This is a genomic window from Novosphingobium oxfordense (assembly GCF_044029435.1).
GTDB lineage: Bacteria > Pseudomonadota > Alphaproteobacteria > Sphingomonadales > Sphingomonadaceae > Novosphingobium.
Genome location: NZ_CP147008.1, coordinates 1963514 through 2020800 on the forward strand (window position 1 = coordinate 1963514; position 57287 = coordinate 2020800).

The window sequence follows — 57287 nt, forward strand, 5'->3', positions numbered from 1 at the left end:
GAAAACGTGGCCTACAATCTTTCCCGCATCGGGGAACTGGGCACGCCCGATGCGGTGGAGGGCAACTATCCGCTGGGATGGGCGCAGGCCGCCAACACGCCGTTCCGCCTCTGGAAGTCCGACGCGAACAGCGAAGGCGGCACGCGCAATCCGCTGATCGTCACGTATCCGAAGGCGATCAAGGGCAACGGCGCCGTCCGCGCCCAGTACGGCCATGTGATCGATATCCTGCCGACCACGCTGGAATTGATCGGCCTGACCGCGCCGGACAGCATTCACGGATCGCATCAGCAGCCCATCGAAGGCACGTCGCTGGCTTACTCCGTAACCGACCCGAAGGCGGCATCGCGGCATCGCACGCAATATTACTATATCTTCGGATCGCGCGCGATCTACCAGGATGGATGGAAGGCCGCGCTTCCCTATCCCAACGCGGTCGTCAGCGGCAGCCCCAACGGGGCGAAGCCGTTCGATGAAAATGCCTGGGAACTGTACAATCTGAACGAGGATTTCACGGAGCGCGTGAACCTGGCCCAGCGCTATCCCGAAAAGGTGGCCGAACTGCGCGCCCTGTTCGAGAAGGAAGCGCAGGCGCACAATCTCTATCCCCTCATCACCTGGGACGATGTGCGCAGCGGCCGGATCCACCGCCTTCCGGGCGCGCCCTCGAACCAGAATGCGCTGGATCAGCTGACGGACCATCAGGCCAGCGCGCACTGACGCGCGCGGAAAGAACTCACGGCCGACCACACGCTTGCATGGTCGGCCGTGAGCGTGCGTGCCGGCGTGCGGGGGGCAGGGGGTGCCGGCTCCGCACGTCAGCGGGCCGAAGCGGCCTGCTCTATCAGATGGGCGACTTCGGGCGCGTGGGAGACCATCACGACATGTGATGCGCCTGCCACCACCACGGTGTGCCGGGATTTCGCGCGATCAGCCATGAAGCCCATGGCGGCGGGGGGAATGTTCCTGTCCTTGTCGCCATAGATGAACCATGACGGCACCGTCTTCCACGCAGGTGCGGTCGACGCTTCGGACAAGGCTGCCTCTGCGATCGGGCGCTGGCCGGCGGCCATCAGCCGGGCCTCGGCAGCGGGCACGTCCGCAGCGAACTGAGCGGGAAAGCGGTCTTGCTGGATGTAAAGGTCGTTACCGCCGGACGTCAGCGTGACCGGCGGGGCCAGGGTGGGGCCAAGCGTGCTGCCCGGAAACTTGCCCGTCAGCCCCAGCGCGGTTTCGCCGGTATCGGGCGCGAAGGCGGACACATAGACAAGCGCCTTCACGTTCGCGCGGTCCTCGGCCGCCTCGCTGATGACCGATCCGCCATAGGAATGGCCGACCAGCACCACCGGTCCGCCGATGCCTTTCACCACATCGGCCACGACATCGGCGTCGGCACGGACGCCGCGCAGCGGATTGGGCGCGGCGACGACCTTGTAGCCATCCCGCTCCAGGATCGCGATCACGCCGTTCCAGCTGGACGAGTCCGCAAAGGCCCCGTGGACGAGGACGACGGTGGGTTTGGCCGGTGCGGGCTGGGCGGCCTGCACCGGCGCCACCGAGGCGAGCAGCCCCGCGGCGAGCAGGAACCCGCCTGAAATCAGCTTCTTCATATGCATATCCTTCTGTCGCGGCGCTCAGGCCAGCCTTACGACGGCATCGATGTTGCCCTTGATCGCCTTGGAGTAGGGGCAGGTTTCGTGCGCGGTTTCGATGATCCGACGGGCAAGGTCAGGATCGATGCCGGGCACATGGACGTCGAGCTGGGCGGCCAGCGAGAAGCCGTCCTCGCCCCGGCGCAGTTCCACATGCGCGTCGATCGCCAGGTCTGCGGGCAGGGTCACGTCCATCGATTTGGCGGCAATCCCCATGGCCCCTTCGAAGCAGGCGGACCAGCCGGCGGCGAACAGCTGTTCGGGATTGGTGCCCTGGCCGGGGCCACCCGGAGTGGAGAGCTTCAGGTCAAGGCGGCCGTCGGAGCTTTGGGCATGGCCTTCGCGGCCGCCGGTGACATGGACGTTTGCGGTGTAGAGGGTCTTGGTCTCGGACATGGCATTTCCCCTTGTGACAATGGTGGGCAGAAGGTCAGCGAAGCGAACGGAACGCGGCGCGCAGTTCTTCGGCGAACAGTTGCGGCTGTTCCCAGGCGGCGAAGTGGCCGCCGTTGCTGGCCTCGTTGAAGTAGAAGAGCTTGGTGTAACACCGCTCCGCCCAGGTTTTGGGAGCGCGGAAGATCTCGCCCGGAAAGACGGTGATCGCCACCGGCATGTCGATGACGCCGCGCGCGTTGAAGTTGTTGGAATGGTCTTCCCAGTAAATCCGCGCTGCCGAGGCGCCGGTGGCGGTCAGCCAGTAGAGCGAAATGTCGTCCAGGATCGCATCGACCCCAAGCACGCGCTCAGGGCGGCCATCGGCATAGACCCACTGCGCGATCTTCTCGTACATCCAGGCGGCCATTCCCGCAGGGGAGTCCACCAGCGAATAGCCGATGGTCTGCGGCCGGGTGTTCATCATCGCCGCATAGGCGGAGTTATCGCGATAGAACGCCTCCAATTGGTCGAAGGCGCGACGCTCGGCCGGCGTGAGGGTGGCAGGCGCCGGATCGCCCGCCGCCAGTGTCCTCGCGATGTCCGCCGGGACGACGGCGGGCATGTTGAGGTGGATGCCGATCAGGCCGGGCACGTGCTGCAGCGCCATGCGCTGCGATATGACCGAGCCGCAATCGCCCCCCTGGCTGACGTAGCGATCGTAGCCAAGCCGCAGCATCAGGGTGGACCATGCCCGGCCGATACGGTCCGATCCCCAGCCCACTTGCGTCGGCTTTGCGGAGAAGCCGAAACCGGGAATGGACGGGATCACGAGGTGGAACGCATCCTCCGCCTTGCCGCCATGCGCGGTGGGGTTCGTGAGCAGATCGATGACGCCCATGAACTCCAGGATGGATCCCGGCCAGCCATGGGTCAGGATCATCGGCAGGGCATTTTCGTGGCGGGAGCGGACGTGGATGAAGTGGATGTCCAGCCCGTCGATTTCGGTCATGAACATCGGCAGTGCGTTGAGGCGGGCCTCCACCTTGCGCCAGTCGTACTCGCCGGCCCAATAGCGCATCATCGGCATCAACGTCTGGAAACGCACGCCCTGCCCGTCGTCGGCCGCCGGCTGGGGGTCTGCCCAGCGGGTTTCGGCGATGCGACGCTTCATCGCGGCAATGTCGGCATCGGGGATCACGATCCGGAATGGCCGGATAGCCGTGCCGTTGCTGGCGGCATGGGCCGCGCCGGGAAGGGCGCCGATCGCCCCGGCACCGAGCATGATGGGGGTGGCTGCGGCCACGAACTGGCGCCGCGACGCCGAAAAATCTGCAAGCATGGGTCGTTTCCTCAACGGATCCTGACGGGTTACCGGCAAGATAGAGAAGACGTCGCGGCATGCCCGTTAGATGTAGTGATGCGCCGTTAGTCCCCGCGATGGCGCCACGCCGGTTCATCAGATCCTGTATGTGGCGGGCTGTGTGGTGGGCGCCGGGCGGCGGGGCCTCTCGGAATCTAACAGAGTTCGGCAAAGGCTAACGTGCAGCCGATCGGTCGCTCCCTACATCGCCGGGCATCGTACCATTTCAGGCGGAACATCATGACAAGACCACGCTCGATCGGTTTTATTGCCGCTGCCCTGCTGGTGGCAGGCGCCACCACGGCCACCTGCTTCGGCGACGCGCTGGGTATCGTGCCAGCCCATGCGGAGCCCTTGGGCTCCGCCGTTTCCTCCGCGCCGCTTGGCACCACGAGCACACCGCTGGAGGTGCTTCGATCCGCGAAGCCCTGGCTTTCCCCCGATGGGGCGGGGGCGCTGCGGGGCAAGGTGGTGGTCGTGAATTTCTGGACCTATTCGTGCATCAATTCGCTCCGCGCGCTCCCCCATCTTCGCGCATGGAGCGAGCGATACAAGGATAGCGGGCTGGTCGTCGTCGGCGTGCACGCGCCGGAGTTCGCCTTCGAACACGATCCCGCCAAAGTGCGCCTGGCGCTCACGCAACTGGGCATTCGTTATCCGAACGTGCAGGACAACGATTATGCCGTGTGGCGCGACTTCGCCAACGAAGGCTGGCCGGGCTTCTACTTCATCGATGGCAAGGGCCGGGTTCGCGGCTATCGCATCGGTGAGGGCGACTACGACGGCGCCGAGCGGCTGATCCGCCAGTTGTTGAAAGAGGCGGGGCGCGATCCTTCGAACATTCCCGTCACCCGGGTCGTCGGAACCGGCATCGAGGCGGAGGCGGACTGGCGCGACCTGGGGTCGCCGGAATCCTATCTTGGCTATGCCAAGGCGGACGGTTTCCGATCGCCCGGCGGCATCCGCAGGGACATGGCCAGCGATTATGCGGCGCCGTCCGCCTTGCCGCTGGATGGCTGGGGCCTGAGTGGAAAATGGACCGTCGGGCGTGAATTCGCAGTGCTGGGCGGTCCAACCGGGGCGGTCCATTTCCGGTTCCACGCGCGCGATGCGCATCTGGTACTGGGCGGGGCCGCCGATGGCCAGCCGGTCCGCTTTCGCGTCACCATCGATGGCGCCGCGCCCGGCGCCGATCATGGCACCGATGTAAATGCCGAAGGCTGGGGCGAGGTTCGCGAGGACCGCCTCTACCAGCTAGTCCGCCAGACCGGCGCGATCCGGGATCACACGATCGCGGTCGAGTTTTCGCGGCCGGGCGCGCGCGCCTATGTTTTTACATTCGGATGATCCCATGGCCCCTGCGTTGCAGGGGCCATTTTTCCGGCGACAGATTGGTGCCGTTCCGGCTTGGACCGACGACGCTTCCGGTTCTTTGTCCTCGATCTGAACATGGCTCGATTTCTTGCTCCAGCCTGTCCTTTGCGCATGGTTCGACTTGGACGGGGACAATGGCGGAGCTGCCCGATCACGACTTCTAGGAAGGGTAATTACTCTTAATTACAGATGCTTATGTAGATAATCCGGGGTTTGCGCGATGCCGTCTTTGCATTCGGCCAGATAAAGCTTTGCGGGCCCTTGCCGGCGTATATCGGCATTCCACAGGGGCTTTGCGTGTTTCCGGAGTGAGGGCTGCGAGCGGCCCGTTGGCGTCGGTCCCGGAGTGACTTTACTTCGCAGTGCAGATCGAAACCAAGTCCTTCATTCCAGCGTGAAACGGGACAGGGATAGTCACAGGTCATCCCCGTCCGGCCGGAGGCGTAGGAATGACATCTCGCACGAACAGCACGGTTGGCAGGTGGGCAGCATCCCGCTTTTGGAGGCTAACCGGCACGCGTCTGGGGCTGGCCATGCTCGCGGTGGGGACGCTGTCCATCCACCCCGCCCAGGCCCAGATAGCCGCCCAGCCCAATGCCGCCCCCACCATCGATCGCGACCGGCTGGACCGTATCGAGCCGATCGTGCCCCACCGCGCTCCGCCGCCACCCCGGCCGACCGCGCCGGTCGAGATCAAAAGCGCCGCTGCCCCGGCCGTGGCGCTGACCGGCGTTCGGTTCGAAGGCAGCACGCTCCCCGATGATGCCCTGCAGGCAGCCGTCGCCCTGTGGATCGGCGCGCGGCTGGACAAGGACGTGCTGCAGAACATGGCCAATGCGATGACGGCGCTCTACGCGCGCAGCGACATCGCGTTCTATGCCATATCGATCCCCCCGCAAGTTCCCACGGGCGGCGTTCTGGTCATCCGCGCGACGGAGGGGCGCATCACCGACTATGCCCTTGCCCGGAGAACATCCAGCACGCCGACCCGCCTGATCGATCATTACCTCCAGCGTCTGATGCGCGAGGCACCCACGCGCAAGTCGTCGCTGGAACGAACGCTGTCCCTGCTGCGCGACATTCCGGGCCAGACGGTGGAAGCCAAGCTGAGGCAGACCGGAACGCCGGGCCAGGTGGCGTTGGATATGGACGTGAAGCGCAAGCAGGTGGAGGTATCTTTGAACCTCAACAATGGCGGCGTGGTCAACGTGGTTTCGGGCGTGCAGGCCCAACTGGGCGTTCAGGTCAACGGCCTGCTGCGCGAAGGGGATGTGACGCGGTTTTCCGGAAGCCTTCCCTTTCAGCCCGATCGCTACCAGTTCTATACGGCAAGCCATGCCACGCCGTTGGGCAGCGATGGCACCACGATCGGCGTCAGCGGCGCCTACGTTCGAACACTGACGCGAGACGATATCCGTGGCACGGCGCGCCAGCTGGGACTGGCGATTTCGCATCCCGTTATCCGTTCCTACCACAAGAACCTGACAGTGCAGGCCTCGCTCGATGGCACGAACAGCGACAACTATTATCTCGACACCGGCTTCGGCCAGTTTCGTGCGCGTACCATGCGCCTTGGCGCTTCGTGGTCCTCGGTCGGCACCACCGATGGTTATGCGCTTGCGCTGAGTGCAAGCCAAGGGCTGGACGCGCTGGGGGCGAGGCCGCTGACAGGCTATTCCGAGACGACGTATCGCAAGCTCAATGGGCAGGTCACGGTGGTCAAGCAGGTCCGCAAGGCGGTCTCGCTTCGGACGACGGTGCGGGGGCAGTTCACGCGTGACCTGTTGCCGACCACGGAACGCTTCTCGCTGGGCGGGGAGGGGGCGGGGCTGGCCTACCGGACCGGCATCGTCACGGCCGACAAGGCCGTGGCCGGCGATGCCGAACTGGCTTGGCAAGTGGTCGGCGATGCCAAGAGCGCACGCGGCCTGACCGTCTTCGCCTATGCCGATGGCGCATTGGCGCACAGTTACGCACGGCCGGTCTATGCGCTGCGGGCGATGGACTACTCGCTGGCAACGGCGGGAGGGGGCGTGCGTATCAAGCCGCTCAAGGGGTGGATTGCAACGGCACAAATCGCCATTCCTGTCAAGGAAATATCGCCGAATTACAACAACAAGGCGCGGTTTCTGTTCAGCCTGACCAGGACCGTGTGATGCGTATCTTTGCGTATACGCAAAACGGGATGGGCACCCCTGCCGACCACTCCCGGAGCCCCGGTCGCGAGAACAAATGTGCGGAGAGACGATGAAGAACATCTGGGAGGTCTGGCCGAAAGCGCTGACCGATGCCGAGTGCGACGCGATCATCAAACGGGCCACGCATTACTCTCCGCAGGAAGCGACCGTTGGCTTCTCCGACAATCTGCGCAGCGACACCGCGCACCGCAGTTCGACGATCCGGTGGTTCGATGCCGGGCGGGAGAAGGATATCGTCGCGCGGGTCATGTCGTTCGTCCATTCGTCGAACCGCTCCAACTTCGGTGCGGACATCGTTGCCCCGTTCGAGATTCAGTTCACGGAGTACCGGGCGACCAGCAAGGGGCATTACGATTGGCACCAGGACGTCTGGCTGGAATCGGATCGCCCGTTCGCGCGGAAGCTGTCGGTGGTGGTGCAGCTTTCGGCGCCGACCGATTATCAGGGCGGTGAGTTCGAGTTTTTCGGTATCCAGAGCCCGGGCGGCACTTTCCAGGATCGCGGCAGCATGCTGATCTTTCCATCCTTCCTCCAGCATCGCGTGCTTCCGGTAAGAAAGGGAAACCGGACCAGCCTGGTGACTTGGGTGGAAGGGCCGAACTGGCGTTGACCGATATGCCGGCCCAGAAGAAGTAAAACCGGACCGGAACTTTCGCCCGCCGCGATGCCCGGCGATCCTACGCGCGGCCACGAGTTTGGGCGCGGGCGGTTTTGCGATCCTGATCCCCTCCTGACGCGCTTGCAGATATCGGGCCGGCAACGTCCGTGCGATCCGCACGGGACCGGCGGTCGCAAAGCAGTCGGATCGAACCTTGTTGCAGCGGCTGCGCAAGATCGGCGCCTCTATCATGCTGGTTTCAGGGCGTATGATCGGAGGGGTTTTGATGGCTGGCTTCCTAAGGGACATTCTCGCAACGCTGTCCTACGAGCCGAAACCGGAAGAATTGTTCGCGTCGGATTCCCAGGCGCTCACGCGGTTGGATGAGCGGCTGTCGGGCATTGGCGAGGGTAATGGCCGATCGCGGGGTGCGATCTCGATCCGGCCGTCCGATTGCAGCGTATGGGACGGCAACCCGCGTGACGTTCCGGCGCTGTGCGCCGAAAACTGCCGATCGCTGATCGAATCCATCGCGTTGGAAGATGGCAACCGCATTCCGGTGCTGGTCCGGCAAAATCCGCCGGGTTCGGATCTGCCCTATCAATTGCTGGTCGGCAGCCGCCGGCGCTTTGCGATCGACTGGCTCAATCATAACGGCAGGCCGGAAATCCGCCTGAACGCCCTGATCGTCGAAATGTCGGACGAAGAGGCGTTCCGCCTTGCCGACATCGAAAATCGCGAGCGGCAGGACATTACCGAACTCGATCGTGCGCGCAGCTATCAGCAGGCGGTCGACCGGTTCTATGGTGGCGTGCAGTCGCGCATGGCGGAGGCACTCGGTCTGTCGAACAGTCAACTCAGCCGGCTGTTGGCCCTCGCGCAGATGCCGGACGAGGTCGTCAACGCCTTCGCCACACGCGATGAACTGCGCGTCCGCCATTCCGAAGTCTTGACGCCGCTGCTGCGGCGCCCACAGCAATGCGACCGCGTGCTGGCGATGGCGCGCGTGATTGGCGGCGAGCAACAGAAGCTGGCCGCTGCGGGTGAACGCATGATCCCCGCGGCTGCCGTGCTCGCGCGGCTCAAGCAGGCGGGCAAGACGGACGCCGCCACGCGCGAGGCGGAAGGCGCCATCGAGTTGAACGGAATTCGCATCGGCCGCACCCGCAATCTGCGTGAGGGCCTGGCGATCGATGTGATCGTTACCGACGGGATGCGGATCACCGACCTGTTCGCGGCGCTCGAAGCGGCGATCAACGATGCGCGCACACCGGTGGATGAGCCGGACGAGGATCCGGAAATCGAGGACTGATCGCGAGCGATTCCTTTTTCGGGATGATCGCTCGCCGTGCAGCAGGTTTCGGTTCGTTCGATGGGCTGGCGAGGATCGGAATTGCGACCGCGTCGGCTTCAATCGCGACCATCGTCATTTTCGGGTTTTTGCGGTGGATGTGGGCGCTTTTGCGCTGGCGCTCACGTGGTTCCCCCTGTTTTTCACGTCCGGAAATGCCCGTTGCGTGTTTCGCTTCCCGTATTTCCACCACGTACCAATCGGCGGAGGCGGGTGAAAAGTCGACGCTTTCATGCCGGCTGCTTCTCAGCGCGATCAGACCAAGTGGAATGCCTAGGCTCCTGTGGACTGGGCAAAATTCCATGGGAGGTCGACACAATGAAATCTAACGGAACCAAAGTCGGCATGGTGCGGAGCGGCACTCGGCATGCGCTGCTTTGCGCGACCGCAATTCCCGCACTTTTCTTGGCCGGCTGTGCAGACGGCGTGGGGGTCAGGGTGGGCGCGGGCGGATCGCCATCCGGACCCAGCAGCCCAAGCGGGCCCAGTGGTCCAAGCGGCCCAAGTGGCCCGAGCGGTCCTAGCAGCCCCAGTGGTCCTTCCGGCCCTAGCGGTCCCAGTGATCCATCCGGCCCAACCGGTCCAACTGGCCCAACTGGCCCCAACGGCCCTACTGGTCCGACCGGCCCCACAGGTCCTACCGGTCCTAGCGACCCGAGCGGCCCGACCAGCCCGACCTCTCCCACTTTCACCGGTCCGGTGGCCGGGATCGGCATTGGCGACAACACCGTGCTCGGTCCCAGTGGTTCGGGCACTCTGATCGACGTCAACGTGGCCCCCGCCACGGCGACCGGCCGTGACAGCGGCGGGCTTGCCGTCGATGTGCTGACGGGGGACGGCAAGGTGGTTCAGGTCACTTTACCAACCACGACCGAGCAGACCCAGGCGGCACTTGCACCGGTGGGTTCGCTGGCCGGGGCGCTGCTGGGCGATCAGGCAGGCGGAACAGTCACTCAGCTGACGGACGGGCTCTCACCGGTCGTGGCGACCGTGACGTCGGCCGTGAACGGTGTGACCTCGCCACTGCTCGATACGGCGAACGGCCTGCTTTCCCCGGTGGTTGGCGCGGACGGCGTGCTGGCACCGGTTACCGGCCAGCTTGGCGGCCTGGTCGATGGGCTTACCGGTGCGCTGGGAATGGGCGGCGATCCGGCGCGAACATATGACGGCCCGCTGATCGGGCTCGATCTAGCCAGCAATACGCTGACCGGGGGGAGCACGGCGGACACGCTGGTAGGCGTCAATGTGCTGTCCAACGATCCGGGCCTCGTATCCGGGCAGTTGGTGAGCGCCGATGTGCTGTCGAACGGCAAAGTGCTCGATGTCGGTTTGCCGACGACCAGCGCGGCGGTGGTCGAAGGGCTGGCGCCGGTGGGCAATCTGGCAGGATCGCTGCTGGGGGCGCAGGCCGGCGGCGCGGTCGATCAGGTGACGGCTGGTGTCGCGCCCGTGGTGGCGCCGGTCACGGCGGCGGTGAACGCGATCGCCGCTCCGGTACTGAATACGGTGAACGGCTCGCTCGGCGAACTGACGGGCACGGGCGGGGCCGGTGCGGTCCTGGCCCCGGTCACCGGGGTGGTCAATACGGTGCTGGGCACCGCGACCACGGGCGGCACGGGCGACGCGCTCGCCCCAGTGACGGGCGCGGTGACGGGCGTGGTGACGGGCGTGCTGGGCAGCGTCGGTTCCGGGACCGGCAGTACCGGCACGGTCCTCGCCCCGGTGACGGAACTGGTGAACGGAGTGCTTGGCACCGTCGGCGCGGGCACATCCACCGGGTCCGTTCTGGCGCCGGTAACGGGGCTTCTCGGCGGCCTGGCGACGACCCGCAAATGAATCCGCAGCAATCATCCATTCACCAGCAAGGGGGCCTGTGAACATGCTTGATCTTGAACGGATCAGCCCGCCTGATCGGCGCTGCAACTATCTGCTTGTCGTCCGGATCGACAATGCAAGGGCCATCGAAAGCGCTTACGGCAGCGATGCACTGACGGCCGCCATCCAGCATTTGCGGGACGAAATCCTGCAAAGGCTGGAGCCGGCCCAGATCGCGGGGATGACGCGAGATACCGTGACGGTGCTTGCCCATGCCCCTCTGGTCGAGACGGACTTCGTGCGAGCGCAAGTGGACGCGCTGTGCATCGGCGTCAGCACTTCGCCGCTCCGCCACGGCCTCGCCCGGATACTCCTGTCGATTTCGGCGGGATACAGCGATCCGGTTGCCGATGGGCTCGGCAGTCCGGGGGTAGAGGCGATGGGATTGGCGCATCGCCGCCTCAATGGTGCGACCGCGCTGGCGCTCTCGGTCTGGCCGACGGACGAGCATGAGCAAGGGCGGTATCGCGGCGACATGGAGGTCGCCGCGCGGCTGATCATGCGGCATATGGCGGAGGAGACCTTTTTTGCCTGGCGCCCGGTCTTCAATCCCGAAGATCCGACCATCGTCCTCCGCCACGAAGCCCTGCTGCGCTATCCGGGGCAGGGCGGCGAGCAGTTCGACTGCGCCCGCTCCTACCGCGCGCTCAAACGGATCGGCATGGGGCACCTGCTGGACCGCCTGCTGGTCACCCGCGTTCTGGATGAACTGGAGGCCGATCCGGAAGCGGAACTCTCGATCGAGATCGCCATGGAGAGCCTGTCCTTCGACTTGTGCGGGCAGGACACTGCATGGACGGAGCTTACCGCCCGGCTGGAACAGAAGCCCGATCTGGGCCGGCGCCTGATACTGGAGGTTCACGAAACCGGCGCGAAGCTGCCGCGCGAGGATGTTTTCACCTTCCTTGGCGTGTTCCGCGCCATGGGTGGGCGGCTTTCGGTGGCGGGATTTGGCCTATGCAGCGCATCCATCCGCGCTGTCGCCCGGCTGTGTCCGGAGACTTTGAAGCTGGACAGCGCCTTCATACGAACCGCGTTCGACTCCGGATTGAACCGCGCCCGCTTTGCCGATCTGGTGGAACTGGCGGGTTCGCTTGCCGGTGTCGTCGTTGCCGATGGGGTCGAGACGCCGGACCAGTGGAACATCGTGGCCGAGCAGGGTGTGCGATGGATCGTCGGCGCGCGGCGGAACCGGGCCAGCACGCGCCGGGTATGGTTCAATCCCGCCTACGACAGAATCGCAGACGGGCTTGAGCCGTCGGTTCTCGTAACCGCCCCGGCGCGGCGAAAGAGCCCCATAAGCCGCCACTGACGCGGCCGGCGGGCACTTGCCGTCCCGCCTCGATCAAGCCTTCAAAATCCAGAATTGTGCACCGGGAAAGGATCGGACCATGAATGTTGATTCCCTGCAGCGCGCAAGCGATCTTCTCGCCATCGCCCTCGACATCCTCGATGAAAGTGAAGCCGCAGTGACGGCATCGATCGTCTCCAACGCGATCGATGCGCTTGGCTTCGAGCAACTGGAGCAGAAGCGCCGGATTCAGCGGCTGCGGCTGCCACGGCGCCTGGCTCTGCCGCCTATCCGCAGCTGTGCCTGAGCGGTTTGCGGGAGGTTCCGACCGGCGAATATGTCCGGATAGGCTGCGGTCGACCGTGAAGGGGACGGGAATTTGCCATAAGTAGGCAGTTACGCCGGGGGGCGTATTGTCGACTGTGGGGGTAACATGCAGGAAAGCGCGGAAGTGCTGGTTGTCGACGATGTCATCGCGATCGTCGAGGAATTGGTGACCCTCCTGGACCTGCATGGAATTGGCGCCCACGCGGCGACCAACCTTGCCGATGGCCTGTCCACTCTGCTGTCTCACCCCGCCATCACGGTCATCGCCTGCGACGTGCGGTTGGCGCAGGAATCCGGGCTGGAGATAGTCTCCCGCATCCGCGATCATCCCGAACTGCGCCGCCGCCCGTTCAGGTTCCTGTTCATGAGTGGTGATCCCATGCAGTTCCAGCATTTCCCGCCCACGTCCGCCTATCGCGTCTTGACCAAGCCCATCCATCCCGGCCGGCTGATGACCGCGATCGGCGAGATGCTGGACGGTGATGCCGCGCATGGCTTGCGAAGCGGCATGGCATCCGGTGTCTGATCTTCCGGTCGGCGATGACGGCAAGGCCATGGCGATCGCGCACGAACTGCGCCAACCGCTGTTCGCTATTGCCATTGCCACCGAGAGATTGCGGCTGCTCCTGACGGAAACCGGGCAGCGCGATGCTTGTACCGGGGCGGCGCTGGCGCGGATAGCAATGCAGACGGAGTGGGCCCAACGCGTAATTGCACGAACGCTCGGCCATCCCGATGGAGACGCGCCATTGGGCGAGAAGCCGGCAGATCTGGCCGCAGCGGTTCGAAATTCCGCAGGGCTTCTTGACGAGGTGGCCGCTTCGGCCGGCGTGTCTTTCCAGCTTCCGTCCGATGTGCGCCCGGTATGCGTGGCACTTCAGGCGGTGGCGCTGGAGCAGGTTTTCGTCAATGTCCTGCGCAACGGGATCGAGGCGATCCAGTCGCGGCGCGATCGGGGATGGACCGGCCGGGGAACGATCCTGGTCGAACTTGCCTGCGATGGCCGATACGCGCGGGTTATCGTGACCGACAACGGCTCCGGGTTCATCGATGAAACGGCGGATGCGCCGTGTTCCGGACGCAAGCGCGGGTTCGGCCTTGGGCTGGCGATCTGCCGGGACATTCTCGCGCCCGTCGGCGGCGCCCTCCGGCTGGGGCCGGGAAAAGACGGCGGTGCGGTGGCGGAAATCGTGGTTCCGCTGGCAGAACAGCCTGAGCGATCAGATATCGTCGCGGCCTAGGCGGATCAGGAAGCGGGTTCCGTTGCGGTCCCGGTGATGGCATCGAAAATCGCCCGAAACGGCCAGGGCAACATGCTCGACCAGCCAAAGCGTCGCATGGTCGAGCATCGGTCCGCCAACCACGGCGCCATCTTCGTCGAGGCATTGCACCGAAACGGTCAGGAAGGCGGGGCTCAGGCGTGCCACCAGGCGGACCAGGCCCTTGCTCCGCTCTCCGTCGGGCCCGATGTAGGCGGCAAAGGCGTTGAGCAGGGCGGCCACGGCCATCATTTCCAGCGCGCCGTGATGCGCGGGCAGGAGGTGTTCCAGCCCGTCTCCCGCTAGTTCCACGGAAACGCCGTGGTGCCGGACATTGGACTTCGTGGCGGCCACCGCGCGTTCGAGCGCGCTGCGAACGTTGAGCGTGCCCGGTTCCCGGTTGCCGTCCCGCCCGAAGCCACGGAACAGGCCGAGGATATAGGCAGCCGATTCCGTATGAGTGCCAATGCGCGCGATGCGATCGGTGAGGTCCGCCTTTTTGCGGGCATCGATGTCGAGCTGTTCGACGATATAGGCCAGATTGCCGTTCGCCATCGAGATTACATTCAGCGGCTGGGCGAGGTCGTGCAGCATGCCGCTGGTGATCCGGCCAAGCAGCAGGTCGCGTGTTACCGGAACCAGCCCGTGCTCCCCCCAGGTCAGCAGCCGCGCGTCTCCCATGGCGAGGTGCCGTGCAAGGCCGCAGCCCAGGTATGCGGTGAAAGGCATGCCGATGATCGCGAAAATCGCGGCCTTGCCCTCCGGTACCAGAAAGGCTGCGGCGTGGCAGGCGATGGTCAGTGCCAGCATCAGTACCCAGGTCCAGCGTGGAGGGTGGAACAGGGCGGGCACCAGCCGTCTGGGCGTAACGATCGCGGCGATCGTCAGTCCCAGGATGAACCAGCATGGGATCGCCGGGTAGGCGCCCTGGTTCCACAGCAGCGCAGCCGCGAGGATGGCGGCTGCCAGAGCCAGCTTGATGCGCTTGTTGAGAACGAACAGCGCGCCGATGGAAGCCGCCGCCGGCATCGCTGCCTCTGGCGCCTTTAGTGCGGTAAGTCCGAAGACAACGGCACCAACTGCAATCACGCCCGGAAAAAGGCGCGTGCCGTCCGCCCAAGCGCGCATGCGCAAGGGCAGCGCAGTCGGCAGGGCATAGGGCTTGCGGTCCTGCCGTGCGGTTTTCCCATCGGGCTCGGCAGGCGCAGATTCCGATTGCGCGCGCTTGGAAGAAAAGGCCGACAGTTCGACCACCGTATTCCTGGCTTCGTTCATGCCGTAAGCTCCCCCGCCCCAGGCCGATACCTCTGACACTCTCTTTGAGTGCATATTGGCTTACAAATTATTTATAAGTCTTAATAGATTTTAAGATAATTCGCCGCTCGGTTCAGATGTCTTCGCAATTGTCTTCGATGCGCATTAATATCCATTGTGCAGTGCAGTATTTTTGCATCGATGTCCGTTTGCGGTGCATTTTCGTGAAGCATGGAGCCGCAATATAGTGAATTGTCGATGGTCTATGTTTGCGGTTCGTCATCGAATTTTATCGATCAATAGGCCGGAAAGAACTACATAAAAGAACCAATGCGAACATGAATGAGTGCTTGCACCCGCATTCTCGGCCCGCAGCTCAGCGTGGTTTAGGGCATCGCTCGATAACGGACTGATCCGATCGAACAACAAATGAAGTTGTCGGTGGCAGTGAATTGGCCTCGCTTCGGCTTTTTCTCAACGCGATGCAGAATACGAGAATGGATATTGTGAATACGCAATATCGCGATCCGATGGGGCAAATCGACGCAACAATCCTTTGTCGATCTCCGTCAGGACAATCCGATTTGCGTAAGCGCAAGGTTCTTGGGGGGTAGTTGCATGCGCTTGGGTTCGAAGGCGAAGCTGACTGTCGGGATCGGCCTGGTCGCCGCATGCAGCTTTGCCGCGATGGGCATACGCGAACTGGCGAAACCGGAACGGGACGGATCCGATTTCGCCGCCCATGCGGCCGTGCAGAAGGACGTTGCCGTTCGCCCCCTGTTGGTCGTGACGACGCGTACGATCATGACCGGCGAAACGATCAGGGCGGACATGATCCGCAATGCCGCCGCCGATCCGGCCAAGTTTCCCACCGCCGTATCCGCTGCGGAAATCCTTGGAAAAGTGGCGGCTCAGGACATTCCCGCCAACTCCCTCATTCCGCGCGGCGCGTTGACGCAGGAAACCAAGCTGGCCATCCGCGTGCCGATCGGAATGCGGGCGATCAGCATCGACACGACCGCAGAGATTGCCGTGGCCGGCCTGATCCGGCCGGGCGATCAGGTGGACGTTCAGGTCGTATATCCGGGCGAAGATGCGATTACCGGCGCGCGCGGCAGTGGCCGCAGCGAGGCTCGGACCCTGCTGCAACTGGTTCCGGTGCTTGCCGTGGGTGATGTGGTCGTCGGCACGCCGGCCGGTTCCGGGATCACGGGAGAGGCAGCCGCACCGCCCCCGCCGGCGCGCACCGTGACACTGGCGCTGACGCCGGAGCAGGTGTCGCGCCTCTCGCTCGCGAAAAGTACCGGCGCGCTCTACCTTTCGCTGCGCAATCCGAAGGACACGGACGAAGTTGAACTGGCGGCGCAGGAAACTTCGCGCCCCGTCCCGCCGCCGCCGGCCGCAGTGCAACCGATGCAGGCCGCGAACATTCCGCAGAACCGTGCTCCAAGGCCGACGCCCCGTCCGGCACCTGCCGCACATGCCATCGAACTCGTGGTCGGCGGGAACAGCCAGACCATCTATTCCGGGAGCGCCGCCCAATGACAACGGCATCCAATCGCCTTGCCGCGTTCCGTTGCGGCGCACGTTTTGCGGTCCATTTCGCAGCCCATTTCGCGGCCCATTTTTCTGGTGCGGCTCTCCTCCTGCCGGTCCTCACGGTCTCTGCCCAGGCACAGGACATGGAAGGCAGGCGTGAAACCCTTCAGGCCAATGAGAAGCGGACCCTGTCCTTCCCGCGCGACATCGGCCGGATCGAGGTCAGCCGGGAAGGGGTGATCGCGGTTTCCGCGCCGACCTCGCGATCGCTCAAGGTCTCCGCCATCGGCGCGGGCGAAGCGCAACTGACGGTCTACGCCGCCGATGGCAGCGTGCTTGGCGAAACCGTTGTCGACGTGGGTGGCGCGCAATCGCCATCCGTCGCCGAAAAGTCAGGCTTCAAGCCGGGCGAAAAGGTCGTGGCGGTCGACGTGCAGTTTGCCGCGGTTTCCAGTTCGACGCTGAAGGCGCTGGGCTTCAGCTTTTCCAAGCTGGCGGGCGATCTTCAGGGCGCGGTGATCTCGCCCAGCACGCTGAACAGCTACAGCTTTACTGGCAGCGGGTTGAATGTCGATGCCTCGGCTCCGATCCAGAGCGCGTTCAACTTGTTCCTTTCATCGCCCAATCGGGGCATCGGCGCAGTGCTCAGCGCGCTTTCGTCGAACGGGCTTTCCCAGCTTCTTGCCCAGCCGACGCTGCTGGTCCGCTCTGGCGAGCAGGCCAGTTTCCTGGCGGGCGGAGAGTTTCCCGTGCCGGTGCCGCAGTCCTATGGCGGGTCGGGCAACACCATCTCGATCCAGTACAAGGAATTCGGAGTGCGGCTTTCGGTGACGCCCTATGTGCTCTCCCGGGATCACATCGTGCTCAAGCTGGCGCCCGAAGTCAGCGAGCTGGACTACAACAACGGCGTGCAGCTTCAGGGCTATACGGTGCCCGGCATCCGCCGCCGGTCGGCCGAGACCACGGTGGAACTGGGCAGCGGCCAGAGTTTCGTGATTGCCGGACTGAACTACAGCAATAGTGCCGTTTCCAAGGACAAGCTGCCGCTGCTGGGCGACATTCCGGTACTGGGCGCCTTCTTCAAGCGGCAGCAGAACCAGCAGGAACGGCAGGAACTGATCATCGTGGCGACGCCGCGCCTGGTGGAGGCCGATGCAGTGCCATCGACGGTGGCTTTGAAGACGGTCGACCCGTCCATCGGCGACATGATCCTGAATAGTGACGGCGTCGAGCAGGCGACAAGTTCCTTGGGAGTGGTGAGGCGCTGACATGGCCACAATCAGTCTTCTTTCCGTCGACCGCACGCTGGAGCGGCGGCTTTGCGAAGCCCTTGGCGAGCATGTCGCCGTTGAAATGATCCAGTCGCTGGAACTGGCGGACATGGCGGGCCCGGGTGTCGTGGTCATCGATCACGCCTCCGTCCCAGCGGAGCGTTCGCTGGCCTCTTCGATTGCGCAGGTCCTGCTTTCCGCGCCCGGACGCGGCGTGGTCGTCGCCACCGACGACATGCAGGCCGATCAGGTGCTCCAGGCGATCCGTGCCGGCGCGGCCGATGTGTTTTCCCGCAATGCGGACCAGAAGCACGTTTCGGAAGTGCTGACGCGCCTGCTCAACACCTCTCTGACCGCGCAGGGCCGGCTGGGCGGCCTGACCCTGGTGATCGGCAACGAACAGGAAGCCATGGCCATTCTGGCAAGCGACATGGCGCTGGCCCACAGCCGGAACGGTGCATCCTGCCTGCTGGTCGATTGCACGCTGCCCTGCAGCACGGCCGAGGCCTATCTCGACCTGAAGGTCGACTACGGCCTTGCCGCCGCGATTGCCGATATCGACCGCATGGACACCAGCCTGCTGTCCGACGCGCTGGCCCGCCATGAGGAGAGCGGCCTTTCGCTGCTGACCTTCGATGGCGGCACCGGCGCGGAACCGGCGGGCATCGGCCCCAACGACATCATTGGCCTTGTCCAGCTGCTGCGGGCCAACTTCGGGCAAGTGGTGCTGGGGGCTGGAAGCCTTCGCCATCCCGGGCTGCTGCGCGAACTGGCGTCGCAGGCAACGGCGGTGGAACTCGTCTGCAGCCAGTCCATCGGGGAGCTGGATTCCTGCCGTCGCCTGCTGGAGAAGATATCGCTCGATACCGCAACGGCGGCGCGCCTGCGCCTTCTGGTGTGGGATCACGATCCGCGCATCCTGCTCGATGGCCGCCGCATGGCCGATGCGCTTGGCATCAATCCGGTGATGGCGGTCCAGATCGACCGGGTGCGGGCGCGCAACGCGCTCAATGCCGGCAAGCCGATGATGCTGGATCAGGACGGCGGACCCTACGCGCAGGCGATCCGGCGGATCTGCAATATCGCGGTTCCGGCGAAAGGCAGCGTGATCGCCATCGATCGCATGCGCCGGGCGGTCCTGCGGCGGCTGGAGAAGACGGCATGAGCGTGCTGACCGCCGACGACGAAATGCTGCAGGGCGTGGGCGGATCACGCCGAACCTCGATGGTCCAGCCGACGTCCCAGCGGATGAGCGACAGCTATCAGGCGGTCAAGTCGATCACCTGCCAGCAGGTGATCGATCACCTTGAAACGCAGGGCGTGACGCCGGAAGGGCTTGACCAGCGCGCGCTGCGGCAGGAGATCGAGCAGGTCATCAGCAGCCGCAGTCGGCGCGGGCAACTGGCGCTCAACAGTGCCGAGCGGCTTCTGCTGATCGAAGATGTCGAGGACGAGGTGGTTGGGCTGGGCCCATTGGCGCCGCTCCTGCGCGATCCCGGCATCGACGATATTATCGTTAACGGCCCGCACACGATATATGTGGAACGCGCCGGCCTGCTCCAGCAGGTCGAGACGCGGTTTCGCGACGATGCCCACCTGATGAACATCATCCAGCGGATCGTCGGCCCGATCGGCCGCCGCGTGGACGAGGCGACGCCGTTCGTCGATGCCCGCCTTGCCGATGGATCGCGCGTGAACATCGTCATTCCCCCCGTTGCGCTGGACGGCCCGCTGGTATCGATCCGCAAGTTCCGCCTCCAGGCGCTGACGGTGGAGGACTGCGTCAACACCGGCGTCATGAGCGGGCCCATGGCTGCCTATCTTTCCAGCGCCGTCGCTTCCCGCCTCAATGTCCTGATCTGCGGGGGAACGGGCGCCGGCAAGTCTACCCTGCTCAACGTGCTGTCCGGCTGCATCGGTGACCGCGAGCGACTGGTCACCATCGAGGACGCGGCCGAGCTGCAATTGCGCCAGAACCATGTGGTTCGCCTTGAAACGCGCCCGCCCAATGTCGACGGCAGTCGAGAGGTCAGCGCGCGCGATCTGCTGCGAAATGCGCTGCGCATGCGCCCCGATCGCATCATCCTGGGCGAGGTGCGCGGGATAGAGGCGGTGGAGATGCTGCAGGCGATGTCCACCGGTCATGACGGCTCGATGGCGACGCTGCACGGCAATTCGCCGCGCGATGCGCTGGCCCGGCTGGAGATGCTGCTGGGTTTCGCCGGGCAACAGGGCGATATCCGTGCGATCCGCCGCTTCGTTGCCAACAGCGTTCACGTCATCGTCAACATTCAGCGACTGTCGAACGGTGCAAGGCGGGTGACGTCGGTATCCGAAGTGACCGGCGTGGAAGGCGACGCCTATTCGCTGAACGAACTGTTCCGCTTTGACGAACTGCCGCCGATGTCCGGCGAAGGCACTTTCCGCACGCTGTCTCCGCGCCCGTTCCATGCGGCCCGGCTGCGCGACTTCGTGATGCCGGGGACGAACGGGGCCGGCGCTGGAGCTGGTGCTGGAGCAGGGCCGAAGGCAGGGAACCTGGCGTGGTAAGGGCGGGCGCATATCTGTTGCTGGCCTTGCTGGCTCTGGGCGTCATGGCAGGATGCCTTCTGGCAGAACGGGCGCGCGATCTTGCCTCCATCGATCGTCGCCTGGCGCGGATGGCAGCCCCCCACGTTGGTGGCGCGCGGGCGGCGAACCGCGTTTCGGTGCCTGAGTACATCGCGCCGCTGCTGGCGCAGGCGCAGCTTGAAATCACCATGCAGGACTTGCGCATGGTGGCGCTGATCGCCTTGGCAGTTACGGGCGGATTGCTGCTGTTCGCCGGGCCAGTTGCGGCGCTGGCCGTCGTGGCGGCGGCGCCTGTCGCGGGCTGGTCATGGCTGCAGGGCCGCGCCCGCAAGCGGACGGAGGCGCTGACCGATGCGCTGCCGCTCTATCTCGATGGCGTGCGGCAGCTTCAGGCGGTGGGCAATTCGCTCTCGCAGGCGCTGGAACGCGCACTGGCGGACGCGCCGGAGATCGTGCGCAGCTATTTCGCGCCAACCGCGCGCAGGCTGGAGATGGGGGCGCCTGTCGCCGAAACCATGCAACATCTGGCCGATCGGCTGCGCATTCCGGAAGTTTCGATGCTGGCCGCCGCGATCCGCACCAACTTGCGGTTCGGCGGTTCGCTGGGGACCACGCTGACCAATCTTGCGGCTATCCTGCGGGAACGCGTGCGGATCCGCCGCGAACTGGCCGCCGCCACATCGGAATCGAGGATCAGCGCGCGCGTGCTGATCGTCATGCCCTTGCTGGCGATGATCCTGCTGGTGATGATGAACCCGGCCTACATCGATTTCTTCGTGCACGATGCACGCGGCCAGAAGCTGGCGACGGGCGCGATCGGGCTGGAATTGCTGGGCATCGTTATCGTGCGCCGGATGATGAGGCTGGAGTTCTGATGGTCTCCCCGGTCGCCATCGGCCTCTTCGGGCTCTCGCTTGCAGGCCTGGCCGCCGCCGTTGCCGGCGTGCGCCTGCTTCGCGCCGACGCCCACCTGCACCAGCGTATCCACGGCCATGCCGTTCAGCGGGTTTCCCCGGCGGCGCTGCCCTATCGCCTGCCCCGGCTCTTCGCGATGCGGGGGCGGGAGCGTGAGGAAGTGGAGCAGCGACTGCGCAAGGCGGGCTTCTTCGATCCCTCCGCGATCGAGGTTTTCGCCTGGCTGCGCGTGACGGCGGCGGCGGTGGCGGCACTGGTCAGCATGGTCGCTTGCCTTGCGATCACCGGCAATCCGTTCAAGCCGCTGCTGCCCACTTTCGCATCGGCCGGACTGACCTACATCGGTGCGAAATACGCGCTGCGCATGCGCGCTGCGGGGCGGGAGCGCGTCCTTACCGCCGAGTTTCCGTTCCTGCTGGACCTCATGCTGATGATGCTGGAAAGCGGCGTCTCCCTTGACCAGTGCTTTCGCGCCATCGCCCGTGAGGAACACGTGGCAGTGCCACATCATGCCCGTCTCGTCGGCATGCTGGTGGAGGATCTCGATCGCGGGCAGGACTATCAGCTGGCGTTCGATCGTTGGGCCGGCCGCGTGGGCGTGATCGGATCGCGCGAACTGGCGACAGTGTTCCGCCAGTCGCTCTTTCACGGGATGGAACTGGTGCCGGCCCTGCGCGAATTCGTGCGCGAGTTCTCGCAGCGCCGCGTTGCGCGTGCGCGCGAGGCGATCGGCGCGATCACGGTGCGGATGGTGATCCTCATGCTGGTGTTCTTCATGCCGGCCCTGTTCATCGTGCTGGCAGGACCGCCGGTCGCCGCGATCTTCGACACGCTACGGAGTACCGCCCCATGATGCATTCCCGACGTGCAGCCGCGCTGCTGGTGCCGCTTCTCATGGGGCTTGGCGGGCAGTCGGCGTTGGCGGCGGCCCGCGCGTCCGCAGCGGAAGCGCTTGGAGAACCGACGGGGCAGGGATCGACCCGCACCCTCTACCTTTCGCTGATCCGACAGGCGCGCGCAGACGGGCGGACGCGGGCGGCGCTGGCCTATCTGGACGATTTCGATCGCCAGTATCCCCGCGACCGCGAGGCGCTGGTCCTGCGGGTGAACTGCCTGCTGGATCTTGGTCAGACGGGCGAGGCGCAGAATGTCCTGAAGCGCATTCCGCCGAACGATCAGAGCGGTGAGGTGCTGGAAATCCGCGGCCATGTCGCGGCGGCTCTGGGCGACTGGATGCAGGCGGCGCGCGATTACGGCGCCGCGCTGGAGGCCAGTCCGACCAGTCCGCTGATCGGCAACGCGCTTGGCTATGCACGGTTGCGGTGCGGCCAGACGGGAGAGGCGGTGGAAGCGTTGCGGGCAGCCCACGATCTGGCGCCGTCCGAAGCCGTCATCCGCAACAATCTTGCCCTTGCCCTGACCATGGCCGGGCGCGGGACCGAGGCCGACGCCCTGCTTTCCGCGATCCGCGACGCCGGGGCGAGGGCCCGCATCCGCCATGAAATCACCAGCGAGGCGGCAATGCTCGGGATGGCCACGCACGGTGAGGGCGGAGCCGATGCGAGCGCCGCCCATGGCTAGCCGCATGCCCCGCACCATGTTTCAGCGGCCCTTCCGGTGCGCGAACGCAAGCGCGCCGTTCTGGAGGCGACTGGCGGGCGATCGCTCCGGCGTGGTTGGCCCGGCCGTGGCGGTTCTCAGCGTTTCGCTGCTGGCGACGGCGGGGATCGCGCTCGACGTTGGGCTCTACCACCTTGGAAATCGGGATTTGCGCGCGGCGACCGAAGCGGCGGCGCTCGCAGCCGCGATGGACCCGCTGCAGGCCGATGCGCGTGCCCGCGCCTATCTGGTGAAGAACGGCTACGACGCATCCGTGCTCAAGTCGGTGACGATCGGCCGCTATTGCGCCGATGCAGCGCTGGATTCGGCCGCTCGCTTTGATCCGACATTCGTGCGCTGCCCCGGCAATGGACAGGCGACGGCGGTGAAGATCGTGACCGGCAAGGCCAGTCGCCGCTTCCTCACCGGCATCCTCGGCAAAGCGAGTCCGGTCCCGGACCTTGCCGCCACGGCAACGGCGGCCCGGGTCGACGAGGCGGGGCTGGGCGTCACATCCGGCCTGCTGACGGTTTCCAACCCGCTGGTGAATGTCGTCAACGATCTGCTCGGCGCGTTGCTGGGCATCAAGCTGCGCCTTTCCACCGCCGATATCGAAGGGATGATGCAGGGCGACGTCGATGCCGGCCTGTTCTTCGATGCACTGGCCGCCCGTATCGGGAAGACCGGTACTTACGGAGAACTGGTGCAAGGCTCCTACGGTTTGCAGGACATCGCGCTCGCGGCCGCAAGCGCCAGCCCCAGCGCGGCCACGCAGGCGGGCTTGCGCTCCTTCGCCGGGCAAGTCGGCAATGGCTACAAGGTGCCGCTGTCGGGCCTGTTCGGCTTGGGCGTATGGAAGAACATGCCGGTGGGCGAGGCGAACGTGAAGCCGGCGCTGCGCGCAGGGCTGAACGCCTATCAGCTGATATCCTACGCCGTACAGTCCGGCCCGGCGGCGATCGACTTGTCCAACCTTGTGCAACTGGCCCTTCCCGCCGCGACCGTGAGGGTGGCGGCAGTGGCCACGGGGCTGGGCGATCGCCCGCGCTTTTCGTTCGGCCCGGCAGGCGAGACGCGGGCCGGCACGGCCGAGGTACGGCTGCAGATCAATGTCGACACCGGCAAGATTCCCTTGCTGGGCAGCCCCGTGCGGGTCCAACTGCCGATACTGGTGGATGTGGAGGCGGCGGGCGCGGAGATCGCGTCGATCGATTGCGCGAACTCGGCCGAACAGTCGAGCGATACGCGGGTCACGGTCTCTGCTTATTCCGGGCTGGTCAATGCTTATATCGGCACGGTTCCCGCCAATGCCGTCAGCCGCGCGATGCCCGAAATCCGGGACCAGGATGTGCAGCAGGCGCGGATCGTCGATGTGCTGGGCCTCCTCACCGTGGATGCCCGGGCCATCGTCCAGCCGGTTGTCGGCGCGCAGAACGCCACGATGGTGTTCGGGCCGGGCGGTGCAGGCACGATCGGTACGCCATCGGTGCCGGGCATGCCTGCCAGCGTGGGCAACACCGCGCAAGTCGCCCCGCTGCTGAGCACGCTTACGGACAGCCTGATGGCGCCCAACGGATTGCAGATCAAGGTCCTCCAGCTCTGCGGCCCGCTCCTTTGCGACAGCACGCCGGTGCGCCAGCAGCTACTTTCCACTCTGCTCGATCCGGTCACCGGAGTGGTTGGCACGGTCGTGGATCCTCTGCTCGACCGTGTGCTTGCGGCGCTCGGAATCCAGCTTGGCCATAACACCGTGTGGGTCACCGGCGCGCGCTGCGGCGTTCCCGTGCTGATCTAACATCGCGAGATCCGGTGCCGCGCCGCCTCCACGCAGCACCGGGAAGGCAATGGAGGCAAATGGGGAGAAATCCGATGAAGGACATGGTTCTCAACTTCCTAATCCGCCTCAAGACCGACGAACGCGGGCTTACCGCCGTGGAATACGCCGTGCTCGGCGGTATCGTGGTGGCCGCGATTTCCGCCGTGGGGGAGGATTTCACAAAAAATCTCAGCAACGCGTTCGCTAACCTCTTCTGACCTTCGGGGAGCGTCACGCGATGCGCACGTCGGCCCGCGCCATCGGTCGATTGCTGGGATGCACGCAAGGGATGGCAGCGCTGGAGTTCGCTTTTCTGGCTCCGGCACTGCTGCTCCTTGCATTCGGCATCATCATCTACTCGATCTACTTCAGCGCCCTGATTGGCGTGCGCCAGGCGGCATCGGAAGGTGCGCGCGCCGCGGTTGCCGGCCTGTCCACCAGCGAGCGGACAAGCCTGGCAACCGCGCGCGCGGCAGCGGTGATGAAAAACTACAGCACGATCCTTGGCGGCAGCAGCGATCCGGTGATCTCTGCAAGCGTGGACGGTACCGGCGTCTTCAAGGTGGAAGTGCGCTACGACATGAGCAGCAGCCCGATCATGCGTTACGGCAAGCTGGTACCGCTGCCGTCACCGAACCTTACTGCGAGTGTCTCAGTAATTAACGGAGGTTATTGAGATGGATGGTGTGGCTAGTCTACGCCTTGCCGTGCTCATCCTGCTTTTATTGCCGATCGTGGTTTTGCCTTGGGAAGGACGGCGCCCGCCGGCCGCCATTTATGCGATCCTTGCGACGATTGGAGCCCTATTTGCGTTCACCTGCAATGGTTTGGATGGCGCCGCGATGAATATTGGGTCAGGTTTGGCCTGCCTGATCCTGCTTTTGATGAGCGTTTCTGCGATCCGATCCGCCACTGGTTTGCAAATCTTGACCGGCGGACAGATTAAACTTCTGTCATCGGGCGCAATCTGGCTCGGAACAATCGGGTCATTGGCTATGATAACACTAACGGGAGCAGTTCTATTCACGATAGCAATCTTTCATAGGGTGAAAGGCATCGCGCATAGGCCTGATACCGGTGCGGTAGCTGCTGCTATGATACTTTGTGTCGGGGTGGGACAACTGATGTTTCTTGCCTAGATCAAGTTCTGGGAGGTCGTCACGCTGCATGAATGAAATGACACCGAGCTGGCGGACAAGATTGGGTGCAATTCTCGATCCCACGGGTGGCGTGGCCAATCGTCCTGCGGAAGAGGAAATCGTCGACAGCGTTTCCGGCGAAACCGTCCTGATCGTCGACGACGATGCCGACTGGTGCGCGGAATGCGCATTCAGTCTTCGCACGATGGGGTATGTGCCGATCGTCGCGAACAGTCCGTGCGAGGCGGAAAGCCTTTACGCCGCACACGAAGTCGCGATCGCGATCGTGGACTACAACATGCCGGGGCAGGACGGGATCTCGCTGATCTACGACCTTGCGCACGAGGCTGAAATTCGCGGCCGGCGGCTGCAGTTCATCATGGTCAGCGGCTATGCCAGCAAGGATGTCGCCATCGATGCGATGCGCGCTTCGGCAGTCGATTTCCTGGAGAAGCCGGTGCTGCAGGCGGACCTGCGGCGCGCCTTGCAGCGCACCAAGGGATTGCGCGACACACCGGCCGCGCGGGAAGGCCTGCTGGGGAAGATCAGCGACCTGAGCCATGAATTGCGCAGCCTGGCACAATTGCTCGACGAGCCGTCGGCGCGGGGTAGCGGCGTCGATGCCGGGGAAGGGCCGATCGGTCCGGCGCAAGCAACGGTTCGGATCGAACGCAGCCACGAGCCTGGCGAACTGGCGGTCTATATTCGCGACATCCTGCGCAAGGAAGCCAAGCGTCGGGAGATCGGCGGGGGCGAACTGTTCGGCGATCCGGCTTGGGAAATGCTGCTGGACTTGCTGCTCGCCAAGATTGAAGGACGCCTTGTTGCCGTTTCCAGCGCCTGCATTGCATCGGGCGCGCCGATGAGCACGGCCCTGCGCCTGGTCCGCCGCCTGGTGGCGGAAGGGGTCTTGTGCCGGTTGCCGGACGAACACGATCGCCGTCGGCATTTCCTGGCCATCAATCCGAAATTCGAACAGCCGTTGACGAGTTATCTTTCCGAACAGCTGGGCGCCAGAAAGGCCATGGCGGGGCAATAACACCCCTGCGGCCATCGAGGGGCCGGGGCCGGCATTCCGTCAGAACCAGGCGTTGAACGTCGCGATGGCGGTATGTCCGGCGTCTGTCGGATGCCCTAGAGCGTTTTCTAATCAGGTGGAATCACTTGATGACTCGGAAAACGTGGAAAACCAAAAACTTAGAGCAGCTGGTCCGATGCAATCGGATCGGAAAATGCTCTAGTGCTCGTTGAACATGTTCTGCGCCATCCAAAGTGCTCCGGCATGTTGGGTGGCGCTTGCCGGTATTGAATTCCCAAAATCCACCGATCATGCCGCCCGAAAACAGGCGCGGCATCATCCGGGTTATCGTTATGGGCCGAAAGCCTATTTTGGGCGGCTATTATATTACGGCAGAATCATCTATTCCGGAAAATGCGAAAACTTGATGATGAGAGGGCCTGTTATGATGGTGACGTCTCGAATGCTTCGCATCTCGATTGGATTGGACCGTAAGGCAAGGCGACCGTTATGGTGCGCGGCCATGGCGGGGGTGATGCTGCTGAACCTGGGCGGCATGCCAGCCGCCTCGGCCCAGACGACTGCCCCGCCAAGCGCACCGACGGACATCGTCATCCAGAACGTGCGCATTTTCGACGGGAAGGCGCCTGTACTTTCCGCCCCTTCCAATGTCCTGATCCACGGCAACATCATTACGCGCATTTCGCGGGATGCCATTTCCGCACCGGCCGGCGGGCTGGTGATCGATGGTGGCGGGCGCACATTGATGCCTGGGCTGATCGACGCGCACTGGCATGCGATGCTGATCCGCGGCACGCCGGAACAGATGATTTTCGGCGATGTCGGCTATACCAACATTCTCGGCGCGGCAGAGGCCCAGGCAACGCTGATGCGTGGCTTTACGACCATTCGCGATGTTGGCGGGCCCGTTTTCGGCCTCAAGCAGGCGATCGATGACGGGATCGTTTCTGGGCCGCGCATCTTCCCGTCCGGCGCGATGATCACGGTGACCAGCGGCCACGGCGATTTTCGCCAGCTGTCCGAATTGCCGCGCAGCCAGGGCCAGCTCGCCCGCATGGAGGAATTGGGCGGCAGCGCCGTGGCCGACAGCCCGGACGAGGTGCGCCTGCGCACGCGTGAGCAGCTTATGCAGGGCGCTTCGCAGATCAAGCTGACGGCCGGTGGCGGCGTGTCGTCGCCCTTCAGCCCGATCGACGCGGTGACTTTCACGGAACCCGAAGTGCGTGCGGCCGTCGAAGCGGCGGAGAACTGGGGCACCTACGTTACCGTTCATGCCTTCACTGTCCCGGCGATACGGCAGGCGATCTCCGCCGGTGTGAAGTGCATCGAACATGGCTACCTGATGGATGACGCAACCGCGAAGCTGATGGCCGAGAAGGGCATCTGGCTGAGCACGCAGCCGCTGCCCGATGAATTGCGGCAGGCGTTCCCGGAAGGCACCACGCAGCGTGAAAAGGCCGACGAAGTCTGGCCGGGTATCGACCGGACATATCAGTTGGCAAGGAAGTATCATCTGAAGACCGCGTTCGGGACGGACGTGCTGTTTTCGGCCGAACTCGCCCGGATGCAGGGGGCCATTCTGGCTTCACTGGTCCGGTGGTACAGCCCGGCCGAAGTGCTGGCCATGGCCACTGGTACCAATGCCGAACTGCTGGAAATGTCCGGCAAGCGTGATCCCTATTACCCGAACCACATCGGCGTCGTTCAGGAAGGCGCGCTGGCGGACCTTTTGTTGGTGGATGGCGATCCCATCCAGAACATCAAGTTGGTCGCTGATCCGGACAAGTCCTTCGTGATGATCATGAAGGACGGCAAGATCTACAAGAATACACTGGCGCACTGAGTTACAGTGCGTGGGTATGAGAATGGGGGCGCTGTCGCCAGCGCCCCCATTCTATTTTCGACGCTCCCTCTGCAAACGCATCGGGGCTTTGCCTCGAATGGCTGCTCAGCGTTGCATGTGAAGCGTTCGGGGATCGAAGCGCTGTACTTCGAAGACATTCGCCGATCGCCGAAATACCACCGTTCCGCGCGCGAAGTCGACGGCCACCACGTTCAATGCTTCCCCGGGCTTCCTGGCCCCGGCCGCATAATAGTTGTTCAGCAATGTCGTACCGATCACGCCGGAGACGGTGTTTCCGCCGACGGCGCGCTTTTCCACTGCGGCGCGGGTCGGGGCATCGAGCTGGGCGAGCATTGCCCGTTCGAATGCCGAGGGCGCGGCTGCCATCGCGGGTACGGAAGAAACCATCACGGCAAGGGCAACCGGCGCTGCGGCTGCTTTGGCGATCTTGGAAAGATGGAACGGCATTGACTACTCCTTCCTTGGGGGGACGGTCGCGCAATCGCTTTCTCGATAATGGAATGCGGGGCCGATCCGGTGGATCAGTGGGTCACACGGGCGTTCTCTGACGTGCCGGACAGTCGCACGCGATCGCCGACGCGGAAGTCCCGGGGGTCGCCGGGCTGCACGATAGCTACGTCATCGCCGGAATCGAGGTGAAGGGTAATCTCGATGCCCGCCGTGCGGGATGAGCCTTGAAGCGCGCTGCCGACCGCACCGCCGACGACCGCGCCAGCCACACCGCCGGCGACATTCGCCGCAGCGCTGCTGCCGATCTGGCTGCCGCCAATCGCACCCAGCGCGCCGCCGGTGAGCGTGCCCAACCGGGTTTCGCCGGGCCGAATATCAACGGGGCGGATCGCTGTGACTTGTCCGAACTGTACTTGCGCAACCTGCCCCACTTCGTTCTGGGAGAAGGAGGATACACCGGGCTTCGGTGTGCAACCGCCCAGAATTACAACGGAAATCGTGGCGCATGCGAAAGTGATTCCAAGCGTTTTCATGATTTCATCCCTACCAGAATGAATGAATACGGCGGTGGCATCCTATGGCGGCTGACGCTTTTGCATCCCAGTCCGTCCAGCGAACAACTTGTGCGCTGCAAGTTAGCCAACGCAAATAAGTCACGCGACTCGCACGAATTGATCGTCAGATCGTATAACACCATGGCGCAATCATAGAAAGGACTGTGAGAATATTGCTTTATTTCTTCGAATCACGCCGCATTCATCGAAAATCACCTGCGCGCGAAGGGTGGTCAGGAGGATGCCCATGCCGCTCGTTGCCTCCCCCACAGTTTCCCGCCATCGCGGTATGTTATTATCGGCGCGAGGGCGCTGGCAGGCTTGCGCGGCATCGGGAGCGCCCGGGATATCCGCGTTAGTGGACAGTATGCATCCGCCCGCGCGGAATTCGGCCGGTTTCAGGCTTCGGCCCCGTTGCGGAGATTGACGATTGGATGCCCGTTACGGGATCGGATCAGTCCGTTTCGGATCCCGCGACTTCGATGGTCGTCGGCACCGGAATGTGTGCGCTGGCGCGGGTCTTTCAGACCCGCGCAATACGGAAGCCGGATATCGACCCAGGTGTCTTTGCATTCGCGAAGGCGGGCTTCGGCGATTACATGGGGTTTCTGTCCGCATTCCGCTATCGGCTTGGGTCGATACTTGGAAACCTGTTCTACTGGGGCTGATCGGTACCGCTTTCGGCAAGTTCTTCCCGTTCTTCGGTGATGGAAGTTCCGCAGCGGCCATTGCCGTCTCACTACTGGGCATCCGGAGCTTTGACTTCATGATCCTGCGCAGGATTGAACAGGTGACCTCTGTCAACCTGATCGCCCGCTGCTCAACACGCTCTACACCGCGACACGACATGCTGGACCGAAAAATCGCGGGATAGGAAATCGGCGGCCTGTGCGCTAACGCTATGGAATGGATCAAGTTGGCGCGATCGTCGTGGGGGCAGGGGTAGTCGGCCTGGCGGTCGCGCGTGCGCTGGCGCTTGAGGGGCACGAGGTGGTTGTCCTTGAGCGTGAGCGGCAATTCGGCACCATTACCTCTTCCCGCAACAGCGGCGTCATCCACGCCGGGCTCTACTATCCCGACGGTTCGCTCAAGGCCCGGCTGTGCGTGCAGGGCCGCCATCTTCTCTACGACTTTTGCGAGAGGCACGGCGTTCCCCACCGGCGCTGCGGCAAGCTGATCGTCGCCACGACAGAGTCGGAACTGCCCGCGCTCGACGCGGTGATGGCGCGCGGCGCTGCCGCCGGAGTGGACGATCTCGTGCGCCTCTCGCCCGCCGATGCCCGCGCGATAGAGCCGGAACTGACCTGCGTGGGGGCCATCCATTCCCCGTCGAGCGGGATCGTCGACCAGCACGACTTGATGCTGGCGCTGCTGGGTGAGGCGGAGGCGCATGGCGCGATGCTGGTATGCGATGCCGCCGTCAGCAGTATCACGCGCATCGGCTCCCGCTGGCGGATGCGGATCGGCGAAACCGAACTGGAGGCGCCCGTCGTCGTCAATGCAGCGGGCCTTGGTGCACAGGATCTGGCAAGCACGATAGACGCTCTCGACCCGGCGCTGGTGCCTCCGCTTCACTATGCCAAGGGGTGCTATTTTTCCTACGCCGGGCGCGTGCCCTTCACCCGGCTGATCTATCCGGTTCCGGGCCCGGCGAGCCTCGGCACCCACTTCACGCTGGACCTTGGCGGACAGGCGCGTTTCGGGCCAGACATTCACTGGGTGGAAGATATCGACTATACGGTCGATCCCGCGTTGAAGCCTGAATTTCTGGCAGCCGCGCGCCGCATCTGGCCCGATGCCGAGGAAGACCGGCTGCAGCCCTCCTATGCCGGCATCCGGCCCAAGCTGGCCGGTCCCGGAATGGCGACGCGGGACTTCGTGCTGCAGGGGGAAGAGGCCCATGGCCTTTCCGGGTTGGTCAATCTCTTCGGAATTGAATCGCCGGGGCTGACTGCCTCGCTCGCCATCGGGGCGCAGGTCTCCGCAATGATCGGCAAGCCTTGATGCGGCGTTTTCGACGGGCTCCGCGAAAACTGTTAGACCTCAGCGCGTTCTACCGTATTCTCGGCGCGAGAACAGAAAGCACGATCGACCGTTCCGGGCCGCATAACGATCGCCATTCGCCGTACCTTTTTCAGTCACAGGAACACGCATGATGCTTTCTTCCAGGCATTTTTCGTTTGCGATGCTCGGACTTCTGCTTGCCGCACCGGTAGGGGTTCTGGCGCCCGGCATAGCGATGGCGCAACCGGCATCGGGTGAGGTACCGGAGGGGTTCTCCTTCGCGCCGGATGGAACCACCCTGATCCACGTCGCAAGCGGTCTGCGCTTTCCCGCCCGGTTCAAGGGCTTCACGCGGCTGAAGGAACAGGCCACCGATCCCAGCGGGCAGTACGTGGCGATCAGCTACGATCATCCGTTGAAAGGCGGAAAGGACCACCTGCTGGTGCGTTTCGCTGTCGTGCAGATTGAAGACATGTCCGCGCGCGATCACTACGTGATCATGCGGCAGGCGGCGATGTCGCACTTCTCCGCGCCTTCGGTCGCCGCCGAGGGTCCGGTGAAGATTCCGAACAATCCCAGCCTGGACGCCTATCGCGGAACCTTCAACGGGTTCCGCGATAACCAGCCCTGGCGCTTCAGCCTGACGACCGTGAATTACGGCCGCTGGAGCGGCAGGATGACCGCCGCCTATCCGCAGGCCGATGCCGCCGAGGCAGAGCAGCATCTTGCCGTCCTGCTGGCCGAAGTCCGGTCGCAGACGCCCAAGGTGCTTGGCAAGTAATCGACGGTTTTGAGTGATTGTCGCGAACGCGGCCCGGTGATCCAGGGCCGCGTTCGTTTGTGCCGCCGGCCGTTCAGTCCATCAGTTTCTGCGTCAGGTACGTCATCCAGAGCGCGGTGGTCTTGGCGGACTGGCGGATGTCCGCGCCCGAACCGTGGCCGCCCTCGGTATTTTCGTAGAAGTAGAAGGGCAGGCCCAGCTCTTCCATGCGCGCGGCGAACTTGCGCGCATGCTGCGGCCCCACGCGGTCGTCGCGCGTGGTGGTGAAGATGTAGGGTTCGGGATAGTTCCCGTCCTTGCGCAGCGCGTGATAGGGCGATGTCTTCAGCCAGAACGCACGCGCTTCGGCATCGGTCGTAACGTCGCCATATTCGCCCTGCCAGCTTGCCCCGGCGGCGATCTTGTCGATGCGGATCATGTCTAGCAGCGGCACTTCGATCACCACCGCGTGATAGAGTTCGGGGAACTGCGTCATTTCCACGCCCATCAGCAGCCCTCCGTTAGAGCCGCCGATGATCCCCAACCGCCGGGGGGAGGTGATCTTGCGCGTGATCATGTCGCGCGCCACGCTGGCGAAATCGTCGTAGGCGACCTGCCGCTTGGTCTTGAGCGCGGCCTCATGCCATTTCGGCCCGAATTCGCCGCCGCCACGGATATTGGCGAGCGCGAAGGCGCCGCCGCGTTCCAGCCAGAGCTTGCCGTAAACGCTGGCATAGAACGGCGTCGAACTCGATTGAAAGCCGCCATAGGCGTTGAGGAGGACCGGCGTCGAACCGTCCAGCGGGATGTCCTTGCGGTGGACGATGAAGTAGGGGATCGCCGTGCCGTCGGTAGACTTGGCCTCACGCTGTTCGACGATGAGGCCCGTCGCATCGAAGCGGGCGGGCAGGCTCTTGACCGGCTTGGCGCTGCGCCCGGCGGCATCGACCAGGAACAGCGTGCTGGGCGTGGTGAAACCCTCGGCAGAAGCAAACGTAAGGTCGCTGCGCGAGTCGGGTGAGCCGAGGTTGAGGGCCATTCCATCGGGCAGCGGCAGCGTCTCGGTGGTCCACCCGCCATTGCCGGACGGCGCCAGTGCCAGCAGCCGGCCGTTCACATTGTCCAGCACGGAAAGGAGCAGGCGATCACGCGTGGTGGAGACCGTCTCCAGCGCCTCACGCGGGCCGGGTTGCCAGGCGAGGCGCGGCTTGATCGCATCGGGATGGGCCAGCACTTCGTCCAGCGGTGCGGTGGCCACGGATCCGGCGGGAAGATCGCCCCAGGCTTCGTCCAGGCTGAAAACGACCTGTCCGGCGACCAGTGCCGCCACCGATACCTTTTGCGGCATGGCCAGTTCGTGCACCTTGCCGTCGGTGCCGATGATCAGGCTCTGCTGGTGGAAGAAGTCGATCGCGCGCGAAATGATCTTCAGCGTGCGTCCCTGCCCGTCGTGCAGCACGCCGGGGAAGGTGCCGACGTCGCTTTTCTCTCCCCGGAATATCTCCACGGCTTCGGAAAGCGGGCGGCCGCGGGTCACCCGCTTGATCACATAGGGATAGAGCGAGGCGGTCATGTCGCCCGGCGTCCATTCGGTGGCGACCAGCAGGTGATTGGCATCTTCCCAGGCGATGCCCTGTTTGGCCCGTGGGATGTGGAACCCGCCTTGCACGAAGCTTTTCGAGGCGAGATCGAATTCGCGGACTTCCACCGCATCCTCACCGCCATCGGAAAGCGAAACGAGGCAGAGCCGCTGTTCGGGTTCAAGGCAGTCCGCGCCCTTGTAGACCCAGCTCCTGCCTTCCGCCTTGCCCAGCGCGTCGAAATCGAGAACCGTTTCCCAATGCGGCTGCGCGGTGCGGTAATCGTCGAGCGTGGTCCGCCGCCAGATGCCGCGCAGGTGCTGCTCGTCTTCCCAGAAGTTGAAGATCTGCCCGTTCAGGAAACGAGGCGCGGGAATACGGTCAGTCGCACCGAAGATCGCCAGCGCCTTGTCATAGAAGGCGGCGTAGCGCGGGTCGGCTTCCAGCCGCTTTTCGGTCGTGGCATTGTGAGATTTCACCCAGTCCATCGCGCGGGCCCCGTCAAGGTCCTCCAGCCAGATCCACGGATCGGGCGGGTCGCGAGGGTCGGCGGGCGCGGGGGAAGCTGTGGATGGCATGGGCGTGAAACTCAGCAAGGCAATGATGGCAAGCGCGCAGCGCGACGAGAACTTCAAGATAGGCCCCCCGAAAATCCGAGAGGGGAGACTAGCGCATGACGGATACCAGGCAAGCCATTGGCAACGAATGCCGGCTGCCGGCCGCGTGGAAAAGTGCGCATGGTCCGGAATGCAGCCATTCGCACCGCCTGCTGCCTGCCGCCTGCGGCCGAAGCGATACCGCGTGGGCGTTGGACATCCGTCTCCATCCCGAAGACGATCTGCTTTACGAATGGCGCCGGGCGGATTGAGCGCGCCGAACGCTAGGGGAGAAACACGAATGCCATCGCTTGGACGGATCGGCGTGTGGTCGATGGAACTGCGGTTCGGGGACGCGAAGCAGGCCGGCGCGGCCGCTGCGGAGCTTGACGAGCTTGGTTATGGCACGCTCTGGATCCCCGGCGGCGTGGGCGGCGACATCACGGGCGATATCGATCGGCTGCTGGACGCGACGCAGAAAGTCACCATCGCGACGGGCATTCTCAACATCTGGATGCATGACCCGGCGGAGATCGCATCGTGGTGGAAGAAGCTTCCCGATGCCCGGCAAGAGCGGGTATTCCTGGGCCTTGGCGTCAGCCACGCCCATCTGGTGGGGCAGGCTTACGAACGGCCGCTCTCGGCGATGACATCCTGGCTGGATCGCCTCGATGCAGAGGGTTTGCCGGCTGGGGCGCGCTGCCTTGCTGCGCTCGGCCCCAAGATGCAGGTACTCGCGCGCGATCGGTCTGCAGGCATCCATCCCTACCTCATCTCGCCGGACCATACCAAGGCGGCGCGCGAAGTGCTTGGGCAGGGTAGCGTGCTGGCCCCCGAACAGGGCATCGTGCTGGATAGCGATCCGGCCAGCGCCCGCGAAAAGGCGCGCGGCGCGCTTTCGCACTACCTTCAGTATCCGAACTATCGGAACAGCTGGCTCCGGCTCGGTTTCAGCGTGGAAGAGATCGATGCGATGAGCGATCGCCTGGTGGACAGCCTGTTCGCCTGGGGTGACGAGGCCGCGATTGCGGCGCGGCTCGATCAGCATTGGGCGGCGGGGGCCGATCACGTCTGCGTGCAGGCGACCACCGGGAAGGGGCTGGAAATCGACGCTCCGCTGGCGGTGTGGCGCGCCATGGCTGGCGTCCTCACGGCCTAGCACGGTCGGTTGGTGAGGAGGATGTGCGTCAAAGCGAAGCGCATTCCCCCGCCAGCCATCGGCGAAACAGCGTCAGCGCCTTCGTAGGCTTCTTCGATTCGGGGAATGCCAGCCAATAGCTGCGCTCTTCGCCGAGTGCGCGGTCGATCGGGATCACCAGTTCTCCCGCCTCCAGTTCAGGCGCGATCAGGAATGTCGGGATCAGCGCGGCGCCGCCGCCTGCCTTCACCGCCTGGGCTAGCATCAGGAAGTGGCTGACGCTGGGCAGGCTCTGCGGCGGCGGCGCGGATATTCCGAACAGTGCGAACCATCGCGACCACGCGTCGCGCCGGTGCGACTGCACAAGCAAGGGCACCCGCAACAGATCTTCCGGCGCGGCGATCGCCTGCGTGGCCATGACGTCCGGCGAGACGACGGGCACGACATCTTCATGGAACAGCAGGTCGTGCCCGGCGCCCGGCCAATCCGGCTCGCCCACGTGGATCGCCGCGTGGAACGGCTCCTGCGCGAAGTCGAACACATCGACGCGCGCGGCTATGTTGACCACCAGATCGGGATGCAACTGAGTGAGGCGCGGCAGGCGGGGCGCCAGCCAGCGCATGCCGAAGCCGGGAAGGACCGCCAGATCCAGCACGTGCTCCGGCTGCGGGTCCATCAGCCGGCCGCTGGCCCGGCGGATCGCGCCCAGCGCGGGCGCAATGTCCTCAAGAAACTGTCGCCCCGTATCGTTGAGCGTGACCCGCCGGCCATGGCGATCGAACAGCGCGGCGCCCAGCCATTGTTCCAGGTTGGAGACATGGCGGCTGACCGCGCTTTGCGTCAGCCGAAGCGCCTCTGCGGCACGCGAAAACGAACCGAGACGCGCCGCAGCTTCGAAACAGTGCAGCATCGACATGGGCGGCAGGCGGCGGCGATCGTCGTAGTTCATTCCTAAAACTCACAAGCTCATGCTTATTCGGCGGCTTCCGACCAGTGCTGATATCAGAAATCATGCGCAATCCGCATGAGGAGTTTTTCGTGACCAACCATGTCCTGCCTGTCTACGCCCCCGCGCCGATGAACCTTGTCGAAGGGCGGGGTGTCTGGCTTTACGATGAAGCGGGGCGTGACTGGCTCGACTGCATCGGCGGTATCGCCACGAATGCGCTGGGGCATTGCCATCCCGGGTTGGTGGCGGCGCTGCGGGAGCAGGCCGACAAGCTCTGGCACGTTTCCAATGCCCTTGCGATACCGGGGCAGGCTTTGCTGGCGGAGCGGCTGACCGCGGCCTCCTTCGCCGATCTGGCCTTCTTCACCAATAGCGGCGCCGAGTCGGTGGAGTGCGCGATCAAGATGGCGCGCCATTATCATGCCCATCGGGGCGAGCCTCAGCGCATCGACATCATCGGCTTTGCCGGAAGCTTTCACGGAAGAACTTATGCCGGATTGAACGCGGGCGGAAATCCCGCGCATCTGGACGGGTTTGGCCCGCGTCTTCCCGGCTACATCCACCTTGCGCTGGACGACCACGCCGCGCTGGAACGCGCCGTGGCCGCTTCCACCACTGCGGCCGTGATCGTGGAGCCGGTGCAGGGCGAAGGGGGAGCGCGCGCCCTTTCGGACGCGGACCTGCTGCGCTTGCGTGAGGTGACGCGCCGGCATGGCGTGCTGCTGATCCATGACGAAGTACAGAGCGGCATGGGCCGCACCGGCCGCCTGTTCGCGCACCAGTGGGCGGAAGGGGCAGAGCCGGATATCATGGCGCTGGCAAAGGCGCTGGGCGGCGGTTTCCCGGTGGGCGCCTGCCTTGCCTCGCACGCGGCGGCGGTAGGCATGACCGTGGGGACGCACGGCAGCACCTTCGGCGGCAATCCGCTGGCCATGGCCGTGGCGCTGGCGGCTTTCGACGAGATCGCGAAGCCAGGCCTGATGGAAAACGTCGGCGCCATGTCGCTGCGGCTTCGCGCCGGGCTGGAGGCCATTCGCACGCGTTATCCGCAAGTGGTGGAGGAAGTGCGGGGCAAGGGTCTGCTGGTCGGCGTCCGCATGGCGACACCCAACAAGGCGTTCATCGAAACCGCGCGTGAGCATCGCCTGCTGCTGGCCGGCGGCGGCGACAATTGCGTGCGCATGTTGCCGGCGCTGGTGATCTCTGCAGAGGAAGTGGACGAGGCGCTCACCCGTTTCGAGGCGGCGTGCCAGACGGTTGCTGCCGCGCTTTCGGTCCGTTCCGCCGTTTCCGCGTGACCGCTGCAGCATGCGCGAAATCAATTTCGACGGGCTGGTAGGGCCCAGCCACAACTATTCGGGCCTTTCGCTTGGCAACATAGCCTCGGCCACCAATGCCGGCGCGGTTTCCGCGCCGCGCAAGGCCGCATTGCAGGGCATCGGCAAGATGCGCCGGATGCTGGACCTGGGGCTGTTGCAGGGCCTGCTACTGCCGCATGCGCGGCCGGATGCCGACTGGCTGCGGAAGCTGGGCTTTTCCGGAGACGATGCGGCCGTGTTCCGCGCGGCCTGCCGGCAGGAGCCGGCGCTTTTGCGCAATGCCTTTTCCGCTTCCGCCATGTGGACGGCCAATGCTGCGACGGTTTCGCCGGCCCCCGATACGGCGGATGGGCGCTGCCATTTCAGCGTCGCCAACCTTTCGACCATGCTTCACCGCAGCATCGAACACGAACAGACGCTGCGCCAGCTTCGCCTGGCTTTCGCCGACGAGCGCTTCTTCGCGGTCCATCCGGCACTCCCCGCCGGGCTGGGCGACGAGGGGGCGGCGAACTTCATGCGTCTGGTCGGCAGCCATGGCGAGCGCGGTTTGGAGGTGTTCGTTTATGGCGAGTTTCAGGGTGAGAAAGGCGCGCAGCCATTCCCGGCGCGGCAGCACCGTGCCGCCAGCGCCGCGGTTGCGCGGCGGCACGGGTTGACCGAAGCGGACCTTGCCATCGTCAGGCAAAGCGATGCCGCTATCGCGTCAGGCGCATTCCACAACGATGTCGTGGCGGTAGCGAACGAGAACGTTCTCTTCACTCACGAGCAGGCTTTCGCCGATCGCGAAGCAGTGCATCGCATCATCCGGGAACGCGTGCCCGGCGCCATCATCATCGAAGCGCCCGCAGCCCGGATCGGGCTGGATCAGGCCATCCGCACCTACTTGTTCAATTCGCAGCTGGTCACCCTGCCGGACGGCGACATGGCGCTGATCCTGCCGGGCGAAACGCGTGAGGCGCCCGATGTATGGTCGTGGCTGGAGGAAGTCCGGCAGGCGGACAATCCCATTCGCCGTCTTGAAGTGGTGGATGTGCGCGAATCCATGCGCAATGGCGGCGGTCCCGCCTGCCTGCGACTGCGCGCGGCCGTGAGCGAGGAGGCGCGTGCCGCGATCGACCCGCGCTTTATGCTGGACGAACAGACCTGCGACCGGATCGAGGCGGTGATCGAGCGGGAATGGCCGGAACGGATCTCCCCCGCCGATCTTGGCGAGCCCGATCTCTGGCACCGTTGCCACGTTGCGCGGGGCGCGCTGCTTTCGGCGCTGGGATTTGCGCCGGGTGAACTGTGAGCGCCGGTGAAGCCGTGACGCGCCCGGCCGATACCCCGTTTGTGCGGCCGGTGCGGGAGGGCGACCTCGATGCCCTGCTGGCTCTGGCAGCGCTGACCGGCGGCGGCATGACGAACTTTCCGGCCGATCGCGAAACGCTGGCCGAAAAGATCGCATGGAGCGAGGCATCGCTGGGCGCGGCTGTCTCAGCGCCCGGCAACGAGTTCTATCTCCTGGTCCTGCAAGGCGCGGACGGCCAGATCCTGGGCACGGCCAGCCTGTTCTCCCGCCTTGGCGCCCGGTGGCCGTTCTATAGCTATAAGTTGAGCCGCGTGACGCACGTTTCGCGGGACCTTGACCGCACCTTTTCCACCGAGGTCCTGCACCTCGTGAACGATTTCGATGGAGCATCGGAAGTCGGCGGCCTGTTCCTGCATCCCGATGCGCGAAGCGGAGGGCTGGGGGCGCTGCTTGCCCGCAGTCGTTACCTTTTCATCGCGCAGCATCGCGCGCGTTTCGGCGATATGGTGATCGCCGATCTGCGGGGGTGGGTGGAGAACGGGAGCAGCCCCTTCTGGGAGGCGATTGCCGGGCCGTTCTTCGGCAGCGGTTTCCTGGAGGCGGACCTTCACAATGCCGTGCACGGGAACCAGTTCATTGCCGACCTGATGCCGCGCTATCCGATCTATACCAGCATGTTGCCCGCCGCCGCGCGGGCGGTGATCGGCCGCCCCCATGCCGGTTCGGTGCCCGCGCTTCGGCTGCTGGAGGTGGAGGGCTTCACGCATGAGGGCTATTGCGACATCTTCGATGGCGGGCCGACGGTACAGGCGCGCACCGATCGCATTGCCACCGTGCGCGATTGCCGCGCCGTGGACGGACCGGAACCGACGCTCGTTATCGATGGCACCTCGCCGCTGGTGGCGCAGGGGCGGGAACGCGATTTCAGGGCGTGGCAGCGGCCAGCCTGACGCCGCGCCGCACCACCATCCGCTCCGCAGGCGGAGCAGCCACGGCGGCGGCGGCATTGGGGGCCGGCAGCGCCACGAAATCGGCTTGGGCGCCAACTTCCAGCCCGCGCCCTTCGCGCCCCAGCGCAAGCGCGGCCTCGGTCGTCGCCAGCGCCAATGCCAGGTTCAGTTCGCGGTCGCTGTAGAAGCCGGAGCGATAGCCGATCAGCATCGCGCGCTGAAGCATGTCGCCATTGCCATACGGCCACCAGGCATCGCGAATGTTGTCATTGCCGGCAAAGATCCGCACGCCCTGTTCGCGCAGGCGCAGGATGGGCGGAAATGCCCGGTCGCCCGGGGCATTGGTCATGATCGCCACGCCCGCTCCGGCCAGTGCGCGGGCGACGGTATCCAGCACCGGGGGCTCCACGTCGCCCAGTGCATAGGCATGACTTACCGCGACACGCCCGCCCAGACCCAGCGCCTGCGTTCGGGCGGCGATGCGGTGCAATTGCGCGATGCCGGGAAGGCCGGCTTCGTGCAGGTGGATGTCGATCTTGGCGCCGCGCCGATCGGCAATGCCGAAAACGACATCAAGATGGCCATCGGAATCGCCGTCCATGCCGTGGGGATCGATGCCGCCGATCACCTCAGCGCCTTCGCGGATTGCCGCGTCCAGAACGTCGGCTGTGCCGGGGCAGGTGAGGATGCCGGCCTGCGGGAAGGCCACGAGTTCGATATCCATTCGGTCCCGCCATTTCTCCCGCGCTTCCAGCACCGCGTGCAAATGCGAAAGCCCGGTGGTGGCGTCGACATCAACATGGCTGCGCATCGCCATCGTGCCCCAGCGCGCGGCCTGCGCGATCAGCGCCTCTGCCCGGACGGCGGCAGGACGTACCCCGGCAAGCAGCGTCTTCTCTACCGCCAGCCTTTCGCGCAAGTCCGCAGCGGGCCGGTGGGGCTGCCAGGGTTCGCCGAGAAAGCTCTTGTCGAGGTGGATATGCCCGTCGACGAAGCCTGGCAGGACCAGCTGACCGCCAAGATCCACGGTCTCGACGCCTTCACCGGCGGCGATGGATTGGCCGATGGCGACGAACCTTCCCGCGGAAACCGCCAGATCGGCCGGGCTACCGTCCGGGAGCAGGGCATTGGTGAACAGCCGTTCCATCATTGCGCTGCGGCCTTCTGCTCCGCACTGTTCCACGCGGCCACCTTGTCTTTCGTCTGCGCCAGCATACCGTCGAGCGCGGCGCGGTCGTAAGGTTTGCCGCGCATCACCACGGCGTGGATCGCGCGGGTGGCGGAAATGTCCTTCAGCGGATTGCGATCCAGCAGGACAAGGTCGGCCGCCTTGCCAGGCGCGATCGCGCCGAAGCGGTCCAGGCGGCCGAACCAGGCGGGCCCGGCACGGGTGGCAGCGGCAAGCGCCTGGGCCGGTGTCAGGCCCTTCGCGACGAACAGGCTCAATTCATCATGCAGGCCGATGCCGGGATAGTTGAAGGAATTGAGGAAGCCCGCGTCGGTGCCGGCGATGACGGTGACGCCCGCCTTCTCCAGCATCGGCAGCACGGCGGCCATCCGGTCGAAGTGTTCGTGCCGGGCCGCGATGGCGGCGGCATCGGCCTTGGCGGCGCGCTCTATCCGCCAGTCGTAGGTCTTGCGCAGCTTGGGGCCGATATAGGCAAGGTAGGGATCATGCGCGTGATCGTCCGCGTCGAGCCATGCCAGAACCCGGCTGCCGTTGAGCGTGGGCGTAACGAACACGCCTTTCGCCGCGAAGGTGCGGTAGGAATTCATTGCCGTCGCCGCGTCGAACCCGGTGTCCAGCCGGCGATTGGCCTCGGCCCGGTCGATGCGGCCGGCGGCGAAGTCGGCCGCGATCGCCGCTTCGTCCTTCACGCCCGCCTTGTAGGCATAGTCGAGATGCTCGATCGAACTGATCCCGGCGTCGACCGCCTGCTGCACCGTCAACGCCATCGGAATGTGGCCGGACGTACGCAGCCGGCGCGCCTTCGCCTGCGACACGGCATAAAGGAACAGCTGCGGATCCAGCGTGCTGTCGGTGATTTTCACGAAGTCCACCTTGTCCCGGTCCTGCAGACGGGCAAGGGCGGCATCCACATCGGCCTTGCTGCCGACTTCTATCGTGCCCTTCCACACCGGCTTGATGCCTTCGATCTTGGCGCCGGAGGTTAGCAGGCGGGGGCCGAACAGGGTGCCGCCGGCGATTTCGCCCCGCCATTCCAGCACCTGTTCGGGAAGATCGCCCGAACAGTCACGAATGGTGGTGATGCCGTGCGCGACGTAAAGCGGCAGAAGCGCCTTGTTTTCCTCGATCAGATCGGGGCCGCCACCGAAGTGGACATGCATGTCCCAAAGGCCGGGGATCAGGAACCGCCCCTTGCCCTCGACCACGCTCTGGGCTTCCCAGTCGCGCGTGATCTCGCCGTCCTTGCCGACAGCCACGATGTCCTCTCCGCGCAGGACCACGGCCTGATCCCGCACCGTGCGGGCATGTTCCACGTCCACTACGGAGACATGGCGGATCATCACGTCTCCCCGGCTGGCGGAAAGGGCGGGCGTGGCCATAGTCGTGGCCAGGAGGGCGGCGATTGCCGGGGCGAGAAACTTCATCGTGATGGCTCCTTCGCCCCGCATTTAAGCCGTTTGACCAGGCATGCACAAATTAGATGTTGGCATGATCATCATTCACATTGATGATACGGTATGTTCGATTCCCGCCTCCTGCGCAGTTTCGTCGCCATTGCCGACACCGGCCATTTCACTCGCGCGGCGGAACGGCTGGGCATGACGCAATCGACGATCAGTCAGCAGCTTGGCCGGTTGGAAGAACAGGCAGGGCATGCCTTGATCGATCGCGCTGCCCGTCCCGTGCGCCCAACCCCGATGGGGGAGCGTTTGCTGGGCCATGCGCGGCGCATCCTGCAATTGGATGCCGAAGCGCAGAGCCTGTTGCGCGATCCGGCCGGCACCGCGGCGATCTCCATCGGCCTGCCGGAAGACCTGGCAACGCCCGCCATGGCACAGGGCCTGGCCGGCTTCGCAGCCCGAAACAGCCGGATCAGGCTGGATGTCGTCACCGGGCTCAGCCGCGACCTTGCCTCGCGCTATCGCCAGGGGGAGTTCGACCTTGTCGTCGTCAAGGAGGAGCATGCCGCACCCGATTGCAGGGCCAGTTTTCCCGAACCGCTGGGATGGTTCGCCGCGCCCGATTACCCGGTGAAGGATCGCGATCCCCTGCCGCTGGTTACCTTCCCGATCGGCGGCCTCTATCGCGAAACGATGTTCCGCGAGCTGGAGGCGGTGGGACGGCGCTGGTACGTTGCCTTTTCCGGAAGCAGCCTGCAGAGCGTGCTGGCAGCGGTTTGGGCGGGAATGGGCCTGTCCCTGCTGCCGATATCGGTCACGCGCGGGCAAGGTCTGCGGCGTCTGGACGGGCTGGGGGAGGCGGCGCCGATGCTGGTGTCGCTCTACGCGCGGGAGGATCAGGAGCCGGTTGCCGATCTGGTGCGCATGACCGCCGAAGTGCTGGAAAAGCGCCAAGGGGCAGCAAAGCGCGGGGCAATGGGCTAGACGTGCGGGTTCGATATTCGATGCAAGGCGGAGAGATTGGCATGGGCAGGCGCTTGTTCGGTTCGGCAATGATGGGCGTGATGCTGAGCCTTGCCGGGCCTGTGGGAGCGGCGCCTGCAAATACCGCGCCCACGCCTGCAACGGCTGCGGATGCCGCATTTGCCGGGCACTATTATCTGACCGGGGTCATGGAAACCGGATCGGAACTGCTGCTCCGGCCGGATGGCACGTTCGAATGGTACTTGTCCTACGGAGCGCTGGATCAGTTCGCCGACGGAACCTGGCGCCGCGAAGGCCGCGACATCGTGCTTTCGGCGGCGCACCCGGCCCGCGATCATCCGCTTTTCGCCTATGTCGGAACCGAGCCGTGGTCGGCCGAGGCGGAAGGAGCACGGGTGAGGCTACGGTCAGAGGAAGCGGCCGACGCGGTGCGCGATCGCTGCCCGTTCCTGACGGGTGATTGGGTTTCGAGCCCGACGATCGACACCGGCCCACCGGCGAATGAGCAGGACGCGCGGGAGGCTGCGTCGCGGGCACTGGCAGAGGCTGTGGCCGCACGCTCCGCCGTGGAGGTGCTGGCCCGCAAAACGATGGCGTCCAGTGCCGAGCGGCGCGAGATGACCGATGAGATCAGATCCACCATGGCGGCATGGCAGGATGCGCGGGACAAGGCGCGAATTGCCGCCGTCACGGCAGGGCAGCAGCCTCCCGAACTGGCGGATCCGCAATTGCCGGAGGCGTGCAAGTTGCCGGCGGAAGCGGCGGTGGACGCGGACGCGCCGCAGACGTGGGGTGGTGGGATCGCCGTCAGGGTCGTCGATACGGTATCGGGCCAGTCTCCCCGCGACGTTGAAGTCACGCTTCGTTTTGCCGATGGCCGGGAAGCCATCGTGAAGACGAGCGGGAATGACGGGCCCGATGTACTGGAGGACGACGTTTCCGGCGCGGTCGTCGGGGCCACGCTTCAGGCATACTACGCGCCGGGGCGCGACGCGGCCTTTTCCTTTGCGCCGGTTTCGCGCGGCGTCCTGCGTTTCTCGATCGATGCCAACCAACTGACGGCGGCCCCTTTCGAAACCATGCACCTGCACATCGATGGCGAGGCGCTGGTCCCGGACGAATTCGGCAAGGGCCGATACGAGCGCGCCGCGCGATAGCGCCGGACAACGCGGCCGGCCGGCTTGCTTCCGCTTGGGGGACCGTCCTAGACGGACGGGCATGCGGCATGTCGCCGGCAGACGGGGGAGCATTTCCATGATCTCGAAGCGGGGATTTCTGGCGGGGGCGGCCGCCATGGCCGGCGTGGCGATGACATCGCGCCTTTATGCGAGCGCCGGGGCGACGCCCGCTGCCGGAACTGGCGCACTGCCCACGTTCCCTGAAGTCCAGCCGATCACGCGCGAGGAATATGGCGCGCGCATCGCCAAGCTGCAGCGGATGATGCAGCAGGACGGCGTGGGCGCGCTGATCGTCGAATCCGGCTCCAGCCTGCGCTATTTCACCGGCGTCGAATGGCATCGGTCGGAACGCGTGACGGCCGCCGTCATTCCCGCCGATGGCGAGACGGTGATCGTCACCCCCGCGTTCGAGGAACCGAGCGTGCGCGAAACCTTGCGCATCCCGGCGGACGTGCGCCCCTGGAACGAGGATGAGGATCCGGAGGCCCGCATGGCGGGCGCGCTGGTCGACCGCAAGGTCAATGGCCGAAAGCTGGCGATCGAGCCGACTTCGCGCTTCTTCATCGTCGATGCACTCCGCCGCGAACAGGGCGGGTGGGACATCGTCAACGGGGAAAGCCTGGTCAATCGCTGCCGCCAAATCAAATCCGCCACCGAGCTGGCGCTGATGCAGCGCGCCAACGACATCACCATGGCCGCGCTGCGCCACGTCCATGGGCAGGTGCGTGCGGGCATGACGCAGGGCGATATCGCCGACCTCATGGACGCGACCTCGGCCAAGATGGGCGGCCCGCCCGAATTTTCGCTGGTGCTGCTCAATGAAGCCAGCGCCTATCCCCACGGTTCGCATCAGCCGCAGGCGGTTCGCGAAGGGTCGGTGATCCTGATGGACTGCGGCGCGCAGGTTCATGGATACCAGTCGGATATCTCGCGCAGCTGGGTCTATGGCGAACCTTCCGCGCGCCAGCGCAAGGTATGGGAAACGGTTCGGCGCGGGCAGGATATCGCGCTGGAGACCGCCCGGATCGGTACCCCCGTGGGCGCGATCGACGATGCCGTGCGTGCCTTCTACGTGCGCGAGGGCTGGGGGCCGGGCTATCGCCTGCCCGGGCTTTCGCATCGCACCGGGCACGGCATCGGGCTGGACGGCCATGAATCGCCCTATCTGGTCCACGGCGATGCCACGCCGCTGGCGGAAGGCATGTGCTTCTCCGACGAGCCGGGGCTGTATATTCCGGGCGAGTTCGGCATCCGGCTGGAGGATTGCTGGTACATGACGGCATCGGGGCCGAAGCTGTTCACGCCGCTGGCGAAATCGATCGACCAGCCCGTCTGAGGTAAGTCATCTGAGATCGGGCACGGCAAGGAAAATGGAGAGGACCGAGTGACACAAGACATCGAATTGAGCGAGAACGGCGGCGTTCTGGAGATCCGGATCGTGCGTCCGGGCAAGAAGAACGCCCTGACCGCTTCGATGTACCGGGCGATGACCGGCGGGCTGGCCGATGCATCTGCGCGCGCGGAGGTCGGCGCCGTGCTGTTCACGGGTGAGGGCGATGCCTTCTGCGCGGGGAACGACCTTGCCGATTTCATGTCGGGGCCGGAGGGCGGCGCGGCCGCTTTCGAATTCATCCGTGCGATCGCGGTTTTCGACAAGCCGATCGTTGCGGCGGTGCAAGGACTGGCCGTCGGGGTGGGCACGACGATGCTGTTCCATTGCGACCTTGTCTATGCCGCGCCCGATGCGCGCTTCGTGATGCCTTTCGTCAATCTGGGCATCGTGCCGGAGGCGGGATCGAGCCTGCTGGCGCCGGCGACATTGGGCTATGCCAAGGCGGCGGCGATGCTGCTGCTGGGTGAGCCGATGACGGCGGAAACGGCGGACCGCACCGGCCTCCTCACCGAAATCGTGCCGGCCGACCGCCTGATCGATCATGCGCGGACCAAGGCGGCCATGCTGATGGCCAAGCCGCCCCAGGCCCTGCTGGCCACGCGGCGGCTGATGAAGGGCGATCAGGCCGCCCTGCTGGACCGGATCGACGAGGAAGCCCGCATTTTCCGCCAGGCGATGCAATCCGCCGAAGCGCAGGAAGCCTTCACGGCCTTCTTCGAAAAGCGGCCGCCGGTGTTCCGGCGCGAACCGCAGTGAAGATTCCCGCCGGGTCCTGACGCTTCGCGCTAGAACCGCCCCGCCGCTGCTGCGTTTGAACCGTCAGAACGGATCGAAGGCGCACAGGAGCGCATGGGATGGAAGCTGCGGACGTATTCACCAAGCTGGATGTGCAACTTCAGCCGGACCCATCGCGAACGGTGATCCGGCCATTCCGCTTCGGCTATCCGGAAGCGTTCGCAGCGGGCCGTCCGCTACGGTCGCAAATGCTGCTGAAGCGGCTGGCCGGGCTTCACGAAGGCGTGCGGGAGCGGATGCACGCCTTCGTCGAGGGGCCGATGCAGGCGCGCCACCGCAATGCACTGACAACGTTTCTGCGGCAAGTGGACGACCTCGCGCCGGAGCTTGGCGACATCAGCGGCCTTTCCGAACACGATCGGCTGTCGCTGGGCGCCTATTTCAGCCAGGAATTCGCGTTCGAATCCGCCGCGCTGTTCAACCCCAGCATCGTTCCGCTTCCCGGCGAAGAGAGGGAGGCGGGAAGCAGCGTCCGGTTCCTGCTTTCGCTGCGCGGCATTGGCGAGGGGCACGTCTCCTCTGTCACCTTCCGCACCGGCACCTGGGACACCGGCACGGGCCTGACGATCGATCCGCCCAGCCCGCATTGCATGTCGCCCCAGATTCAAAGCGACGACGCAGGCTGGGTGCGCCTGCAGTGCGAAGATAGCGAAAACGTCTCGGAAACCGTCATCTTCCCGGTGCTTCCCGATCAGCGGCAGGGCGTGGAGGACTTGCGCATGGTTCTCTTCACCGAGGAAGACGGGCGCGAAGTCCTGCTGGGAACCTATACTGCCTTCGACGGTCGCACCGCCAGGGAGGGGCTGTTGCGCGGGATCGACTTGCGGACCTTCGAAATGCGCACGCTGGAGGGGGCCATGGCCGGCTACAAGGGCATGGCGCTGTTTCCCCGCCGGATCGGCGGGAAGTTCGTCATGCTCGGCCGGCAGGACAGCGAAAACATCTGGCTGCTGCATTCGGACGATATCAATGTCTGGCAGACCGGCATTCCGATCATGTCTCCGCGCTATCCGTGGGAATTCGTGCAGATCGGCAATTGCGGGTCACCGATCGAGATCGATGAGGGTTGGCTGGTCTTCACGCATGGCGTGGGCATGGTGCGGGGCTATTGCATCGGCGCATGCCTCCTCGATCGCGACGATCCATCGAAAGTGCTGCGGCGCACCCGCGCGCCGCTGATCTTTCCGAGTGCCGAACAGCATGGCGGCTATGTTCCCAACGTTACCTACAGTTGCGGAGCGCTGGTCCATCGGCGGCGCGTGCTGCTGCCCTATGGCATTGCCGATCAGTTCACCGGCTTTGCCGTTGCCGATCTGGACGACGTGCTGTCCGCGATGGTGCCCGGATAAGCCGCAAGCGCGTCAGCCGTTGACGATCAGGCCTCGGCCTGCGCCAGAAGCGCTCGGATTTCCTCCGCCACCGCGGCCGCTGTCGGAGAACGGGTGCGGCTGCGCCGCGTAATCAGACAGACATCGCTGTGCGCGGGGGCAAACCCGCTGACGTCCAACTGGACGATGCGCCCATCGCGCAAGTCGTCGGCCAGGAACGCCGGGGAGGACATCCAGACGCAATCGCTGCGCAGCACGGTTTCGCGAAGGACATGGAAATTGTCGCAGATGAAGCAACCGGCACGGTCGCGTAGGCCATCGTCCTGCAATTCGACGACGCTGGCGGTGGGATAGTCTTCCAGATCGGCGCTGGATACCGGTCCTTCGCGCGCAAGGGGATGGCCGCTGCGGACCATGAAGGCCACGCCGATCCGGCCCAGCCGCTCGATTTCGGTGCTCGGTATGCGGCCAAGGTTCCAGTTGTTGCCAAGGATCATCTCGATCCGGTCGTTCAGCAATTCGGTGACGAGCTGGTCCGGCGCGCGGACCAGCGTGCGGATGCGGATGCCCGGCCATGTGCGCAGGAGAGAGCCCGCCACTTGCGGCAGGAACAGTCCGGCCATCAAGGGGCCAAGGCCGATGGAAACCTGCCCGGGCTCGCCTTGCGGATAGCGCTTTAGGCTGCGCTCCAGGTCCCCGGCCGCATGGAGCAACCGTTGTGCCTGTTCGATCACGTGCAGCCCCGCTGCCGTCGGATAGACGCCGCCGCGGCCGCGATCGAACAGGGTGACGCCGTGGCGCTGCTCGAACGCGGCGATGCTGCGGCTGAGCGCAGGCTGGGTGATGCCCACTTCCTCCGCCGCGCGCGAGAAGCTCTGGTTGCGGGCGACGGCAACGATGTGGCGCAGGCGGGGCAGGTCCATCGGTATTCCCAAGATGCATGCAATGATGTCCAGATATGCATTGGACAGCATGAATGCGCGAGCCCTAACTCCCCGCAGGACGAAGGGGAGGAAAGAGGATGTGCAAGTTCGGTTGGCTGGCGGGGGCGGCGGCGCTGGCAATGTCGGGAACGGTGCAGGCGCAAGACACGGTGGCGGTTGGGCAGACTGCGCGAACCGTTCTGCCCATTCCGGCCGCGCCGTTCAACGGAACGACGGCAGAGAACGTGCTGGACGCCAAAGGCATGGCCCAAGGTATGGTTCAGGCGCCTTCAGGTGCACCCAATGTCCTCCTGATGATGAGCGACGATGTCGGCTTCGCGATGTCCGGCACGTTCGGTGGTCCGGTGCCCACGCCCAACTTCGACCGGTTGGCGGCCCAAGGTCAGCGCTACAACCGCTTCAACACCACCGGCATCTGCTCGCCCAGCCGCGCCGCTCTGTTGGCCGGGCGCAACCACCACGCCGCCGGCGTCGGCTGGCTGAGCGACGTGCCCTCGCCATTTCCGGGTTATGGCGGAAAGATCCTGCCGGAAACCGCCACGATCGCGCAGGTCCTGCGGCTGAACGGCTACAGCACCGCCATGTTCGGCAAGCATCATAATCTGCCGTCGAACGAACGCAGCGAGGCGGGGCCGTTCGACGGCTGGCCGACGGGGCTAGGCTTCGATTACTTCTTCGGCTTCGTCAGCGGCGATAGCGAGCAGTATTCGCCGGTGCTCTATCGCGGCACCCAGCGTGTCGAGCGGGATGATGGTGAAGGTCGCCTGCTCGACAGCCGGCTGGCGGACGACGCGATCCGCTGGGTCCACAACCAGAAGGCGGCCGCACCGGACAAGCCCTTCCTCGTCTATATGGCGCCCGGTTCCACCCATGCGCCGCATCAGGCTCCGCCCGAATATATCGCGCGTTTCAAGGGCAAGTTCGATGCCGGCTGGGATTTCCAGCGCGAACAGACCTGGCGCCGGCAACTGGCGATGGGGATCATCCCCAAGGCCACGCAACTGACCCCGCGCCCCGCCGAAATTCCGGCCTGGGACAGTTTGACGCCCGGCCAGAAAGCATTCGCCGCCCGCACCATGGAAGTCGCCGCGGCGCAGCTTGCCTATCAGGATGAGCAGATCGGCCGCGTGATCGACGAATTGCAGCGCATGGGCGAACTCGATCGCACGCTCGTCGCCGTGGTGATCGGCGACAATGGCGCCAGTGCCGAGGCCGGACCGAAAGGCACGATCAATGAACTGCGGTCGATGGGCACGCATGACGAGAGCGAGGCCTGGATGCAGGCCAACATCGACAAGCTGGGCAGCGCGACAACCTATGAGAGCTATCCGGCCGGCTGGGCCTGGGCGATGAACACGCCGCTGCGCTGGACCAAGCAATATGCCTCGTTCCTGGGCGGCATTCGCAACGGCATGATCCTGTCCTGGAAGGGGCACGTCGCTCATCCCGGCGCGGTCTGCGGCCAGTTCTCGCACCTTGTCGACATCGCGCCGACTGTGCTGGACGCCGTGCATCTGCCCGCACCGGATAGCGTCTATGGCGTAAGGCAGAAACCGATGGACGGGGAGAGCCTGCTGACCAGCCTTTCCGCTTGCGATGCGGCAAAGCCGCGCACGCAATATTTCGAGATTGGCGGGAAGGTGGGCCTCTATCACGATGGCTGGTTCCTGTCCGGCGACGATGGCCGCTTGGCGTGGCAGAACCTCCCTCCCGCCGGCACGCGGCCGCCGATGCAGTGGTCGCTCTACAATCTCGACAGGGATTTTTCCCAGTCGACCGACCTTGCCGCCAAGGAACCGGCGCGGCTTCAGGCCATGCTCGATCTGTGGAAGCAGGAGGCAGCGCGCAACAACGTCTTCCCGCTGGACCACCGCTTCGGCATGGCGCGCGGCGCTGCGATGATGCGCGGCAGCGGCCGCAAGCATTTCGACTTCTGGGGCAAGGACGTCAGCCTGCCCGCCAATACGGAGCCGGTGCCGATCGCCCGCAGTTTCACGCTCAACGCCGACCTGCGGCTGGACAGCGGCACCGCTTCGGGCGCGGTGATGGCCTTCGGCAGCCGGTTCGGCGGCTGGAGTCTCTATCTCGACAAGGGCCGGCCGGTGTTCGTTGCCGCGCGCTCCACCGATCCGGACGAGATTACCCGCGTTGTTGCGGATCAGGCGCTTTCTCAGGGCCCGGTCAAGCTGACCATGCGGTTCGCCGTGGCAATGTCGGGCGGTCCGGCCACCGTCATTCTCAGCGCTAACGGTGCGCAGTTGGCGAGCGGCCGCTTGCCCACCTCCATGCTGATGGCGGCGGGCAATGGCGAGACGCTGGATGTCGGCCGCGATCTGGGCGTGACGGTGACGGACTACGCAACGCCTCACGGCAGGATCGAGGGTGACGTTCCGCATCTGACCATCGATTTCGACTGAGTCTGCGCGGGAAAATCCGTTGCGACAATCGCTTCGGCGATCGTTTTTCTGGCCTGATCGTGCCGCTCGTGCCATCAGGGCTGCGATGCCCGGGGATAGGAGTGCTCAGCTCAGTGTCTCCGGGCCGGGATCGAAACGAAGCGAAGATGGCAGGAATGGACAGCAACAAGACGGCAGGCGTGGCGCCGGTCGCGGAACTCACCGTACGCGGTATAATTCTGGGGGGCGTCATCACGCTCTTCTTCACGGCGGCGAACGTCTATCTAGGCCTTAAGGTCGGCCTCACGTTCGCCACGTCCATTCCGGCGGCGGTGATTTCCATGGCGATCCTGCGGGCGCTGGGCAATTCGACGATCCTGGAAAACAACATCGTCCAGACCGTGGCGAGCGCTGCCGGCACATTGGCGGCGATCATCTTCGTGCTGCCGGGCCTGATCATGATCGGCTGGTGGCAGGGCTTCCCCTACTGGACGACGGCGGCGATTACCGGGACCGGCGGCATTCTGGGCGTGCTGTTCTCGGTGCCGCTGCGCCGTGCGCTGGTGGTCGATACGCCGCTGCCTTATCCCGAAGGCCATGCAGCGGCCGAAGTGCTGCGCGTGGGCTTTGCCAGCGATCAGGGCGCCGAAGAGAGCGCGAAGGGCCTTTCGGTTCTGCTCTGGAACGCAATCGCCTCGGCCGGTTTCGCGGTGCTGACGCAGACGCGGTTGATGGTGGCTGAGGCGTCCGCGTGGTTCCGCGCCGGTTCAGGCGCGACCGGCATTTCGGGCGGCCTTTCGTTCGCGCTGCTGGGCGTCGGCCACCTTGTCGGCCTGTCGGTGGGCCTGGCCATGCTTCTCGGCCTCGTCATCGGATGGTGGGTGCTGCTGCCGATGTTGACCGCGAACAACCCGATGCCAGGCAGCAGCGTTGAAAACTGGGCGACCAGCGTTTTCAGCGCGGACGTGCGCTTTTTCGGCGCGGGCGTGATCGCCGTGGCCGCGATCTGGACCCTGCTGCGTATTGCGGGTCCCGTGCTGGGCGGCATCCGCTCCGCCCTTGCCGCCAGTCGCGCGCGTGGAGCGGGCCAGACGCTGGCGCTGGAAGAACGCGATCTGCCGATCGGCATCGTGTTCATCGGCGCTCTGGCCATGCTGGTTCCGATCGGCATCCTGCTGTCCAGCGTGCTGTCGCAGGGCGTTCTGGCCGGATCGCAAGTGCTGCTGGTTTCGGGCGCGCTGCTGTTCGTGCTTGTCATGGGCCTGCTGATCGCGGCGGTCTGCGGATACATGGCCGGCCTGATCGGCGCATCCAACTCGCCGGTTTCGGGCATCGGCATCCTGTCGGTGGTGGCGGCTTCGGTCTTGCTGGTGGGCTTGTTCGGGCGCGACCAGTCCGCAGACACCACGGCCGCGCTTGTCGCTTATGCGCTGATCGTGACCGGCGTGGTCTTCGGCGTCGCGACAATCTCGAACGATAACCTGCAGGACCTGAAGACCGGCCAGCTTGTCGGCGCTACCCCCTGGAAGCAGCAGGTGGCGCTGGTAATCGGCGTGATCTTCGGATCGCTGGTCATCCCCCCGGTGCTGGACCTGCTGAACACCGCGTTCGGTTTCGCCGGTGCGCCCGGCGCGGGCCCAGAGGCGCTGCCTGCGCCGCAGGCAGCGCTGATCTCGGCACTCGCCAAGGGTGTGCTGGGTGGTGATCTCAACTGGACGATGATCGTCTGGGGCGCGGTTGCCGGCGTCGTCTTCGTGGTGCTGGACGAAGTACTGGGCCTGATGGGCCGCCTGCGCCTGCCGCCACTTGCAGTCGGTATCGGCATCTATCTGCCCATGAGCGTGATCCTGCCCACCGTGACCGGCGCCGTGATCGGCTGGTTCTACGATCGCTGGGCAGACCGGCAGGGCGATCCGGAATTCACCAAGCGCATGGGCGTGCTGACGGCGACTGGCCTGATCGTGGGCGAAAGCCTGTGGGGCGTGGCCTTCGCCGGCATCGTCGCCGCATCGGGCAGCGATAGCCCGCTCGCGCTGGTGGGCGACCTTGGCAATGTGTCGCTGGTTCTGGGAACCGCGGTGTTCGTGCTTCTGGTCGCGGTGCTCTATCGCCGGACCTGCAAGCTGGCGGTGAAATCCTGAGCCTGTAGGGCCCGGCGATCACCGCCGGGCCCGATCAGGGCAACAGCACCGGACTGTCCGGAGCGTCCCGCAGGCGCAAGTGCAGCTTGCCGTCGCGCGGAGCCGGCGTGCGCAGCGTAGAGCCGGTGAAGCCGGGCGGAACTGTCACGGCCTGTGCGAAACCGGGATCGGCGGCTACCGCATCGATCAGGAAGAGATCGCGGCCCGACAGCGTGCAGGGCGTGGCTTCATCTTTGCCTTTGCCCTTGGAATCGCAAGTCAGGCCCTCGATCCGGGGAAGGCGGGCAAGCGTTGCCAGCGGTTTCCAGTCTCCCGCCTCACCATCCGATACCAGTCGGAAGCGAAGCTGGCCGAACGATCCGGCAGGTAGCTCCGCGGCCTTGAGCCGGGCCACGAGCACCTGACGGCTTTCGAGGGTCAGGCCCTTTCCGGATGTCAGCCGGGCGACCGGCGGTCCGTCCCCGGTGGCGATCTCGATCGCGTCATTCGTATCGAAACGGCTGTCCAGCGGGGCCTTTACGGAAAACACCAGTTCGCCATTGTCCGGCAGCAGATCGTCCGAACCCAGCTCCAGCGCCCGCGTCCCCGGTGCCAGCGATCCGGGATTGATCGTCCGGGCAAGCAGATCGACTTGGGGGCGCGGCCCGGCGACGCGAACCGACAGCGGGAGCGTGCGCCCATCCGCGAGGCGGATGCTCGCCTTGTCAGATGTGCCTTGGCTGGGCGCCCGTGCGGAGCCTTGCGCCGTCAGCCGCAACCTGTCGACCGCGCCTTCGCGCGTAAGGCCGTCCGGACGAAACTCGATATCGCCCAGCGTGACGGACTGGACCTGATCCAGCCTCTGTCCGGTCAATTCGCCTTGCGCATCGCCGGCGTGAATTTCGAACCCATCGATCCGGCTGGCTTCGGCGCGGGCGCGCAGAGTGACGGTTTCCGGGCTCTTGGCCCCCTGATAGCGCAGTTCCACCCGGATTTCGCCGGGGCTGGCGGATGCCAGCGGCACCGTGAAAGCCAGGCGATTGCCGTCGCGCACCTTCCATTCGAGCGGACGGGGAGCGCCATTTCCCTGACGCACCGAGATTTCCTCCACGCAGGACGGTGCCGCGCCTTCGAGCACGACTTCGTTGTCGCGCCCGATCACGAGGCCATCGGCGTCTCCGGTGACTTTCCAGGCATTCCCATCGGGGCGCTGCACAAGGAATTCCGGGCCGTCGAAAGTCGAAAATCCCCAGTTTCCGTGGAGTTGCGCACGCATCGATCCGGAAAAGGCGGTGGGCAATGTGTCGGAGGCCAGCGCATATCCGCCCTTGTCGGCGCGGGGCACCACAGGCACGTCCACCGTCTGGCCGGAGGCGTTGGTGAGTTTCGCCTTCACCTCATGCGCGAATGTGGTCGAATAGATCAGCGGCGCGCCTTCCACCGCAAGAATGGCACCGGGACGGGCAACGCAGACCGGCCCCTTGGCAGTACTACGCAGTTGCGGGGTGATATCGGCTTCCACGGCGGGCAGGGCCACGACCATGACCGACTTGGGCTTCTGGAACGACGGCGCGGTATTCAGCAACAGGGACAGGGTGTCGCCGCGCCTTACCGTCAGCGTGGGCAGATAGCCGAATTGCGGATTGTTGAAGGCGCCGAAAATGCGGGCGATGTCGCGGGCGACGCCGATATAGGCGCTGTAATAGCCGGCACCGGCCTGCGGCGTGGCGCTCAGTTGCAGGGCAAGATCGGTGGGGGCGCCGGTCAGAGTGTCCGCGATCGAGCTGGAATGCACGTCGTTGAGGACCAGTTGCTCCCGGTTTTCGAGGAGGCATGAGGCCTGCATCTCGATCACCTTGGAAAGACAGTCCTCGTTGAGCTTGATTGAAAGGCTGCGTGCGAGGACGGGCGCCACGGTGCGCAGGTATTCGGGCGCATTGTTGTCCTGCGCCTGGATCGCATCCATGAAGGCGGAAAGCCGCGAATGGTCCAGCGAGGCCTGGTTGAGATCCTGGCTGGCGCGAACGAATTCGCCGGGCTTGCCGCGCACGGCATCCACCAGCGCGCCTTCCGCGCCGCCCGTGTCCGGCACCATCAATAGTACGACCTGCCGCGCGCCCTTGGGGACGGTGAGCGAAAGCGCCTTGTCCTTTTCCTTGCTCTTCCAGGTGCTGGCGGTGGCTATCCAGTCTTTCGGCGGCGGATTGGTGGCGCCGCGCAGGAAGGCGGAGACGAGCAGGAACTTCAATCCCTGATCGTCCGGCAGCGCGGCGTGGATCGACAGCTTGTCTCCTTCCGCAAGGCTGGGCACTCGCGCGATGGGAAGCGTCTGCTGCCCGCGCTTCACCTCGATCCGAAGGTCGGGGCCCGTCAGTTCGAACGGGGCCGGATCGGCAAGAGCGGGGGTGGCCGCGGCGGCGCCGATCAGCGCGACCGGAAGCAGCCGAGAGAAGCGAAGGCGTGGCGAATCGTCGTCGTTCATGCAGCCTGGCAAAGCCGTTGTTTCCTGTCGGTTGCCTGACTGAACGGCCGTTGGGCAATATTTTTATCCATTCCGGCCTTTGCCAAAGCCGGAATGTTGCGCCTGCGAGCGGCGCGCACTGGTGCTCGAGGAGACGGTGTTCAAGAAGAAGCCGTCCGGCGGTTTCTGGGCAGCGCCGGACGACGGATACTTACTTTGCGGCTGGAACGCGGGCCAGATCGGCATCGATCTTGGCGAGCACGTCATCCGTCAGCGTATCGGCGGCATAGGCCTGAACCTGCTTGAGCGTCATGCCGCGCGCCATGTCGATCTGCGGGTTGGAGACGAGTGCCGGAACGTCCTTCACCAGAACGGCCTTGGTGGCAGGATTGTCCAGCAGATCGCCGATGGGCGTCGTCGCCGTCGAATAGGCCGGCGCTGCAGCCGGGGCGGAGGGGGCAGCCGGCGCGGGCGAAGCCGCTTGCGCTGGAAGGGCAACGGAGATTCCGGCCAGGCACGCACCGGCGAGCAGGAATTGGCGCATATTGGATTTCATTTGCCTTACATCCCTCAGATCAGAGAACCGTTTGCATCAATTCCAGATATTGGATCGAGCGGCGAATTTATATTGATCGGTTCGGCCCAACGCAAGTTGACGCGCAGGTTTATACAATCAGCGCGAAGGCGATCACTGGATCTCCTGGGCGGCGCTCAATCGGCTGCAGGGAGGGTCAAAACGACCAGCAGGCCAGGGCCATCCTGCCGATCTTCCAGCCGGATCGTGCCGCGCGCCAGTGTCATGGCCTTGACGGCGATGGAGAGGCCCAGACCGCTTCCCGAC

At 65.0% G+C, this 57287-nt stretch carries 53 protein-coding genes (2 of these 53 running past the window's edge); 38 read left to right on the forward strand and 15 right to left on the reverse strand.

Annotation, left to right across the window (positions count from 1 at the left end):
• Positions 1–720 carry the end of an arylsulfatase gene (locus WBP07_RS31150; protein WP_395397115.1) on the forward strand. The gene continues 1152 nt to the left of window position 1, outside the view, so 720 of the gene's 1872 nt are visible here — the last part of the coding sequence; the start codon falls outside the window, past its left edge; the stop codon is at positions 718–720.
• A 98-nt stretch (positions 721–818) separates the two neighbouring features.
• On the opposite strand, the gene WBP07_RS31155 is transcribed toward WBP07_RS31150, so the two are convergent.
• The 3 genes from WBP07_RS31155 to WBP07_RS31165 are packed head-to-tail and all read right to left on the reverse strand — an operon-like array spanning position 819 to position 3366.
• The gene (locus WBP07_RS31155) at positions 819–1610 is read right to left on the reverse strand and encodes an alpha/beta fold hydrolase (protein ID WP_395397116.1); all 792 of its coding nucleotides are present in this window, start codon (positions 1608–1610) and stop codon (positions 819–821) included.
• Between the two features lie 24 nt (positions 1611–1634).
• On the reverse strand, positions 1635–2048 hold the full coding sequence (locus WBP07_RS31160) for an organic hydroperoxide resistance protein (protein ID WP_395397117.1): 414 nt from the start codon (positions 2046–2048) through the stop codon (positions 1635–1637).
• 34 nt (positions 2049–2082) lie between these two features.
• The gene (locus tag WBP07_RS31165) at positions 2083–3366 is read right to left on the reverse strand and encodes an epoxide hydrolase family protein (RefSeq protein ID WP_395397118.1); all 1284 of its coding nucleotides are present in this window, start codon (positions 3364–3366) and stop codon (positions 2083–2085) included.
• Positions 3367–3627: 261 nt separating this feature from the next.
• On the opposite strand from WBP07_RS31165, the gene WBP07_RS31170 reads away from it, so the two are divergent.
• The 4 genes from WBP07_RS31170 to WBP07_RS31185 all read left to right on the forward strand — a co-directional run bounded on the left by WBP07_RS31170 (position 3628) and on the right by WBP07_RS31185 (position 8869).
• Entirely contained in the window at positions 3628–4734 is a 1107-nt protein-coding gene (locus WBP07_RS31170) for a redoxin domain-containing protein (protein ID WP_395397119.1), read from the forward strand.
• 476 nt (positions 4735–5210) lie between these two features.
• Complete coding sequence (locus WBP07_RS31175) at positions 5211–6917, forward strand: ShlB/FhaC/HecB family hemolysin secretion/activation protein (RefSeq protein WP_395397120.1); 1707 nt, start codon at positions 5211–5213, stop codon at positions 6915–6917.
• Positions 6918–7008: 91 nt separating this feature from the next.
• Positions 7009–7569: a 2OG-Fe(II) oxygenase gene (locus WBP07_RS31180; protein WP_395397121.1), complete on the forward strand. Its 561-nt coding sequence runs from the start codon at positions 7009–7011 to the stop codon at positions 7567–7569.
• A 274-nt stretch (positions 7570–7843) separates the two neighbouring features.
• A complete protein-coding gene (locus WBP07_RS31185) occupies positions 7844–8869 on the forward strand; it encodes a ParB/RepB/Spo0J family partition protein (protein WP_395397122.1) in 1026 nt (341 codons plus the stop codon).
• On the opposite strand, the gene WBP07_RS31190 is transcribed toward WBP07_RS31185, so the two are convergent.
• The gene (locus tag WBP07_RS31190; protein WP_395397123.1) at positions 8811–9212 is read right to left on the reverse strand and encodes a hypothetical protein; all 402 of its coding nucleotides are present in this window, start codon (positions 9210–9212) and stop codon (positions 8811–8813) included. The genes WBP07_RS31185 and WBP07_RS31190 overlap by 59 nt on opposite strands.
• 395 nt (positions 9213–9607) lie before the next feature.
• Between WBP07_RS31190 and WBP07_RS31195 the strand changes: the two genes are divergently transcribed.
• From WBP07_RS31195 to WBP07_RS31215, 5 genes are all read left to right on the forward strand, one after another.
• Positions 9608–10744, forward strand: a complete 1137-nt coding sequence (locus WBP07_RS31195) for a hypothetical protein (RefSeq protein ID WP_395397124.1) — start codon at positions 9608–9610, stop codon at positions 10742–10744.
• 43 nt (positions 10745–10787) lie between these two features.
• On the forward strand, positions 10788–12095 hold the full coding sequence (locus tag WBP07_RS31200; protein ID WP_395397125.1) for an EAL domain-containing protein: 1308 nt from the start codon (positions 10788–10790) through the stop codon (positions 12093–12095).
• Positions 12096–12174: 79 nt separating this feature from the next.
• Positions 12175–12381, forward strand: coding sequence for a hypothetical protein (locus WBP07_RS31205; RefSeq protein WP_395397126.1), 207 nt, complete (start codon positions 12175–12177; stop codon positions 12379–12381).
• A gap of 126 nt (positions 12382–12507) precedes the next feature.
• Positions 12508–12927 carry a response regulator gene (locus WBP07_RS31210; protein ID WP_395397127.1) on the forward strand — a complete coding sequence of 140 codons (420 nt, stop codon included), beginning with the start codon at positions 12508–12510 and terminating at the stop codon, positions 12925–12927.
• Entirely contained in the window at positions 12920–13642 is a 723-nt protein-coding gene (locus WBP07_RS31215) for a sensor histidine kinase (RefSeq protein ID WP_395397128.1), read from the forward strand. Before WBP07_RS31210 ends, WBP07_RS31215 begins: the two co-directional genes overlap by 8 nt.
• Here the strand turns inward: WBP07_RS31215 and WBP07_RS31220 are convergent.
• Positions 13622–14935: a hypothetical protein gene (locus WBP07_RS31220; RefSeq protein ID WP_395397129.1), complete on the reverse strand. Its 1314-nt coding sequence runs from the start codon at positions 14933–14935 to the stop codon at positions 13622–13624. The genes WBP07_RS31215 and WBP07_RS31220 overlap by 21 nt on opposite strands.
• Before the next feature lie 597 nt (positions 14936–15532).
• Between WBP07_RS31220 and cpaB the strand changes: the two genes are divergently transcribed.
• The 13 genes from cpaB (at position 15533) to WBP07_RS31285 (ending at position 28646) form a co-directional block, all read left to right on the forward strand.
• Positions 15533–16459 carry a Flp pilus assembly protein CpaB gene (gene cpaB, locus WBP07_RS31225; protein WP_395397130.1) on the forward strand — a complete coding sequence of 309 codons (927 nt, stop codon included), beginning with the start codon at positions 15533–15535 and terminating at the stop codon, positions 16457–16459.
• Entirely contained in the window at positions 16456–17721 is a 1266-nt protein-coding gene (locus WBP07_RS31230; protein WP_395397131.1) for a type II and III secretion system protein family protein, read from the forward strand. Before cpaB ends, WBP07_RS31230 begins: the two co-directional genes overlap by 4 nt.
• Before the next feature lies 1 nt (position 17722).
• Positions 17723–18889 (forward strand): CpaE family protein, encoded by a 1167-nt coding sequence (locus WBP07_RS31235; RefSeq protein WP_395397132.1) that lies wholly within the window; start codon positions 17723–17725, stop codon positions 18887–18889.
• Entirely contained in the window at positions 18886–20274 is a 1389-nt protein-coding gene (locus tag WBP07_RS31240) for a CpaF family protein (RefSeq protein ID WP_395397133.1), read from the forward strand. The genes WBP07_RS31235 and WBP07_RS31240 overlap by 4 nt, the downstream gene beginning before the upstream one ends.
• A complete protein-coding gene (locus WBP07_RS31245) occupies positions 20268–21170 on the forward strand; it encodes a type II secretion system F family protein (RefSeq protein ID WP_395397134.1) in 903 nt (300 codons plus the stop codon). Before WBP07_RS31240 ends, WBP07_RS31245 begins: the two co-directional genes overlap by 7 nt.
• Positions 21170–22063 (forward strand): type II secretion system F family protein, encoded by an 894-nt coding sequence (locus WBP07_RS31250; RefSeq protein ID WP_395397135.1) that lies wholly within the window; start codon positions 21170–21172, stop codon positions 22061–22063. The genes WBP07_RS31245 and WBP07_RS31250 overlap by 1 nt, the downstream gene beginning before the upstream one ends.
• Positions 22060–22791, forward strand: a complete 732-nt coding sequence (locus WBP07_RS31255) for a tetratricopeptide repeat protein (protein WP_395397136.1) — start codon at positions 22060–22062, stop codon at positions 22789–22791. Before WBP07_RS31250 ends, WBP07_RS31255 begins: the two co-directional genes overlap by 4 nt.
• Before the next feature lie 16 nt (positions 22792–22807).
• On the forward strand, positions 22808–24604 hold the full coding sequence (locus tag WBP07_RS31260; RefSeq protein WP_395397137.1) for a hypothetical protein: 1797 nt from the start codon (positions 22808–22810) through the stop codon (positions 24602–24604).
• 74 nt (positions 24605–24678) lie between these two features.
• Positions 24679–24843, forward strand: a complete 165-nt coding sequence (locus WBP07_RS31265) for a Flp family type IVb pilin (RefSeq protein WP_395397138.1) — start codon at positions 24679–24681, stop codon at positions 24841–24843.
• A gap of 20 nt (positions 24844–24863) precedes the next feature.
• Positions 24864–25301, forward strand: coding sequence for a TadE/TadG family type IV pilus assembly protein (locus WBP07_RS31270; protein WP_395397139.1), 438 nt, complete (start codon positions 24864–24866; stop codon positions 25299–25301).
• A gap of 31 nt (positions 25302–25332) precedes the next feature.
• The gene (locus WBP07_RS31275) at positions 25333–25764 is read left to right on the forward strand and encodes a hypothetical protein (protein WP_395397140.1); all 432 of its coding nucleotides are present in this window, start codon (positions 25333–25335) and stop codon (positions 25762–25764) included.
• A gap of 61 nt (positions 25765–25825) precedes the next feature.
• Positions 25826–26803 (forward strand): response regulator, encoded by a 978-nt coding sequence (locus tag WBP07_RS31280; protein ID WP_395397141.1) that lies wholly within the window; start codon positions 25826–25828, stop codon positions 26801–26803.
• 502 nt (positions 26804–27305) lie between these two features.
• The gene (locus WBP07_RS31285) at positions 27306–28646 is read left to right on the forward strand and encodes an amidohydrolase family protein (protein WP_395397142.1); all 1341 of its coding nucleotides are present in this window, start codon (positions 27306–27308) and stop codon (positions 28644–28646) included.
• A gap of 105 nt (positions 28647–28751) precedes the next feature.
• Here WBP07_RS31285 and WBP07_RS31290 read toward each other — a convergent pair whose 3' ends face one another.
• Together WBP07_RS31290 and WBP07_RS31295 are read right to left on the reverse strand one after the other, a co-directional pair.
• Positions 28752–29114 carry a hypothetical protein gene (locus WBP07_RS31290; RefSeq protein WP_395397143.1) on the reverse strand — a complete coding sequence of 121 codons (363 nt, stop codon included), beginning with the start codon at positions 29112–29114 and terminating at the stop codon, positions 28752–28754.
• A gap of 74 nt (positions 29115–29188) precedes the next feature.
• Positions 29189–29650 (reverse strand): hypothetical protein, encoded by a 462-nt coding sequence (locus WBP07_RS31295; protein ID WP_395397144.1) that lies wholly within the window; start codon positions 29648–29650, stop codon positions 29189–29191.
• Positions 29651–30153: 503 nt separating this feature from the next.
• Here WBP07_RS31295 and WBP07_RS31300 point away from each other — a divergent pair.
• The 3 genes from WBP07_RS31300 (at position 30154) to WBP07_RS31310 (ending at position 32456) form a co-directional block, all read left to right on the forward strand.
• Entirely contained in the window at positions 30154–30339 is a 186-nt protein-coding gene (locus WBP07_RS31300) for a hypothetical protein (protein ID WP_395397145.1), read from the forward strand.
• Between the two features lie 238 nt (positions 30340–30577).
• Positions 30578–31675, forward strand: a complete 1098-nt coding sequence (locus WBP07_RS31305) for an NAD(P)/FAD-dependent oxidoreductase (RefSeq protein ID WP_395397146.1) — start codon at positions 30578–30580, stop codon at positions 31673–31675.
• Between the two features lie 181 nt (positions 31676–31856).
• Complete coding sequence (locus WBP07_RS31310) at positions 31857–32456, forward strand: hypothetical protein (RefSeq protein WP_395397147.1); 600 nt, start codon at positions 31857–31859, stop codon at positions 32454–32456.
• A gap of 73 nt (positions 32457–32529) precedes the next feature.
• Here WBP07_RS31310 and WBP07_RS31315 read toward each other — a convergent pair whose 3' ends face one another.
• Positions 32530–34593, reverse strand: a complete 2064-nt coding sequence (locus WBP07_RS31315; protein ID WP_395397148.1) for a prolyl oligopeptidase family protein — start codon at positions 34591–34593, stop codon at positions 32530–32532.
• A 95-nt stretch (positions 34594–34688) separates the two neighbouring features.
• On the opposite strand from WBP07_RS31315, the gene WBP07_RS31320 reads away from it, so the two are divergent.
• Both WBP07_RS31320 and WBP07_RS31325 read left to right on the forward strand, forming a co-directional pair.
• Entirely contained in the window at positions 34689–34883 is a 195-nt protein-coding gene (locus tag WBP07_RS31320) for a hypothetical protein (protein ID WP_395397149.1), read from the forward strand.
• Positions 34884–34912: 29 nt separating this feature from the next.
• Entirely contained in the window at positions 34913–35770 is an 858-nt protein-coding gene (locus WBP07_RS31325) for a TIGR03620 family F420-dependent LLM class oxidoreductase (protein WP_395397150.1), read from the forward strand.
• A 28-nt stretch (positions 35771–35798) separates the two neighbouring features.
• Here the strand turns inward: WBP07_RS31325 and WBP07_RS31330 are convergent, their stop codons facing one another.
• Entirely contained in the window at positions 35799–36698 is a 900-nt protein-coding gene (locus WBP07_RS31330) for a LysR substrate-binding domain-containing protein (protein ID WP_395397151.1), read from the reverse strand.
• A gap of 62 nt (positions 36699–36760) precedes the next feature.
• Here WBP07_RS31330 and WBP07_RS31335 point away from each other — a divergent pair, with 62 nt between their 5' ends.
• From WBP07_RS31335 to WBP07_RS31345, 3 genes are read left to right on the forward strand one after another with little or no spacing between them, the layout of a single operon-like run.
• Complete coding sequence (locus tag WBP07_RS31335; protein WP_395397152.1) at positions 36761–37996, forward strand: aspartate aminotransferase family protein; 1236 nt, start codon at positions 36761–36763, stop codon at positions 37994–37996.
• Positions 37997–38006: 10 nt separating this feature from the next.
• The gene (locus tag WBP07_RS31340; RefSeq protein ID WP_395397153.1) at positions 38007–39308 is read left to right on the forward strand and encodes an N-succinylarginine dihydrolase; all 1302 of its coding nucleotides are present in this window, start codon (positions 38007–38009) and stop codon (positions 39306–39308) included.
• Complete coding sequence (locus WBP07_RS31345; protein ID WP_395397154.1) at positions 39305–40258, forward strand: arginine N-succinyltransferase; 954 nt, start codon at positions 39305–39307, stop codon at positions 40256–40258. The genes WBP07_RS31340 and WBP07_RS31345 overlap by 4 nt, the downstream gene beginning before the upstream one ends.
• Here the strand turns inward: WBP07_RS31345 and WBP07_RS31350 are convergent.
• Positions 40233–41408, reverse strand: coding sequence for an amidohydrolase family protein (locus WBP07_RS31350; protein ID WP_395397155.1), 1176 nt, complete (start codon positions 41406–41408; stop codon positions 40233–40235). The two genes, WBP07_RS31345 and WBP07_RS31350, sit on opposite strands and share 26 nt — an antisense overlap.
• Positions 41405–42871: an amidohydrolase family protein gene (locus tag WBP07_RS31355; RefSeq protein ID WP_395397156.1), complete on the reverse strand. Its 1467-nt coding sequence runs from the start codon at positions 42869–42871 to the stop codon at positions 41405–41407. The genes WBP07_RS31350 and WBP07_RS31355 overlap by 4 nt, the downstream gene beginning before the upstream one ends.
• A 93-nt stretch (positions 42872–42964) precedes the next feature.
• On the opposite strand from WBP07_RS31355, the gene WBP07_RS31360 reads away from it, so the two are divergent.
• From WBP07_RS31360 to WBP07_RS31380, 5 genes are all read left to right on the forward strand, one after another.
• On the forward strand, positions 42965–43831 hold the full coding sequence (locus WBP07_RS31360) for a LysR family transcriptional regulator (RefSeq protein WP_395397157.1): 867 nt from the start codon (positions 42965–42967) through the stop codon (positions 43829–43831).
• A gap of 41 nt (positions 43832–43872) precedes the next feature.
• Complete coding sequence (locus WBP07_RS31365; RefSeq protein ID WP_395397158.1) at positions 43873–44988, forward strand: hypothetical protein; 1116 nt, start codon at positions 43873–43875, stop codon at positions 44986–44988.
• 97 nt (positions 44989–45085) lie between these two features.
• Complete coding sequence (locus tag WBP07_RS31370; RefSeq protein WP_395397159.1) at positions 45086–46345, forward strand: M24 family metallopeptidase; 1260 nt, start codon at positions 45086–45088, stop codon at positions 46343–46345.
• A 48-nt stretch (positions 46346–46393) separates the two neighbouring features.
• The gene (locus tag WBP07_RS31375) at positions 46394–47158 is read left to right on the forward strand and encodes an enoyl-CoA hydratase (RefSeq protein ID WP_395397160.1); all 765 of its coding nucleotides are present in this window, start codon (positions 46394–46396) and stop codon (positions 47156–47158) included.
• 98 nt (positions 47159–47256) lie between these two features.
• Complete coding sequence (locus tag WBP07_RS31380; RefSeq protein WP_395397161.1) at positions 47257–48546, forward strand: glycoside hydrolase family 130 protein; 1290 nt, start codon at positions 47257–47259, stop codon at positions 48544–48546.
• Positions 48547–48572: 26 nt separating this feature from the next.
• On the opposite strand, the gene WBP07_RS31385 is transcribed toward WBP07_RS31380, so the two are convergent.
• Positions 48573–49448 (reverse strand): LysR family transcriptional regulator, encoded by an 876-nt coding sequence (locus WBP07_RS31385; protein WP_395397162.1) that lies wholly within the window; start codon positions 49446–49448, stop codon positions 48573–48575.
• A gap of 98 nt (positions 49449–49546) precedes the next feature.
• Between WBP07_RS31385 and WBP07_RS31390 the strand changes: the two genes are divergently transcribed.
• Positions 49547–51886: an arylsulfatase gene (locus tag WBP07_RS31390; RefSeq protein ID WP_395397163.1), complete on the forward strand. Its 2340-nt coding sequence runs from the start codon at positions 49547–49549 to the stop codon at positions 51884–51886.
• Positions 51887–52032: 146 nt separating this feature from the next.
• Positions 52033–54006, forward strand: coding sequence for an OPT family oligopeptide transporter (locus WBP07_RS31395; protein ID WP_395397164.1), 1974 nt, complete (start codon positions 52033–52035; stop codon positions 54004–54006).
• 34 nt (positions 54007–54040) lie between these two features.
• On the opposite strand, the gene WBP07_RS31400 is transcribed toward WBP07_RS31395, so the two are convergent.
• The 3 genes from WBP07_RS31400 to WBP07_RS31410 all read right to left on the reverse strand — a co-directional run.
• Positions 54041–56467, reverse strand: coding sequence for a hypothetical protein (locus tag WBP07_RS31400; protein ID WP_395397165.1), 2427 nt, complete (start codon positions 56465–56467; stop codon positions 54041–54043).
• 190 nt (positions 56468–56657) lie between these two features.
• Positions 56658–57002 (reverse strand): hypothetical protein, encoded by a 345-nt coding sequence (locus WBP07_RS31405; RefSeq protein WP_395397166.1) that lies wholly within the window; start codon positions 57000–57002, stop codon positions 56658–56660.
• A 155-nt stretch (positions 57003–57157) separates the two neighbouring features.
• On the reverse strand, positions 57158–57287 hold the end of the coding sequence (locus WBP07_RS31410; RefSeq protein ID WP_395397167.1) for a sensor histidine kinase. 1244 nt of this gene lie beyond the right edge of the window; 130 of the gene's 1374 nt are visible here — the last part of the coding sequence; its start codon lies beyond the right edge, outside the window; the stop codon is at positions 57158–57160.

Coding starts and splice junctions, on each gene's coding strand:
- WBP07_RS31300 (WP_395397145.1), top strand. CDS start 30,154: ATGGTCGTCGGCACCGGAATGTGTGCGCTGGCGCGGGTCTTTCAGACC.
- WBP07_RS31250 (WP_395397135.1), top strand. CDS start 21,170: ATGGTCTCCCCGGTCGCCATCGGCCTCTTCGGGCTCTCGCTTGCAGGC.
- WBP07_RS31290 (WP_395397143.1), bottom strand. CDS start 29,114: ATGCCGTTCCATCTTTCCAAGATCGCCAAAGCAGCCGCAGCGCCGGTT.
- WBP07_RS31405 (WP_395397166.1), bottom strand. CDS start 57,002: ATGAAATCCAATATGCGCCAATTCCTGCTCGCCGGTGCGTGCCTGGCC.
- WBP07_RS31340 (WP_395397153.1), top strand. CDS start 38,007: ATGCGCGAAATCAATTTCGACGGGCTGGTAGGGCCCAGCCACAACTAT.
- WBP07_RS31205 (WP_395397126.1), top strand. CDS start 12,175: ATGAATGTTGATTCCCTGCAGCGCGCAAGCGATCTTCTCGCCATCGCC.
- WBP07_RS31155 (WP_395397116.1), bottom strand. CDS start 1,610: ATGAAGAAGCTGATTTCAGGCGGGTTCCTGCTCGCCGCGGGGCTGCTC.
- WBP07_RS31360 (WP_395397157.1), top strand. CDS start 42,965: ATGTTCGATTCCCGCCTCCTGCGCAGTTTCGTCGCCATTGCCGACACC.
- WBP07_RS31370 (WP_395397159.1), top strand. CDS start 45,086: ATGATCTCGAAGCGGGGATTTCTGGCGGGGGCGGCCGCCATGGCCGGC.
- WBP07_RS31310 (WP_395397147.1), top strand. CDS start 31,857: ATGCTCGGACTTCTGCTTGCCGCACCGGTAGGGGTTCTGGCGCCCGGC.
- WBP07_RS31270 (WP_395397139.1), top strand. CDS start 24,864: ATGCGCACGTCGGCCCGCGCCATCGGTCGATTGCTGGGATGCACGCAA.
- WBP07_RS31265 (WP_395397138.1), top strand. CDS start 24,679: ATGAAGGACATGGTTCTCAACTTCCTAATCCGCCTCAAGACCGACGAA.
- WBP07_RS31260 (WP_395397137.1), top strand. CDS start 22,808: ATGTTTCAGCGGCCCTTCCGGTGCGCGAACGCAAGCGCGCCGTTCTGG.
- WBP07_RS31190 (WP_395397123.1), bottom strand. CDS start 9,212: ATGGAATTTTGCCCAGTCCACAGGAGCCTAGGCATTCCACTTGGTCTG.
- WBP07_RS31385 (WP_395397162.1), bottom strand. CDS start 49,448: ATGGACCTGCCCCGCCTGCGCCACATCGTTGCCGTCGCCCGCAACCAG.
- WBP07_RS31390 (WP_395397163.1), top strand. CDS start 49,547: ATGTGCAAGTTCGGTTGGCTGGCGGGGGCGGCGGCGCTGGCAATGTCG.
- WBP07_RS31350 (WP_395397155.1), bottom strand. CDS start 41,408: ATGATGGAACGGCTGTTCACCAATGCCCTGCTCCCGGACGGTAGCCCG.
- WBP07_RS31295 (WP_395397144.1), bottom strand. CDS start 29,650: ATGAAAACGCTTGGAATCACTTTCGCATGCGCCACGATTTCCGTTGTA.
- WBP07_RS31355 (WP_395397156.1), bottom strand. CDS start 42,871: ATGAAGTTTCTCGCCCCGGCAATCGCCGCCCTCCTGGCCACGACTATG.
- WBP07_RS31255 (WP_395397136.1), top strand. CDS start 22,060: ATGATGCATTCCCGACGTGCAGCCGCGCTGCTGGTGCCGCTTCTCATG.
- WBP07_RS31180 (WP_395397121.1), top strand. CDS start 7,009: ATGAAGAACATCTGGGAGGTCTGGCCGAAAGCGCTGACCGATGCCGAG.
- WBP07_RS31400 (WP_395397165.1), bottom strand. CDS start 56,467: ATGAACGACGACGATTCGCCACGCCTTCGCTTCTCTCGGCTGCTTCCG.
- WBP07_RS31230 (WP_395397131.1), top strand. CDS start 16,456: ATGACAACGGCATCCAATCGCCTTGCCGCGTTCCGTTGCGGCGCACGT.
- WBP07_RS31210 (WP_395397127.1), top strand. CDS start 12,508: ATGCAGGAAAGCGCGGAAGTGCTGGTTGTCGACGATGTCATCGCGATC.
- WBP07_RS31165 (WP_395397118.1), bottom strand. CDS start 3,366: ATGCTTGCAGATTTTTCGGCGTCGCGGCGCCAGTTCGTGGCCGCAGCC.
- WBP07_RS31185 (WP_395397122.1), top strand. CDS start 7,844: ATGGCTGGCTTCCTAAGGGACATTCTCGCAACGCTGTCCTACGAGCCG.
- WBP07_RS31200 (WP_395397125.1), top strand. CDS start 10,788: ATGCTTGATCTTGAACGGATCAGCCCGCCTGATCGGCGCTGCAACTAT.
- WBP07_RS31240 (WP_395397133.1), top strand. CDS start 18,886: ATGAGCGTGCTGACCGCCGACGACGAAATGCTGCAGGGCGTGGGCGGA.
- WBP07_RS31330 (WP_395397151.1), bottom strand. CDS start 36,698: ATGAACTACGACGATCGCCGCCGCCTGCCGCCCATGTCGATGCTGCAC.
- WBP07_RS31305 (WP_395397146.1), top strand. CDS start 30,578: ATGGATCAAGTTGGCGCGATCGTCGTGGGGGCAGGGGTAGTCGGCCTG.
- WBP07_RS31235 (WP_395397132.1), top strand. CDS start 17,723: ATGGCCACAATCAGTCTTCTTTCCGTCGACCGCACGCTGGAGCGGCGG.
- WBP07_RS31365 (WP_395397158.1), top strand. CDS start 43,873: ATGGGCAGGCGCTTGTTCGGTTCGGCAATGATGGGCGTGATGCTGAGC.
- WBP07_RS31315 (WP_395397148.1), bottom strand. CDS start 34,593: ATGCCATCCACAGCTTCCCCCGCGCCCGCCGACCCTCGCGACCCGCCC.
- cpaB (WP_395397130.1), top strand. CDS start 15,533: ATGCGCTTGGGTTCGAAGGCGAAGCTGACTGTCGGGATCGGCCTGGTC.
- WBP07_RS31285 (WP_395397142.1), top strand. CDS start 27,306: ATGGCGGGGGTGATGCTGCTGAACCTGGGCGGCATGCCAGCCGCCTCG.
- WBP07_RS31175 (WP_395397120.1), top strand. CDS start 5,211: ATGACATCTCGCACGAACAGCACGGTTGGCAGGTGGGCAGCATCCCGC.
- WBP07_RS31160 (WP_395397117.1), bottom strand. CDS start 2,048: ATGTCCGAGACCAAGACCCTCTACACCGCAAACGTCCATGTCACCGGC.
- WBP07_RS31395 (WP_395397164.1), top strand. CDS start 52,033: ATGGCAGGAATGGACAGCAACAAGACGGCAGGCGTGGCGCCGGTCGCG.
- WBP07_RS31335 (WP_395397152.1), top strand. CDS start 36,761: ATGCGCAATCCGCATGAGGAGTTTTTCGTGACCAACCATGTCCTGCCT.
- WBP07_RS31170 (WP_395397119.1), top strand. CDS start 3,628: ATGACAAGACCACGCTCGATCGGTTTTATTGCCGCTGCCCTGCTGGTG.
- WBP07_RS31220 (WP_395397129.1), bottom strand. CDS start 14,935: ATGAACGAAGCCAGGAATACGGTGGTCGAACTGTCGGCCTTTTCTTCC.
- WBP07_RS31380 (WP_395397161.1), top strand. CDS start 47,257: ATGGAAGCTGCGGACGTATTCACCAAGCTGGATGTGCAACTTCAGCCG.
- WBP07_RS31320 (WP_395397149.1), top strand. CDS start 34,689: ATGACGGATACCAGGCAAGCCATTGGCAACGAATGCCGGCTGCCGGCC.
- WBP07_RS31325 (WP_395397150.1), top strand. CDS start 34,913: ATGCCATCGCTTGGACGGATCGGCGTGTGGTCGATGGAACTGCGGTTC.